This window comes from Micrococcus sp. KT16, assembly GCF_003315015.1.
GTDB lineage: Bacteria > Actinomycetota > Actinomycetes > Actinomycetales > Micrococcaceae > Micrococcus > Micrococcus luteus.
The window spans coordinates 57672-115342 of the sequence record NZ_QNRG01000002.1; the positions used below are offsets into that span (position 1 = coordinate 57672).

Below are 57671 nucleotides of genomic sequence, written 5' to 3' on the forward strand. Positions count from 1 at the left end.
GCCGGTGGTGCCGCCGGAGAAGCGCCCGTCGGTGATCAGCAGGACGTCCTTGCCCAGACCCGCCCCCTTGATCGCGCCGGTGATCGCGAGCATCTCGCGCATGCCCGGGCCGCCCTTCGGCCCCTCATAGCGGATGACCACCACGTCGCCGGCGGCGATGGTCCCGTCCTCGAGGGCGTCCATGGCGGCGCGCTCCCGGTCGAAGACGCGCGCGGTGCCCTCGAAGACGTCCGCATCGAAGCCGGCGGACTTCACGACAGCGCCCTCCGGGGCCAGCGAGCCGTGGAGGATCGCGATGCCGCCGTTGGGGTGCATCGCGTCGTCCATGGTCCGGATGACCTTGCCGTCCACCGGGTCCGGATCGAGCGCGGCCAGGTTCTCGGCGAGGGTCTTGCCGGTGACGGTGAGGGTGTCCCCGTGCAGCAGGCCCTCGTCCAGCAGGGCCTTCATGACCACCGGGACGCCGCCGATGCGGTCCACGTCCGTCATGACGTACTGACCGAACGGCTTGAGGTCGGCGATGTGCGGGGTGCGGTCGGCGATGCGGTTGAAGTCGGACAGCTGCAGGTCCACGCCCGCCTCCCGGGCGATGGCGAGCAGGTGCAGCACGGCGTTGGTGGAGCCGCCGAACGCCATGGTCACGGCGATCGCGTTCTCGAACGCGGGCTTGGTCATGATGTCCCGGGCCGTGATGCCCTGGCGGAGCATGTTCACCACGGCCTCGCCGGAGCGGCGCGCGAAGGCGTCGCGGCGGCGGTCCGCGGAGGGGGCGGCGGCGGAACCGGGCAGGGACATGCCGAGGGCCTCACCGATGGAGGCCATGGTGTTGGCGGTGTACATGCCGCCGCAGGCGCCCTCACCCGGGGCGATGGACTTCTCGATGCGGAGCAGGTCCTCCTCGGACATGAGACCGCGGGCGCAGGCGCCGACCGCCTCGAAGGCGTCGATGATGGTCACCTGCCTCTCGGTGCCGTCGGTCAGGCGGGCCACGCCCGGCATGATCGAGCCTGCGTAGACGAACACGGACGCCAGGTCCAGGCGGGCGGCGGCCATGAGCATGCCCGGCAGCGACTTGTCGCAGCCGGCGAGCAGGACGGAGCCGTCCAGGCGCTCGGCCATCATCACGGTCTCCACCGAGTCCGCGATCACCTCGCGGGAGACGAGGGAGAAGTGCATGCCCTCGTGGCCCATGGAGATGCCGTCCGAGACGGAGACCGTGCCGAACTCCAGCGGATATCCACCGGCGGCGTGGACGCCGTCCTTCGAGGCCTGGGCGAGGCGGTCCAGGGAGAGGTTGCAGGGGGTGATCTCGTTCCAGGACGACGCGATGCCGATCTGCGGCTTGCCGAAGTCCTCGTCCCCCATGCCGACCGCGCGGAGCATGCCGCGGGCGGCGGTGCGCTCCATCCCGTCGGTGACGTCGCGCGAGCGCGGCTTGATGTCGGGAGCGGCGGACGGGGTGCTGGGAGTCGACGCGGCGGAGTCCATGCCGCGGAGTCTAGTGAGCACGGCGCCACCGGGCCGACGCGACGTCCCCGTGTGACGGGTGCCGCGGCATGACACGTGCGGACGGGTCCGCGTACGTTGGGGCCATGGACACGCCCACCCTGCACAGACGGCTGCGCCGCGTCTTCGATGCGCGCGTGTTCAACCACGGCGACTACAACGTCGTCTACGGCCAGCCCTCGGGCTCCTCCTCCCCCCTCGTGATCGGCTACCGCCACCAGCCGCTCGAGATGCTGCTGTGCCCGTTCGACCCCACCTCCACCCCGGACGACCACGACCGCCGCGCGCCGGGCGTGGCCGAGGACGATCCGCACGGCCCGGTGACCGAGGCCTCCGCGGACCGCGCCGACGTCGTCGAGGTGGGGCTGGCCAACGTGGCCACCGTGGCGGACACGGGCAGCGGCTATCAGGTGGAGACCGTCACGGGCTTCCGGACGTGGTTCGACGTCCCGGAGCACACGCGGGTGCCGGTGGGCGACCTCACGGAGGACGGCACCGCGGAGCTCGACCAGGCCGAGGACGCCACCGACTTCCACGCCTTCATGACCGCCTTCATGGACGAGCTGGACCGCCTCTACGCGGCCCCGGAGCCGGACACGACGGACGTCACGCCCCCCGATTTGCACGGCGTCTGAAACCCCTGGTAGGGTTTCACCTCGTTGCACGGCGCACCGGAGAGATCCGAGAGGCGGTGCGGCACCTGCACCTCTAGCTCAACCGGTAGAGCATCTGACTCTTAATCAGCAGGTTCCGGGTTCGAGTCCCGGGGGGTGCACCCACCGAAGCGAAGGCCCCGTCTCCACGGAGACGGGGCCTGCGTCGTCCCCGCTCCCCGCCCGGGCCCACCGTAGGCTGGGGCCCATGACCGACACGACCCAGCACCGCCTCCAGCCCGGCGACACGGCACCCGCGTTCACCCTCCAGGACCAGGAGGGCCGGCCCGTCTCGCTGCGCGACAGCGCGGGCAAGCACACGATCGTCTACTTCTACCCGGCCGCGTCCACGCCCGGCTGCACCACGCAGGCCTGCGACTTCCGGGACAGCCTCGCCTCCCTGACCGCGGCCGGCTACGTCGTCCTGGGGATCTCCCCCGACCCGATCGGCAAGATCATCCGGTTCGCCGAGCAGGAGGGCCTGACGTTCCCCCTGCTCTCGGACGAGGACCACGCGGTGGCCGAGGCCTACGGCGCCTGGGGTGAGAAGAAGAACTACGGGCGGACCTTCGAGGGTCTGATCCGCTCCACGATCGTCGTCGGCCCGGACGGGAAGGTCACCCACGCGCAGTACAACGTGAAGGCGACCGGCCACGTGGCCCGACTGCGCCGCACCCTCGGCCTCGACGAGGCCTGATCCGCGCCCGCCGCGCCCGGGCGCCGCACGGTAGGATCGGGCCTCGCCCCGCCCGCGCGGGGTGTGCGCGGGCGTGGCGGAACTGGTAGACGCGCTGGATTTAGGTTCCAGTGTCCTGGACGTGGGGGTTCGAGTCCCCCCGCCCGCACTCCCCGGGCCCGCCCGACCCCGACGTCACCTGCCAGAGGAGGCCGCCATGCAGCCCACTCGCCGCGCCTTCCTCGGCGGGGGCCTGGGCCTGCTCGGCCTGGGCGTGGCCGGCTGCACGACGTCGCCCGCGGCGCCGTCCTCGGCCGCCCCGAGCTCCTCGGGCCCGGGCCGGCTGCTCGTGGTCGGCGCCCCGGCGCGGGCGCTGACGCGGGACCCGGCCCGCGCGCTGGACGTCGAGTCCTTCCGTCTGATCCGCCAGGTCTTCGAGACGCTGCTCGGCGTGGACGCGGACACCGGCGCCCCCACGCCCCGCCTCGCCGAGCGGCACGAGGAGTCCGACGGCGGCCGCCTCCACACGTTCCACCTGGTCTCCGGGGTGGTGTTCGACGACGGCGAGCCGTGCGATGCCGCCGCCGTGGTCGCGAACATCGAGCGGTGGGCCGCCGCACCTGCGCCCGTGGACGGGACCGTCTCCCCGCCCTCCTCGTTCGTCTCGGCCTTCGGCGGATACGCCGGGGACGCGGACTCCGCCTTCGCCGGCGTCGAGGCGCACGGAGAGCTCGAGGTGCGGCTGCGCCTGCACTCCCCGCGCCGTCACCTCGCGGCCGCGCTGGCCTCGCCGGCCTTCGCGATCTCCTCGCCGGCCTCGTGGGACCGCACGGTCGACGTGGACGGCTCCGAGGTCACCACCCCCGCCGGCACCGGCCCCTACCGCTGGGCCGACGCCGCGGAGACCGCCGAGCTCACGCGCGCCCACCCGGGTGCCTCGGGCGCAACGTTCCTGGTCCCCAGCGCCCGCCACCGCGGCTCCGATCCGGCGGCGCATCCGGTGGCCGTGCAGGCGTGGGGTCGGGCCTCCGTGCGCCTGCGGGAGCTGCGGCGCGGCACGGCGGACGTGATCGACGTCGTCGCCCCCGGCCAGCTGCGCCCCCTCGTCGAGGCCGGCACCCAGGTGCTGCCCCGGGACCCCCTGGGCGTGCTCTACGTGGGCATGAACCTGGACCATCCGCTCGTGCACGCGCAGTACCTGCGCCAGGCGATCGCGTACGCGGTGGACCGCCCGCGCATCGCCGGCAGCGACGTCTTCCTCGAGGGCACCCGCCTGGCCCACGACCTCGTCCCCCCGTCCCTCGGCGTCGGCGACGAGGAGGCTCGGCGCTACGACGTCAACCCGGGCCGGGCCCGCGAGTTCCTCGGCCTGGCGGGATACGACGGGGAGCCGTTGGAGTTCCTCTACCCGGCTGGCACGGCCCGTCCCTCCCTGCCCGAGCCTGAGCGGGTCTACGCGATGGTCGCCCGCGACCTCGGCGCGGTGGGGATGCACATCGTGCCCGTGCCCGTGCCGGAGGACCAGGACTACCTGCACGCCGTCGTCTCCCGACCCACCCGAGCCCTGCACCTGATGGGCCGCACCGGCGACTACCGAGACCCGCACGCGTTCCTCGAGCCCTTCGCGCGCTCGGGCCGCGCCGAGACCGGCTACCGCAACCCGCGCGTCGTCGAGGACGTGGACGCGGCGGCGGCCGAGACCGACGACGACACACGCCGCGCCCTGTTCCGCCGCGTCGTCCGGGCCATGGCCCTCGACCTGCCGGCGCTGCCGCTGGTCTATCCGATCTCGGCCCTGGCCACCGGCCCGCGCGTGGCCTCCTACCCGACGTCGCCGCAGCTGGACGAGCCCTTCTCGCGCGTCAGGCTGACCGAAGGCTGAACGCACCGGTAGTACAGTGGGAGATCACGGCGCCCGGCCCGACCGCCACTGCTCGGCCTGGTCGCACTGCGCCCACCCGCCGTCGTTCTGCTTCAGGAGTTGACCGTGCCCACCACCTCGTCCACCGCCACCCACGACGTCGTCCTGATCGGCGGCGGCATCATGAGCGCCACCCTGGGCGTGCTGCTGCAGAAGCTCGAGCCCACCTGGTCCATCGCCCTGTACGAGAGCCTCGATCAGGCCGGCCTGGAGTCCTCCGACCCGTGGAACAACGCGGGCACCGGCCACGCCGCCCTGTGCGAGCTGAACTACTCGCCCATGGACAAGAACGGACGGGTGGACGTCACCAAGGCGCTGGGCATCAACGAGCAGTTCTGGACCACCCGCCAGTTCTGGTCCTCCCTGGTGGCGGACGGCACGCTCAAGGACCCCAAGTCCTTCATCAACCCGCTGCCGCACATGTCCTTCGTGTGGGGTGACGACCACGCGGACTACCTCCGCACCCGCTATGAGGCCATGTCCGCCCAGCCGCTGTTCGCCGGCATGGAGCACAGCGAGGACCCGGAGCAGATCCGTGCCTGGGCCCCGCTGCTGATCGAGGGCCGTGAGCCGGGCCAGCGCCTGGCGGCGTCCCGCAACACCGGCGGCACCGACGTCGACTTCGGCTCCCTCACCCGCCAGCTCATCACGGCCATGGCCGGCGCCGGCGCCGAGGTGCGCTTCGGTCACAAGGTCACCGGCCTCACCCGCGGCACGGACGGCCGCTGGGAGGTCAAGGTCAAGAACAAGGCCGCCGGCTCCGAGCTCGTGGACCGCGCCCGCTTCGTCTTCGTCGGTGCCGGCGGCGGCGCCCTGCCCCTGCTGCAGAAGTCCGGCATCCCCGAGGCCAAGGGCTTCGGCGGCTTCCCGGTCTCCGGCCAGTTCCTGCGCTGCACGGACGAGTCCGTGGTCAACCAGCACATGGCCAAGGTGTACGGCCAGGCCGCCGTCGGCGCCCCGCCGATGTCCGTGCCCCACCTGGACACCCGCTTCGTCAACGGCAAGCGCTCCCTGCTGTTCGGCCCCTACGCCGGGTTCTCCACGAACTTCCTCAAGACCGGCTCCTACCTGGACCTGCCGCTGTCCGTGCGCCCGCACAACCTCAGCACGATGCTGGACGTGGCCAAGGACAACATGGACCTGACCAAGTACCTCGTGACCGAGGTGCTGAAGTCCCGGGACAAGAAGATCGACGCGCTGCACGAGTTCTACCCGGAGGCCGACGGCGGCGAGTGGGAGCTGATCACCGCGGGCCAGCGCGTGCAGGTGATGAAGCGCAAGGGCCGCTTCGGCGGCGTCCTGCAGTTCGGCACCGAGGTCGTCACGCACGCGGACGGCTCGCTCGGCGGCCTGCTCGGCGCCTCGCCGGGCGCCTCCACCGCGGCCCCCATCATGGTGAAGCTGCTCGAGCGCTGCTTCCCCGCGAAGATGGCCGGCTGGGACGGCACGCTCAAGGAGCTCATCCCGTCCCTGGGCCACACGCTCAACGACGACCCGGCGCTGCTGGACGAGGTCCGCACCGTCACGGACGCCGCACTGAAGCTGGCCTGACGCCCCGATGGGAGCGCTCGCACGGTTCTCACTCGGTCGGCGGGCGCTCGTGGCGCTCGTCACCGTGTTCATCGCGGTGTTCGGCGTCCTCTCCGCCGGGCAGCTCAAGCGGGAGCTGATCCCCCCGCTCGAGCTGCCCGTCATCTCCGTCTCGACGCTCTACCCGGGGGCGTCCCCCGAGGTCGTGGACGCTCAGGTGGGCGAGCCCCTCGAGACGGCCCTGCAGGCCGTGGAGGGGCTCGAATCCTCGCGGTCCACGTCGCAGTCCGGCTTCAACGCGGTCCAGCTGGAGTTCGCCTACGGCACAGACCTGAACCGGGCCCGGTCCCAGGTGGACCGCGTGGTGGCCAACCTGGGGCCGCAGCTGCCGGAGGAGGCGGAGACCTCGTCCTTCGCGGGCTCCGTCTCCGACTTCCCGGTGGTCTTCCTCGCCCTGTCCGGGGACGAGGACCTCAACACCCTGCGCCGCCGCGCCGAGGACGTCCTGGCCCCGCGGCTGCAGAAGATCGACGGCGTCCGTGGCGCCGACGTCCTCGGCGGCACGGACGAGAACGTCTCCGTGGTCCCGGACCCGGCCGCGCTCGCCGCCGCCGGGCTGACCACCTCCGACATCACCGACGCACTCGAGGAGAACGCCGGCCTCTTCCCCGTCGGCCAGGTCACCGAGGGGGCGACCACCTATCCCGTCCAGGCGGGCGCCGCCGTCGAGGACCTCGAGGGCCTGCGCGGGATCGTCGTCGCTCCCTCCGGCGACGGCGAACCGCGCACCCTGGACGAGGTCGCCGACGTCACCCTCGTGGCCGCGGCCCCCACGTCCCTGACCCGCACCGACGGGGTGCCGACGCTGTCCGTCTCCGTGACCGCGACCCCGGACGCCGACCTCGTGGCGGTCTCGCAGGCCGTGCGCGACGCCCTGCCGGAGCTGGCGTCCCTGGTCGGCGGCGGCGCGGACCTGACCGTGGTGTTCGACCAGGCCCCGTTCATCCAGCAGTCCATCGACACGCTGTTCCAGGAGGGCCTGCTGGGCCTGGCGTTCGCCGTGCTGGTGATCGCCGTGTTCCTGCTCTCGGTGCGCTCCACCCTCGTCACCGCCGTGTCCATTCCGCTGTCCCTGCTGGCCGCCCTCATCGGGGTGGCGGCCTTCGGCTACTCCCTCAACACGCTGACGCTCGGGGCGCTGACGATCTCGATCGGCCGAGTCGTGGACGACGCGATCGTGGTGGTGGAGAACATCCGCCGGCACCTCGGCCTGGGTGCCGACCGGCGCACCGCGATCCTGGACGGCACGCGCGAGGTCGCCACCGCGATCACCGCCTCCACCCTCGTCTCCGTGGCCGTGTTCCTGCCCATCGCCTTCGTGGGCGGCCTGGCCGGCGAGCTGTTCCGGCCCTTCGCCGTGACCGCCACGGTCGCCCTGCTGGCCTCCCTCGTCGTCGCCCTGACGATCGTGCCGGTGCTGTGCTGGTGGTTCCTGCGCTCCCCGCGGCGCGGGGCCGAGACCACGGCCGCGCCCGCCGTCCCCGGCGACCGGCCCGTGGCGGCCGGCGGATGGCTCACCCGGGCCTACCGCCCGGTGCTGCGCTGGACACAGCGGCACACCGTGGTCACCCTCGCCGCCGCCCTGGCGCTGCTGGCCGGCACGGCCGCGCTGGTCCCGCTGATCCCCACGAACCTCCTGGGCGACTCGGGACAGAACTCGTTCGTCGTCACGGCGGAGCAGGAGCCGGGGACGTCGCTGGAGACCACGGCCGCCGCCGCCGAGCGCATCGAGCGGGTGCTGCTGGACACCGACGGCGTCGAGACGGTCCAGTGGACGGCCGGCACCGCCGCCGGTCCGATGGGGGCCTTCGGCGGCTCCTCGGCGGACCGGGCGCGGTTCACGGTGGTGACCGACCCGGATGCGGACCAGGTGGCCCTCCAGGACGGGGTGCGCGCCGAGCTCACGGGTCTCGACGGCGTGGGCGACGTGTCCGTCTCCACACAGCAGGGGCCGAGCGGCGGCCAGGACATCGAGGTGGCCGTCTCCGCCCCCGACCCGCAGGCCCTCACCGCGGCCGCCGATCAGGTCGCCGAGGCGCTGCGGCCCGTCGAGGGTGCCCGCGAGGTGACGACGCCGGCTTCGGACCTGCGCCCGACGTTCCAGGTGGACGTGGACACCGTCGCCGCCGCCCGGCTCGGCCTGACCGAGGAGGCGGTGGCCGGCCAGGCCGCCGCCGCCCTGCAGGCCGTGCCCGTGGGCGACGTCCGCTTCGGGTTCGAGAGCTTCGCGGTGCAGCTGGGTGACCCGGAGCCGGTCGAGTCCCTCGACGCCCTGCGCCAGGTGCCCGTGGAGACGGCCGAGGGGCCCGTGCCGCTGGGGGACCTCGCCGAGGTCTCGCGAGTGCCGGTGCCCGCCCGGGTGACGTCCTCGAACGGCGAGCGGACCGCCGTCGTCACGGTGACCCCGGACGACGAGGACCTCGGGGCCGTCTCGCGCCGGGTCACGCAGGCCGTGGCGGAGCTGGACCTGCCCGAGGGCGTCACCGCGGCCGTGGGCGGCGCGGCGGAGCAGCAGGCGCAGACGTTCCGGGACCTCGGACTGGCGCTGCTGGCTGCCGTGGCGACCGTGTACGTCGTGATGGTGGCGACGTTCAACTCGCTGCGCCAGCCGCTCGTGCTGCTCGTGTCGATCCCCTTCGCCGCCACGGGCGTGTTCCTGGCGCTGCTGGCCACCGGCACGCCGCTGGGACTGTCCACGATGATCGGGCTGCTCATGCTGGTGGGCATCGTGGTGACGAACGCGATCGTGCTGATCGACCTGATCAACCAGTACCGCCGCGACCGCGGCATGACCCTGGACGAGGCGATCGAGGTGGGCGCGCTCAACCGCGTGCGCCCGGTGGTGATGACGGCCCTGGCCACCATCCTGGCCATGACCCCGATGGCCCTGGGCATCACGGGGCACGCGGGGTTCATCTCCCAGCCCCTCGCGGTGGCCGTGGTGGGCGGCCTGGTGTCCTCCACCCTGCTCACGCTCGTGCTCGTGCCCGTGCTGTACCGGCTCACCGAGGTCCGCGGGGAGCGCCGCCTGCAGGAGGAGCGCCGTGTCGCGGCCGAGCGGGAGGCGCAGCGCGTCGCGGCCGAGCGCGCGGCCGAGCAGGCGCGCCGGGCTGAGGAGCGTTGGGCGGCCCCGTCCGAGCTCGACGCCGGACGCCTCGGCCGACTCCGGCAGCGCCTCCGCCGGCGGTGGCGCCGGGCCTGACCTCACGCGTGGCGCGGGCCGGGGCGGCGGGGCGCACCCCCGTCGCTCAGGCGCCGTCGTGCACCGCGAGGCTCGAGCCGCGCCGGTCCTTGCGCACCTCGAGGCGCACGCCGATCTCCTGCCTCATCCGTTCGACGTGGGAGACGAGGCCCACGGTCCGGCCACCGGTCCGCAGGGTGTCCACGACGTCCAGGACGTCGTCGAGGGTGTCCGCGTCGAGCGAGCCGAAGCCCTCGTCCACGAAGAGCGTGTCCAGTTCGATGCCGCCGGCTTCGGCCTGCACGGTGTCCGCGAGCCCCAGGGCGAGGGCGAGGGAGGCCATGAAGGTCTCGCCGCCCGAGAGCGTGGCCGGGTGGCGCGTCTCGTCCACGTAGTGGTCCCGGATGACGAGTTCGAGGCCCTTGTTCCCGCGCCCGCCCACGGCGTCGGAGTACTCGATCGAATACCGCTGGTCCGTCATGGCGAGCAGACGCTCGGTGGCCGCGGCGGCGACCTCCTCGAGCCGCCCGGCGAGGACGTAGCTCGTCAGGGGCATCTTGAGCAGGTTCTCCCCGCCGCCGCGGACGAGGTCGAGCAGCCCCCGCACCCGCGTGTGCTCGGCGATGAGCCCGGCGGACCGCTCCAGGACCTCGGTCAGGGCGGCTGACTGGCGGCGCACCGTGGCGACGAGTGAATCGAGTCGCCCGACCGCCGTCGCCCGGGACGAGCTCGCGGCCTCGGCCGCGGCGAGCGCCTCGGCGGCGGCGCGGGTCTGCTCCTCGGTCGGCGGCTCGACGCCCGCCTCGGCGAGGGCGCGGCCCCGGCGGACGGGCTCGCTCGCCTCGAGCTCGGCGAGGCGGGCCCGTTCGGCGTGCCACTCCTGCACGGCGGCCGTGCGCGCGGCGGCCTCCGTCTCCTCGAGGCGGGCCGCGCGCGCCGCGTCGACGTCGTCGAAGTGCTGTTCGGCCAGCGCGGCGGTGAGCGCCTGGTCGGTCTCGTCGGCGACCGCCCGGGCGCGCGCGTCCTCGTCCTGCGCCGCAGCGAGGGCGGCCAGGACCCGGCGTGCGGCGGTGACCTGGTCGCGGCGGGCGTCGAGGGTCTCGGCGTCACCGCGGGCGGCCTCGACGGCGTCCCGCAGCTCGGTCAGCCGGGCGGCACGGTGGGCGGCGGCCTCGGCGAGCCGACCGTCCTCGGCCGCGAGCGCGGCGGCGGTCTCGTCGGCCCCGGCGAGCGTCTTCTCGGCGGCGGTCAGCCGCCGGCGGTCCGCGGCGAGGTCCTTCGCCGCCTGGTCCAGCGCGGCCCGTTCGGCCTCGGCGCGCTCGAGCGCCTCTCGCGCGGCCTCGGGTGCGAGCCCGGCGGCGGCCTCGCGCGCCGTGCGGAGGGTCTGCTCGGCGGCGCGCAGGGCGGTCTCGGCGTCGGTCGCGGCCCGGTCGGCCGCGGTCCGGGCCTGCTCGGCGTCCCGCACGTCCGCCTCGGTCACCGTGGTGTCCGCGGTGGCGGCCGGGGCCGGGTGCTCGGGCGAGCCGCACACGGCGCACGGCTCGCCGGGCACGAGCCGCTCCGCCAGTTCGGAGGCGGCCTGCTCGTACCGGGCACGCAGCAGACCGACGTGCCGTTCGGCGGCCTCGCGTCGCCGCTCCTGTGCCTCCCGGTGGGCCCGGGCCGCGGTCTCTGCCTCGACGGCGCGGGCGGCCGCGGCCTCGGCGGCCGTGCGGCGAGCGGCGGCCTCGGACACGGCGCGGTCCACGGCCTCCCGGGCGCCGAGACGCTCGGTGCCGCGTTCGACGGCCGCGCGGTGTGCCGCGACGGCCGCCTCACGCTCGGGGCGGGACTCGACCAGGGCGGCGCGGTCGCGGCCGATCTCGGCCCGACGCTCCGCCGCGGCGGCCGCCTCCTGCTCCAGCTCGCCCATCCGGGCACGGTCCTGGACGGCGCGTGCCACCGCCTCCGCGGCGCGCTCGGCCTCCCCCAGCGCCTGGCGGGAGGCGGGCGCGTCGGCGGCCCCGTCCGCCCGGGCGGCGGCGAGCCACGCCGCCGCGGTCGGCTCGTCCTCGACGTGCGCCAGGGCCTCCGTCACCGTCTCCGACGCGGTGCCGGCGGCGTCCGCCGCCGCGGTGGCCCGCTGGGCGGCCGCGAGCACCCGCCCGGCGCGCTCATGGGCGTCGACGGCGCGGCGCCGCGCCGCGGCGGTCTCGGCCTCGGCGTCGTGGTCGCGTCGACGGCTCACCCACGCCTCGGCCGCGGCCAGGTCCCGCCCGCGGGTCTCCAGCTCACGCGCCGTCACCCGGGCCCGCTGCTCCGCGGCGCGGGCCGTGGCGAGGTCGGCCCGCGCGTCCTCGTGGGCGCGACCTGCGCGCTCGGCGGCGAGGGCGAGCAGCCGGTCGTCCGTGTCCGGTGACGGCTCCGGCGCATGCCAGTCCGGGCCGAGCGCCTCGTGGAGCGCCTCGGCCAGCTGTGCCCGCGCGGTCCGGGCCACGTCCGCGTCCACGGCCACCGCGGTGTCCAGCCGGGCCGTCTCGACGCGCAGGTGCTCCTCGACGCCGTCGAAGCGCTGCGTGCCGAAGAGCCGCCGCAGCAGGACGCGGCGCTCATCCGACTTCGCGGTGAGGAACTGGGCGAACTGTCCCTGAGGCAGCAGGACCACCTGCATGAACTGCTCGGCGTCCAGGTGCAGGACGGCCGCGATCTGCTGGCCGACCTCGTCCGCCCGGGTGAGCGGCGCCGTCCATTCCCCGTCCACGCGTTCCCGCAGGGAGACCGTGGCCTGCGTGGTGACGGTGGCGCCGCCCGCCGCGCTGCGTCTCCGGCGGGGCCGCTCGTGCTTGGGCGAGCGGACCACCTCGAAGCGCCGGCCCTGCACGGTGAACTCGACCTGCACCTCGGGGATCACCGCGCCGGGCTCGCGCAGCGTGGTCACGAGCGACTCGGCCGACCGTCCGCCCGGCACGGTCCCGTAGAGGGCGAAGCACAGCGCGGCCAGCACCGTGGACTTGCCCGCGCCGGTGGGCCCGTCCAGCAGGAACAGGCCGCCCGCGTTGAGCCGGTCGAAGTCGACGTCCTGCGCCTGGGCGTAGGGCCCGAGCCCCTCCAGGCGCATCCGATGGATCCTCATGCGCGCACCTCCCCCGCGCGAGCGGCCTCGAGGGCGTCCCGCAGCAGGTCCTGCTCGGCCCCGCTGGCCGGCCGCTGCCGGACGTGGTCCACGAAACCGACCGCGAGCGCGTGGTCCGAGGGTGCCTGCCGCAGGACCTGGGCGTAGGTCCGCTCCCGGGCCCGCCTCCCGCCGGCCGGTTCGTGGCGGAAGACGAGCACGGAGGGGAACCGGGTCTTCAGGCGCTCCAGGGCCCGCTCGGGGCGTTCGTCGTCGGTGACGGTGACCTGCACCCAGCACTGCTCCGCCCACGCGAACTCCGGGGACTCCAGCAGGTCCTCGATCGGCCCGGACAGCACCGCCAGGCGCCGTCCGGCGTCCCAGTCCACGGCCTCGACGTCGGTGACGGCCCCGCCCGTGACGTGGACGAGCCAGCCGCCCTTGCGGTGGCCCGCCTCGGAGAAGGAGTACGGCAGCGGTGAGCCGGAGTACCGCACGTGCTCGGCCAGCCGCTGGCGGCCGTGCAGGTGGCCCAGGGCCGCGTAGTCGAGCCCGTCGAACACGGAGACCGGCACCTGCCCCAGCGTGCCCACCAGCATCTCGGGCGGGGCGTCCGGCTCGACGTGCTCGCCCTCGCCGATGTCCCGTTCGGACTCGGAGCCGTGGCCCCCGGCCGCGAACAGGTGGGCCAGCACGACGGCGGCCACCGGCTCCGGCGTCTCGGCGCGGCGGGCGGCCAGATCGGCGTGGACGCGGCGGACCGCCTCCGTCAGCACGGCCGTGTGGTGGGGCTCCACGCCCCAGGCCGGTCCCTGGTGGCGCGGTTCGAGGTAGGGGATGCCGTAGACGGCCACGGTCTGGCCCGCGCCGCCGTCGACCCCGGGCTCGGTGAGCAGCACGGGGCGGTCCAGCTCCGCCGCGTCCGCGCGCACGTGCACGCCCGCGGCCGCCAGGAGTCCGCCGCCGAAGCCGAGGCGCACCGCCGAGTCGTGGTTGCCGCTCGTGAGCACCACCTGGGCGCCGGCCGCGTGCAGCCGGGTGAGCGTCCGGTCCAGCAGCCGGACGGCGTCCGCCGGCGGCAGCGCGCGGTCGTACACGTCCCCGGCCAGCAGGACGGCGTCCACGCCGCGCTCCGTCACGGTCGCGACGAGGGCGTCCAGGACCTCCTCCTGGGCCTCGAGCAGCCCGGTGCCGTGGAACGACCGGCCCAGATGCCAGTCCGAGGTGTGCAGCAGGATCATGCGGCCCACTCTAGGGAGGGTGTGGACGGGATAAGCACGACGCGGTGCAGCTCGTACGATGGCGGCATGTCCGCCACCGCGCCCGAGCCCACCGCCTCCTCGTCCACGCCCCTGCCCGGCCCCGAGCACGCCGACCGGGTCCTGGCCCTCCTCGCGGCCGGTGCCGCCGGGGACGCGCTGGGCGGCGTCGTCGAGTTCACCCCCGCGTCGGGGATCGAGGCGGTGCACGGCCCCGCCGGCGTCACCGACGCCGCGGACCTGCTCGCCCAGGAGGGCGCCCACGCCCTGCCGATCACCGACGACACGCAGCTGACGCTGTACGTGCTCGACGGCCTGCTCGAGTGGATCGAGTGGCAGAACGACGGCGTCCCGGCCGATCCTGCGGCGTGCGTGTGGCTCGCGTGCCTGCGCTGGTTCGCCACGCAGGACGGCGCGCTGCCCGAGGGCGCTCCCCCGGCCCCGCCCCGCTGGATCGACGCGCACGCGGAGCTGAAGGTGCGCCGCGCGCCGGGCACCGCGTGCCTGACCGGGCTCGCCGAACCGGGGATGGGCCTGCCGGGCGACCCGCACAACCCGGGTTCGAAGGGCTGCGGGACGGTCATGCGCTCGGCCCCGTACGGGATGGTGCCGGGGCTCGAGGACCCGCACGTCGTGTCCCTCGCCCGCCAGGGGGCCGTCCTCACGCACGGCCACCCCACCGCGTGGGTCGCGGCGGGCGCGTACGCCCTCGTCATCGCGGCCCTGCTGCGCGGCCTGGACCTGGCCGCCGCGGTCGCGCACGCCCGCGCGTGGCTCGACGGCCTGGGCGAGGAGGCCGCGGAGACCCGCGCCGCCGTGACCGCGGCGGTCGACCTGGCCGGCACCGTCGACGCCGACCCCGGCGCCCCCGGCGCCCTCCCCACCGCGCTCGGCGAGGGCTGGGTCGCGGAGGAGGCCCTGGCGATCGCGCTGTATGCCGCGCTCACCGCGCAGGCGGTGCACCCGGCCGATCCGGCGGCGGCGCTCGCCCTGGCGCTGCGGATCGGCGTGAACCACGACGGCGACTCCGACTCCACGGCCTCGCTGGCCGGGCAGGTGCTCGGCGTGGCGCACGGCACCGCCGTGTTCGGTGCGCACGACCCCGCGGACCGCGCCGCGGCCGAGGCCTCCGTCCCGGGGTGGATCGCCGAGCGCGAGGTCGTCCTGGAGGCCGCCCGGCGCTGGAGCGCCGCGACCACCTGAGTGGTTCAGCGCGCGGCGTCCGGCCAGTTCCCGTCGAGCATCTGCAGGAACTCCCCCTCGGAGACCAGGGCGATGGCCTGCCCACGGTCCCGCCGGCGCAGGGCGTCCCGCGTCTTGCGGTGCGCCAGCGCCGTGGTCACGGCCTGCGGTGCCCCGTCCTCGGCGCGCGGGCGGTGCAGGTCCGCGGCCTCGAAGCCGTCCCCCACGACGAGCATCGTGGTGGCCGCGCCCACCCGGTTCGCGGTCTGCGCGCCGTGCGCGGCCGCGCGCGTCTTGGCACTCTGACGCGACATGCCGATGCCGCCCGTGAACACCACGGTCTGGCCGAACAGGGGGTGGCCCGGGTCGGCGGCCGGGTTCGGGAGCGGATTGACGCCCTCGTCCGGCCAGCGCATGAAGTCGGGCATGGCGCGTTCGTCCCGCAGCGGGACCCGCGCGTCGAAGACGCCCTCGGTACGCCGGGCCTGGCGGGTGGCCTTCGACTCGGCGCCCGATCCCGCCGCCCGGGGGGCGAGGACGCTGACGCTCAGCCCCTGGGCCCGCATCAGGCGGTCGACGCCGCGGCCGGCCGGCGCGTCGGTCAGCCCGGGCAGAATCTCCGCGTCGGCCGGCGGCGCCCCCAGCACGCGCCGGCCGATGTCCACGAGGATGGCCGCGCAGGCCTCGGCGTCGGCCAGTGCGTCGTGGTGGCGCCCCGGGGTGAACCCGGCCTCGCGCGCCGCGGAGGGCAGGGCGTACGAGGGCAGGTCGTAGACGCGGCGCGCCAGCACCAGGGTGCACACGAACTCCAGGCCCGGCACGTCCCGGCCGGAGACCTCGAGGCCGGACTCGATGACGCCGACGTCGAAGCCCGCGTTGTGCGCCGCGAGCACGTCCGTCCCCACGAAGTCCGCGAGCTCGTCGTACACCTGCGCGAACCGGGGGGCGTCCAGGACGCGGTCCTCGGTGACGCCGTGGATGCGCACGTTGCGGGGATCGAACCGGTCGAAGCCGACGGGCGGACGGATCAGCCACTCGGCACGGTCCACCATGACCCCGTCCCGCACCCGGACGGCGCCCACGGCGCACGGGGAGCCGCGGAAGCCGTTGGCGGTCTCGAAGTCGATCGCGGTGAAGTCCAGCCCCGGCACGGGGACGCGCCCGCCGCTCACGGGCGCGCGTCGAGCGCGTCCACCAGGTAGGGCAGCAGGGCGCGGAAGGCGTGCCCCCGGTGGCTGATCGCGTTCTTGTCCTCGGGGCTCAGCTGCGCGGTGGACACGTCCCGGCCCTCGGGCCGCAGGATCGGGTCGTAGCCGAAGCCGCCGTCCCCCACGGGCTCGCGCAGCAGCGTGCCGGGCAGGCGGCCGTGCTCGACGTGCTCGACGTGGATGGCCCGGGCGCCCGCGGCGTCCGGGCCGCTGGGGACCGCGAGCGCGGCGGCGCACACGAACTGGGCACCCCGATGCTCGTCCGGCACGTCGGCCAGCTGGGCCAGCAGCAGCTCGAGGTTGGCACGGTCGTCCCCGTGGCGCCCGGCCCAGCGGGCCGAGAAGATCCCGGGGGCGCCGTGCAGCACGTCCACGGCCAGACCGGAGTCGTCCGCGACGGCGATCAGCCCGGTGTGCGCGGCCACGGCGCGGGCCTTCTTCAGCGCGTTCTGGGCGAACGTGACGCCGTCCTCGACGACGTCCGGGGCGCCCACGGCGCCCGCGTCCACCACCGCGGCCTCCACGTCGAGGCCGGGCACGGCGCCGGCGAGCAGCTGCCGCAGCTCGCGCACCTTGCCCGCGTTGTGCGTGGCGAGCACGATGCGGGCGCCCTCCGGCAGGCCCGCCGACGAGGAGGCGGGCGCGCTCACGCCCGGTCCTCCGTGGCGGCGGCCAGGGTCTCGGCCTGGATGCGGGCCAGCTCACCCGTGCCGATCAGGGCCAGGTCCAGCAGGGTGTCCAGCTCGGCGCGGGTGAACGGCGCGCCCTCGGCGGTGCCCTGCACCTCCACGAACTCCCCGGCCCCGGTGACGACCACGTTCATGTCCGTCTCCGCCTTCACGTCCTCCACGTACGGCAGGTCGAGGACGGGCACCCAGTCCACGATGCCCACGGACACCGCGGCGACGGAGTCCTTGAGGACGGCGGCGCCCTTGGCGAGGATCCCTTCGCGCCGCGCCCAGGCCACCGCCTCGGCGAGGGCGACGTAGGCGCCCGTGATGGCGGCGGTGCGGGTGCCGCCGTCGGCGTCGAGGACGTCGCAGTCCAGGACGATGGTGTTCTCCCCCAGGGCGGACAGGTCGATGACGGCGCGCAGGGACCGGCCGATCAGGCGGGAGATCTCGTGGGTGCGCCCGCCGATCCGGCCCTTGACGGACTCGCGCTGGCTGCGCTCGTTGGTGGCCCGCGGGAGCATCGCGTACTCGGCGGTGACCCAGCCGGTCCCCTCGCCCTTGAGCCAGCGCGGCACGCCCTCGGTGAAGGAGGCGGTGCACAGCACGCGGGTGTTCCCGAACTCGATCAGGGCCGAGCCCTCCGCCTGCCGGGACCAGCCCCGGGTGATGGTGATGGGGCGCAGCTCGTCGACGGCGCGGCCGTCCGGGCGGGGGGCGGTGGGGGCGGGAGAGCTCATGGCCTCCAGTCTAGGCGCGCCCTCAGACGCCGTAGCTCAGCCCCGAGACGGCGACGGCCAGCGGGCCGTCGTACACCGCGCGGGCCTCCTGGACGGCGCGCTGCGGATCGTTCCACACCGGCAGGTGTGTGAGCAGCAGCTTCCGGGCCCCGGCCTGCGCCGCCGTCTCGCCGGCCCGTCGGCCGGTCAGGTGGACGCCGTCGATGCCGTCGTCCCGGCCCTCGTGGAAGGCGGCCTCGCACAGGAACACGTCCGCGTCCCGCGCGGCCTCGACGAGCCCCTCACACGCGTCGGTGTCCCCGGAGTAGGTGAGCACGCGGGTGGTGACGTCGCCGTCGTCGTCGACGCGGTCCACCTCGACCCGGATCGCGTAGGCCTCGTCGATGGGATGGCGCACGGGGACCGGGGTGAACCGGAACGGACCGAGCCGCTCGGTGCGGCCGGCGGCCCAGCACCGGAACTCGAAGTCCTGGTGCATCCCCGGCTCGGGGTCCATCCCGTACGCCTCGGCGACGCGGTCGGCGGTGCCGGCGGGTCCGTAGACGGGCAGCCGGCCGCGGTCCCAGCCGGCCGGGTTCCAGCGGATGGCCACGTGCATCCCGCACAGGTCCATGAAGTGGTCCGGGTGCAGGTGGGAGAGCAGGATGCCGTCCAGGTCCTCGAGCTCGACGTAGCGCTGCAGCACGCCGAGGGCGCCGTTGCCGAGGTCCAGCAGGATCCGCCATGTGCGCGGGGTGACGCCGTCCTCGGCCACGCCCTCGGCGGTGAGGAGGTAGCACGAGGCGGGTGAGCCCGGGCCGGGGAAGGACCCGGAGGCCCCGATGATGGTCAGCTTCACGTCACACCCTCCTGCTCGGCGCCCAGCCGCACGAAGGCCGTCGAGCGCGTCGGGACCGGCGCGTCCGCGGGGCGGGGCGCGCCGATCGTCTCCAGGCGGCGCACGGACTCGACCTCGGGTCCGAGGAAGCGGCGCGCGAGGGCCTGGAAGTGGTCGGGGTCGCCGGTGGCGGCGAAGCGGTGGCGGGTGGCCTGGCCGGAGCCCGCGGCCGAGTGGGGGTGCTCGAGGCCGAGGCGGACCAGTTCCCGGTAGAGGTCCTTGGCGGTCTCCTCCGCGGAGGAGACGAGCGTGACGTCCTCCCCCATCACGAGCGAGAGGGCGCCGGTCAGCAGCGGGTAGTGGGTGCATCCCAGCACGAGGGTGTCCACGCCCGCCGCGCGCAGCGGGGCCGTGTACTCCCGGGCGGTCTCCAGCAGTTCGGGGCCGGTGGTGATGCCGGCCTCCACGAACTCCACGAACCGCGGGCACGCGACCGAGGTGATCTCGAGGTGCGGGGCGGCCGAGAACGAGTCCTCGTAGGCGCGGGACCCGACGGTCGCCTCGGTGCCGATCACGCCGATTCGGCCCGTGCGGGTGGCGGCCACGGCGCGGCGCACGGCGGGCTGGATCACCTCGATCACGGGGATGCCGTGGCCTCCCGTGTAGCGCTCGCGGGCGTCGCGCAGCACGGCGGCCGACGCGGAGTTGCACGCGATCACGAGCGCCTTGACGCCGCGCGCGACGAGCTCGTCCATGATCGCCAGGGCGAGGGCCCGTACCTCGGCGATGGGCCGCGGGCCGTACGGCGAGTGCTCCGTGTCGCCCACGTAGAGGATGGACTCGTGGGGCAGCTGGTCCATGATCGCCCGGGCCACGGTCAGCCCGCCCACGCCCGAGTCGAACACGCCGATCGGCGCGGCGGCGTCCACGGCGGCGCGCTGGCCGCTCACTGCTCGTCCTCCGCGTCCCCGGCGCCCGGCGCGGACTCGTCCGCGCCCTCGGGCAGCTCGCTGAGCATCTCCGTCATGAGCGTCTCCAGCAGCCACGAGGTGAAGTTGTAGAGCAGGGCCATGGTGGACTCGACGTCCTCCGCGCTGCGCCAGTCGTCCACGGCGTGCACGCGGGCGGCGTCCTCCTCGGTCTCGACGCCCAGGCGGGCGGCCAGGACGAGGCGCACGTCGTTGAGCGCGCGGCCGAAGGCCGGCGCCTGGTCGTGCGGCACCTCCACGCGCGTCGAGCGCAGCAGCTCGAGGGCCAGGCGCGCGTCCGCGAGCTTCCCCTCCGACAGGGCGTCCTCGGTCAGGGCCCGGTGGGCGCCCTGTTCGGCGGCGCCGGCCTGGGGCATCGCATCCGGCAGGAGGCGTGCGACGGCCGGGTCGGTGGGGGCCGAGCGCTGCGGCTCCGGGTCCTGGCTCAGGTGCAGGCCGGAGACCAGCCCCCAGAACGCGGCGTCGGACGCGTCCAGCCCGGCCACGGGGCCCGCGTCCTGCGCGGCGGACACGGACGGCGGCGCCGCCGGGGGATCTTCGGGCGTGTCGACGCCGTCCTCGGCGGCCGGGGCCTCGGCGGGGTCCGCCTCGGCGGGGCGCACGTCCGCGCGTCGGCCCTCGAGCAGGGCGACGACGTCCCTGACCAGCCCGCGCAGCAGGCGCACCTCCGGCAGCTCCAGCTGCGCCGTGTACCCCCGCCGCGTCCAGCGGAACCGTTCTGCCATGCCCCTCCTCAGTCCTCCGCCTGCTCCAGCGTGGCCCACAGCCCGTAGCCGTGCATCGCGCCCACGTGCAGCTCGGCCTTCTCCTTGGTGCCCGTCGCCACCACGGACCGGCCCCGCTCGTGGACCTCGAGCATGAGCCGCTGCGCCTTGGCCGCGGAGTAGCCGAAGTGGGTGCGGAACACGTAGGCCACGTAGCTCATCAGGTTCACCGGGTCGTTCCACACCACCACGTTCCACGGCCGGTCCCGGGCTGTGTCCTCGTGAGGCCGCTCCAGCAGGGCGGTGTCGGTGGCGCCGGCAGGGACGGACTCACCCGGCGCCGGACGCACGGCGCGCTGCGCGGACGGATCGTGGCGGGTCAGCACGGACATGCGCCCCAGTGTACGAGGCGGGCGGGCCAGGACCGGCCCCGCAACGGTCCACTAGGGTGGGCGCGTGAGCCAGAACCCCGTGCCCAGCGCCCCGCGGACCGCCGACGACTGGCAGATCCCCACGGCGCTGATGACCGACCACTACGAGCTGACCATGCTCCAGGCCGCGCTGAAGGCCGGCACCGCGCACCGCCGCTCCCGCTTCGAGCTGTTCACCCGACGCCTGCCCAGCGGCCGCCGCTACGGCGTGGTGGCCGGCGTGGGCCGCGCGCTGGAGGGCCTGTCCCGCTTCCGGTTCGACACGCCCGAGCTCGACTTCCTCGCGGACACCACCGCCCTCGACGACGCCACGCTGGCCTGGCTCGCCGACTACGAGTTCACGGGCGACATCGTGGGCTACGCCGAGGGCGAGGCCTACTTCCCGCACTCCCCCCTCCTGCAGGTGGAGTCGACGTTCGCCGAGGCGTGCATCCTGGAGACCTACCTGCTCTCCATCTACAACTACGACTCCGCCGTGGCCTCCGCCGCCTCCCGCATGACGGCCGTCGCGGACGGCCGCCCGTGCGCCGAGATGGGCTCGCGCCGCACGCACGAGGAGTCCGCCGTGGCCGCCGCCCGCGCCGCGGCCATCGCGGGCTTCACCGCGACCTCGAACCTCGAGGCGGGCCGCCGGTACGGCATCCCGACCGTCGGCACCGCCGCCCACTCCTTCACCCTGCTGCACGACTCGGAGCGCGCCGCCTTCGAGGCCCAGGTCGCCGCGCTCGGAGCGGACACCACCCTCCTCGTGGACACGTATGACGTGGAGCAGGGCGTGCGCACCGCGGTCGAGGTGGCCGGCCCGGCCCTGCGGAACGTCCGGGTCGACTCCGGCGACCTCGTGATCCAGGCCCACCGCGTGCGCGAGCTGCTCGACGAGCTGGGCAACACCGAGACCGGGATCATGGTCACCTCGGACCTGGACGAGTACGCGATCGCCGCCCTGCGCTCCGCCCCCGTCAGCTCGTACGGCGTGGGCACGCGCCTGGTCACCGGGTCCGGCGCGCCCACCGCCTCCATGGTCTACAAGCTCGTGGCCCGCCAGGACGACGACGGCACGTGGGTGGACGTGGCCAAGGCCAGTTCCGGCAAGGCCAGCCGGGGCGGCCGCAAGGAGGCCGCGCGCCGCCGCGACCCGCGGGGCCGGGCCACCGCCGAGGTGATCGGCGTCAACCGCGGCGCCGCGCCCGACGCCGACGACCGTCCCCTGCTGCACCGTTTCGTGCACGCCGGCGAGCTGGCCGAGGGCTGGACCGGCCCCGAGGCCGTCACCCGCGCCGCCGAGCGGCACGCCGCCTCCCTGCGCGAGCTGCCCGCCTCGGTGGGCCGCCTGCAGCCGGGCGACCCCGCCATCCCGACCATCTTCCTGGAGGACTGACCCATGGAGAACCTGAACCGCGCCCTGGTGATCGTGGACGTGCAGAACGACTTCTGCGAGGGCGGCGCCCTCGGCGTGACCGGCGGCGCCGCCGTCGCGGCCGGGGTCAGCGAGCACCTGGCCGAGCACGCGGACGCCTACGCGGCCGTGGCCGCCACGCGCGACTGGCACGTCGACCCGGGCACGCACTTCGCCGCGGCCACCGGCGCCGAGCCGGATTTCCGCACCACCTGGCCGGTGCACTGTGTGGCCGGCACCGCCGGCGCCGAGCTGCATCCCGACCTGGACGCCGAGCACCTCGACGCCGAGTTCCTCAAGGGCCTGCACACGGACGCCTACTCCGGCTTCGACGGCGCCCTCGGCGAGCCCGACGCCGTCCCGACCGGGGCCGCGGGCGAGCGCCCCTCCGGGACCGTCGGCCCGTACGGGGCCACCGCCGTGGCCGCGGCCGCCGTCGAGTCCGGCGCCCCCGGCCTCGACGAGTGGCTCCGCGAGCAGGGCGTGGACGCGATCACCGTGGTGGGCATCGCCACGGACCACTGCGTGCGCGCCACCGTGCTCGACGCCCTCGACGCCGGCTACGAGGTCACGGTGCTGACCGACCTGGTGGCCGGCGTCGACGAGGCGGCCGCCCAGGCCGCGCTCCACGAGATGGAGGCCGCCGGGGCCATCCTGGCGACCTCGTGAGCGGGTTCGGCCCCGAGCGGCGCCCGCGTCGCCCCTGAGGCGCCGCACGTCGGGACAGTGACGAATGTCACGACGTGCGGCATGATGGGGGCACGCGGCCCCGGCGGGCGTGCCGGAGCCGGTGCCCGACGCAGACGAGGAGAGCAGCCATGACCGGCTCCCCCATCGCCGCAGACCGGGACGGCATCCGCTACCTCTCCGGGGTGATCCCCGCCGCCGACGGCGGCCGTCTGGTCGGTCTGGCCCGCGTGGTCTCCGACGGCCACACCATCGCCTACCTGCAGGACATCCTCGTGGATCCGGGGCACCAGCGCCGCGGCATCGCCTCCGAGCTGCTGCGCCGCGTCTTCGCCCGGTTCGGCCAGGTGCGTCAGCACGTGCTGCTCACGGACACCGAGGAGCGTCAGCGCGCCTTCTACGAGACCCATGGATTCCGCGAGTCCCGTGACGTGGAGGGCGACGAGCTGCGCGCCTTCGTGCGCTTCCAGTCCCGGGACGGCTGAGCCCGGCGCTCAGGCCGACGCGGCCTGCCGCTCCCCCCGGGCAGGGGCGGCGGCGAGATCGCCGAGCCGCTCGGCCTCGTGCGGGCCGGGCTTCATGGCGCGCAGCGCGTTGACGATGGCCACGACGTCCACGAGCTCCTGGAACAGCGCGCCGACCAGGGCCGGGATGGCGCCCGTGGCGGCGATGACCATCAGGACCAGGGAGAGCGCGATGCCGACCCAGATCGACTGCGTGGCCACCTGCAGGGTGCGCTGGCCGGCGGCCACGGCGACGGCGACCTTGGAGACGTCGTCGGCGAGCACCACCACGTCGGCGGACTCGGAGGCGGCGGTCGAGCCGCGGGCGCCCATGGCCACGCCCACGTCCGCGGCGGCGAGCACGGGGACGTCGTTGACGCCGTCGCCGACCATCATCACCGGGCGCTCCGGGCGCTCGGAGAGCAGGCGGACCTTGTCCGCGGGCAGCAGGTCCGCGTGGACCTCGTCGATGCCCGCCTCCCCGGCGATGTGCCGTCCGGTGGCCTCGGCGTCGCCGGTGAGCATGAGGACCTGGCGTGCGCCGAGGCGGTGGAGCGCCTGCACGGTGGCGGCGGACTCGGGGCGGATGCGGTCGGCCAGCAGCAGGACGCCGGCGAAGGCGCCGTCCACGGCCACGTAGACGGCGGACTGGCCGGGGGCGAGGTCGGCGGTGGCGGTGTCCGGGGCGGCCTGCGTGACGTAGGCGCGCTTGCCGACGACGACGCGGCGACCCTCCAGCACCGCGACGACGCCGTGGGTGGCCTCCTCCGTGGCATCCTGCGCGGTCGCCAGGGACAGCCCGCGCTCCTCGGCCGCCGCGCGGATGGCGTCGGCGAGCACGTGCACGGAGTACTGCTCGGCGGAGGCGGCCAGGCGCAGCAGCTCGTCCTGGGCGAAGCCGGCGGCCGGGCGCACGCCGACCAGCTCGGGGCGGCCGGCGGTGAGGGTGCCGGTCTTGTCGAAGCCCACGGTCTGCACGGAGCCGAGGGCCTCGATGGTCCCACCCGACTTCACGATCACCCCGGACGTGGCGGCGCGGGACATGCCGCCGAGGAAGGCCACCGGAGCGGCGATGAGCAGCGGGCATGGCGTGGCCACCACGAGCACCTCGGCGAAGCGGACCGGGTCCTGGGACAGCCACCAGGCCAGGCCGGCGATCAGGTAGGCGACGGCGGTGAACGGCACGGCGTAGCGGTCGGCCAGGCGCACCATGGGGGCGCGGGACTCGGCCGCCTGCTGCACGAGGGAGACGATGGCCGCGTACTGCGAGTCGGCCGCGGAGGCGGTCGCCTCGAGCACGAAGGCGCGGGTGCCGTTGAGCGCGCCGGACATCACGGCCGAGCCGGTGCGGTGCGTGACGGGCAGGGACTCGCCGGTCAGGGAGGACTCGTCCAGGTCCACGGCGACCTCCCCGCCGTCCTCGGCGGAAGCCACGGTGCCGTCCACGGGAAGCACCTCGGCGGGACGCACCAGGAGCCGGTCGCCGGCACGCACCTCCTCCACCGGCACGTCCTCCACGGAGCCGTCCGGGCCCAGGCGATGCGCGCGCTGCGGGGCGCGGTCCAGCAGGGCGGACAGATCCCGCCGAGCGCGGCCGGCCGCGTAGTCCTCGAGGGCCTCCCCACCGGTGAGCATCAGGCAGACGAGCACGGCGGCGAGGTGCTCCCCCACCAGCACGGTGGCGACGATCGCGGTGACGGCGAGGATGTCCACACCCCAGTGCCCGCGCATCAGGTCCCTGACCATGCCCACCGAGGTCCACGCGGCCACCACCAGGGCATACGCCGAGGCGATCCAGCGCGCCGGATCCTCCGCCCCCGCCAGGTGCAGGCCGAGGGTGAGGGCGACGACGACCAGCGTCGCGAGCACCCACGGGTACCGCGCGGCGAAGCCGAGGACGGCGGGGCGCGACGACGACGGGGACGGGGCGGACACGGGCATGGCGACTCCTGACATCGTGCCCCCATTCCAGCCCGTCCCCGTGCCGGGTGCCAGCCAGGGGAGGCGAACCTCGGCCCGCGGGCGCCCCCGCGCTCCCGGCGGACCTCAGGTCCGGCCGACGAACCACCCGCGCAGGGTGCTCAGCCGCTTCTCCAGCTGCTCGCGGGAGGCCTGGGCCACGGCGGGGCCGCCGGAGATCTCCCGCAGGCGGTTGTGGATCACCCCGTGCGGCTGGCCGGAACGGGCCGCCCAGGCGGACACCGTCTTGGACAGCTCGGAGCGCAGCTCCTTCATCCGCCGGTGGTCCACGACGTCGGCGGGCTCGGCCGCCTGCGCACGCGGCCGGCGCTGGATCTGCTCGGCCTGCCGCTGCCGCAGCAGGGCGGAGACCTGCTCGGCGTCCAGCAGGCCCGGGATGCCGAGGAAGTCCTGCTCCTCCTCCGAGCCGACGGCGCCGCCGAGGCCGAACTCGCCGCCGTCGAAGAGCACCTTGTCGAAGCTCGCCCGGGACTCGAGGGCCTCGAACTTCTCCCGCGTCAGCGCGTCCGAGCCGCTCTCGGCCCGGTTGGCCTCCGCGATGAGGTCCTCCTCGGGGGCGTCCTCGAGGTCCTCGACCTCGACGGCGCCCTCCTTGCGGTCCAGCGCGTGGTCCCGCTCGAGCTCCATCTCGTTGGCCAGCAGCATGAGCGCGGGCACGGACGGCAGGAACACCGAGGCGGTCTCCCCACGCCGGCGGGAGCGCACGAAGCGGCCCACGGCCTGGGCGAAGAACAGGGGCGTGGACGTGGACGTGGCGTACACGCCCACGCACAGGCGGGGCACGTCCACGCCCTCGGACACCATGCGCACCGCCACCATCCACCGCTCGTCCGACGCGGCGAACTCCTCGATGCGATCCGAGGCCCCCTTGTCGTCCGAGAGGATCACGGCCGGCCGCTGGCCGGTCAGCGCCTCGAGCTGCGCGGCGTACGCGCGCGCGTCCTGGTGGTCCGTGGCGATCACGAGACCGCCGGCGTCGGGGACGTTGCGGCGCACCTCGGTGAGCCGGCGGTCCGCAGCGCGCAGCACCGAGGGGATCCACTCTCCCGCCGGGTCCAGCGCGGTCCGCCAGGCGGAGGCGGTGATGTCCTTCGTGGCGGCCTCGCCGAGCTGGGCCTCCATGACCTCGCCGGTGGAGGTCTTCCAGCGCATCTGGCCCGAGTAGGCCATGAAGATCACGGGGCGGACCACGTGGTCGCGCAGCGCCGGCCCGTAGCCGTACGTGTAGTCGGCCTTGGAGCGCTCGATGCCGTCCTGGCCGAGCTCGTAGCGGACGAAGGGGATGGAGGCGGTATCCGAGCGGAAGGGCGTGCCGGTCAGGGACAGCCGCCGCGTGGCCGGCTCGAACGCCTCACGGATGCCCTCGCCCCAGCTCAGGGCGTCGCCGCCGTGGTGGATCTCGTCCAGGATCACCAGCGTCTTGGCGGCCTCGGTGCGGTTGCGGTGCAGGACGGGCTTGTTCGCCACCTGGGCGTACGTCAGCGCCACCCCGCGGTACTCGGCGCCGTGCCGCCCGTCGGCGTTCTTGAAGTTCGGGTCGATGGCGATGCCGACGCGCGCGGCGTTGTCCGCCCACTGGCGCTTGAGGTGGTCCGTGGGCGCGACGACGGTCAGCCGTTGCACGACGCCGGAGTCCAGGAGGATCTTGGCCACGCGCAGCGCGAACGTCGTCTTGCCCGCGCCGGGGGTCGCGACCGCCAGGAAGTCCTGCGGGGCGGTCTGGAGGTAGCGCTCCAGCGCCTCCTGCTGCCACTGGCGCAGCTTGGGGGCCGTCCCCCACGCCGCGCGCTCGGGCATGGCGGGGGGAAGGTCCTCGCCGATGTGGAACAGGTCGTGCTGGACGCTGCCGTCCGGGGTGCCGCTCGTCAGGGAGCGGCCGTCAGCCACGGCCGCGGCCTCCGAACCAGCCACCGCGCTTGCCGCCGCCGTCGCCGTCGCCGCCGTCCTGCGGCTCGCGCAGGCCCTCGTAGATCTCCTTGCACGTGGGGCACACGGGGAACTTGTTCGGGTCCCGGCCCGGCACCCACACCTTGCCGCACAGGGCGATCACGGGGGCACCGGTGACAGCGGACTCCGTGATCTTCTCCTTGCGGACGTAGTGGGCGAAGCGCTCGTGGTCGCCCGGCTCGATCTCCTGCCGCAGCTCCTCGCGCTCGAGGACGGACGTGCCGCCGCCGGCGGGCGCGAAGGGGTCGTTCAGGTCGGGTTCGCCGGTCACACTCATACGGGCCAGTCTAGCCGCGCCCCTCAGAAGGCGGCCACGGCCTGGTAGGTCTCGGCCTGCGCGCGGTCGTACCAGCGCGCCCCCAGGCGCACGCCCAGCCACAGCGCGACGGCGCCCCACACGAGCCCGAGGGCCACCGTCACCCAGCCCCACACGGCGGCCCCGGTGACGAGCCGGACGATGAAGGGCGCCAGGAACGGCACCGCGAGCGCGAGGCTCACCAGCAGCGAGGCGCCCTGGACGAGCATCGTGCGCATGGCCGCGCCCTGCGGCGTCTTGAACGGGCTGTCTCCCGGCTTCGGCACGGGGTACACGAAACGGGCGGAGACGAACGCGGACAGCCCGGCGGTCGTCCCGAACAGGCCGAGGGCCAGGCCCAGCATCGGCGCCAGCAGGGACCAGTCCCCCGCCGCCGCCACCGTCGCCGTCGTCACGAGCAGGATCATCGGCAGGCCCCAGCCCGCCAGGCCCAGGACCCGGCCCCAGCGGTCGTCCACGCCCCGCACGCCCGAGACGACGTGCAGGTGGAACGCCGTGTGGTCGTAGGCGATGTCCGCGGAGATCGAGTAGGCCAGGGACCAGGCGGTGATCGGCCCGAGGATCAGCAGCAGGCCCAGTCCGGGACCCCCCTCCGCGGCCATGCCCCCGGTGAACCACAGCAGGACGGCCATGAGCGGGATGATGATGAGCCCGGCCGCGTACCGCGGATCGGCCAGCCAGTAGCGCTGGGCGCGGGCCGCGATCGCGGTGCGCGGGCCCGTGGCCGGTCGGCCCAGCCAGCGCAGCGGCATCGGGTCCGCTCCCGCGGCGACGCGGCGGGACCGACCGCCGCCCACGGCCACCGGCTCCACGGTGCGGCGCACGGCCAGGTGCCACAGGGCCAGGGCGGCCAGGCACCAGGCCGCCGCCACCGCGAGGTGGAGCGCGACGGCGGCGCCGCGGCCCTCGGCGGCCGCCCACGCCGCGGCGGGGCCCGCCCCGAACGGGGTCCACGCCGCGCCGCGGGCGACCTGGGGCGCGATCGCCAGGAAGTCCTCGAACGATGCGATGGCCTGCGAGAGGGCGACGCCGCCGAGTATGAGCGGGATGAACAGCAGGACGGAGACGACGTCCCGCACCCGACGCCGGCTCGCGTAGGCGGCCAGGAGGCCGGCGAGGCCGGAGCCGATCGCCACGGCGGTCACCGCGGTCAGCGCGCCCCCGGCCAGGCCTGCCGCCAGCGCGGCCGGCCGGTCCCACCAGCTGGCCCCCAGGCCCACCAGCACGGCCAGCGTGGCGAGCCCGACCGGCGTCGTGAAGGCGCTCAGGACCAGCCCGGCGATGAGGGTGCGGGCCGGGACGGGGAAGAGCACGAAGCTGTGCGGGTCGAGGGTGGCGTCCACGCCCGTGACGAACGGCGGGATGACGAGCCAGGCGAGCACCACGACGGCGGCGGCCAGCACGGTCGTGGCGCCGCGGGCCTCGTCCGGCAGGGCGGGCAGGCCCGTGACGAGCAGCGTCACCGCCACGGCGGCCATGCCGAGCACGTACAGCGCGCCGAGCACGCTCATCACCAGGGTGAACGGGGACCGCCGCCACTGGTTCAGGGTCAGCGTCCAGCGCAGTCGGACGAGCGTCAGAGCCATGCCAGCCCCTCCGAGCCGTGGCGGCCGCCGACGAGGTCCACGAAGCGGTCCTCGAGGTCGTGCCCGTCCCGGACCTCCTCGAGCGTGCCGGCGGCCCGCAGCGTCCCGGCCGCGATCACGGCGACGTGGGTGCACATGCGCTGGACGAGGTCCATCACGTGGCTCGAGACGATCACCGTGCCGCCCCGCTCCACGTACGAGTGCAGGATGTCCCGGATGTTCGCGGCGGAGACCGGGTCCACGGCCTCGAACGGCTCGTCCAGGACGAGCAGGTCCGGGGCGTGGACCATGGCGGCCGCCAGGGACACCTTCTTGGTCATGCCGGCGGAGTAGTCGGCCACGAGCTTGCGGCCGGCGTCCTCCAGGTCCATCACCCGCAGCAGGTCCGCGGTCCGCTCGGCCACGGTGTCCGCGTCGAGGCCGTGCAGCAGCCCGGCGTAGGTCACGAGCTGCGCGCCCGTGAGGCGGTCGAAGGTGCGCACGCCGTCGGCGAGCACGCCGACCCGTCGCTTGGCCTCGAGGGGCTGCTCCCACACGTCGACGCCGTGGATCCAGGCGCGGCCGTGGTCCGGGCGCAGCAGCCCGGTGGCCATGGACAGGGCGGTGGTCTTGCCCGCCCCGTTGGGCCCGACCACCCCGAAGAACGATCCGGCCGGGACGTCCAGGTCCAGCGCGTCGAGCGCCAGCTTGTCCCCGAACCGCTGGGTCAGCCCGCGCGTGACGAGGGCGAGGTCCGGATCGGGGGCGTCGGCCGCGCGCCGACGGGCGGCGGCCGCCAGGTGGGCGGGGGCAGGCTCGGGCGCATGCGGAGTCATGCCTGGGACGATACCCACCGTCAGGCGGACACGGCGTCCTCCTCAGGGATGAACCGTGGGTCCCTCAGAACAGCGCTGCGGCCAGCCGGCGCCGCGAGGCGTGCACGCGGGGGTCGTCCGTGCCGACCACGGTGTAGAGGTCCACGAGGTGGGCGCGCGCCGTCTCGCGGTCGTCGCCGGGGTGGAGGGCGATGAACCGCACGAGCCGGGCGAAGGCGTCCTCCACGTGGCCGCCGAGCACGTCCAGGTCGGCGACGGCGAGCTGGGCGGCGACGTCGTCCGGGCCGTCCGCGGCGGCCGCGCGCACCGCCGCAGCGTCGGCGTCACGGGTGCGCAGCATGAGGCGGGCCGCGGACAGGCCCTGCTGGGCCACGGCGTCCGCGGGGCTGTCGGCCAGCGCCGCCTCCCACGCCGAGACGGCCCCGGGCAGGTCGTCGGCGGCGAGGGCCTCATGGGCGGCCCGGTGCAGCGGCGGCACGGGCGGAGCCTCCGCGGCCGCGGCGTCGGCGTCCTGGCGCGCCGGGGCGACGGGGGGCACGGTGCCGGCGACGCCGTTCTGACGGGCCACCTCGAGGATCTCCCCCATGAGCTGGCGCAGCGTCTCCTCCGGCACCTCCTGATTGACCAGCGGCACCGGCTGCCCCGCCACCACGGCCATGACCGCGGGGCCGGCCCCCAGGCCGAGCGCCTGCAGCACGGCGGGCTCCTTCGCCACGTCCAGACACGCGAGCACGAGCCGTCCCGCCTGGGCGTCGACCGCGTCCGCGAACTGCCGGTAGAGCGCCTCGCTCGCCGCGTCCCCGGGCACGTGCAGGTGCAGCAGCACCGGCACCTGGGCGGAGAGCTGGACCAGCTGCTGCAGCAGACCCTGGCCGGCGTCCGCGATCACCCACGAGCCGCCGCCGGCGCCGGCGTCGGCCCCCGGCGCGGTCCGCCCGGCCGGGGCCGGGGTGCCGAGCGAGGACAGGTCGACGGCGCCGCGCAGGTGGGACGGGGCGTCGGAGGGGGGCTGGGCGGTCACGTCGGTCACGATCCTTCCGGTCCGGGTCCGCCCCGTCGCCGGCGCGAGGGGCGTTGTCACTGCGCCCCACGGTAGCCTCCCCGGCGCGGCGCGGTCAGGCCGGGGCCCTGACGTACGCTGAGCGCGTGGAGGAGAAGGAGACCGCATCCGGCCCGGACGCCGCCGGCGTCGCCGACGTCCGCGCCCCGGCCGAGCCCGAGGGAACCGAGCAGCCGCCCGTGGCCGGCATCCCCGTGGAGCCGGTCGGGGTGGCCGCCGCGCCGCCGTCGCACGGGCCGACGCCCGCCGGGCGTCGTCGACTGCCCCGCCTGGGCTCCGTCCTGCGGCGGCGCCGACCCTTCCTCGAGGAGGACCGGGTGGACCCCGAGTCGGTCCCCGTCGACGGCGCCGAGGATCCGGCGGTCGCGGCCGTGGCTGTCGAGTCCCCCGTGCTGACCGGCTTCCTGCTCGCAGTCGGCGTGGCCCTGGCCATCGGCGTCGTCTCGGTGCTGCGCACGAACGGACAGCTCATCGTGTGGATCGCCGCGGCCCTGTTCATCGCCCTGGGCCTGGATCCGCTGGTGCGCCGGGTCGAGTCCTGGGGCGCGCCCCGCTGGGTCGGCGTGCTCACGGCCGCGCTCGGCCTGGCCGCCGTGGCCGGGGCGTTCGTCGCCCTCCTGGTCCCCACGGTGATCGAGCAGTCCACGCAGCTGGTCCAGGACCTGCCGGCCATCATCGACGGGGTGATGGGGGCCGAGTGGTTCGTGCAGCTCGACGAGGAGTTCCACCTCCAGGAGGCCGTTCGCGCCCAGACCGAGCGCCTCGCCGCCGACGGCGTCGCCGTCACCGACCTGTTCGGCGGGCTCCTCGGCTTCGGCCAGACCGTGCTGAACGCCGTCTTCTCGGTGCTCGTGGTGGTCGTGCTGACGCTGTACTTCCTCTCCTCCCTGCCGCACATGAAGTACTGGGCCTACCGGCTCGCACCGCGCTCGCGCCGGCCCCGGATCGAGGCGCTGTCCGAGCAGATCACCTCCTCGGTCGGCCACTACGTGATGGGCCAGTCCTTCGTGGCCGCCCTCAACGGCGCGGTGGCGTTCACGGCGCTGGCCATCGCCGGCGCCCCCTTCGCCGTCCTGCTCGCCGCGATCGCCGCCTTCATGGCGTTCATCCCGCTGGTGGGCGCCGCGATCGGCGGCACGCTGCTGACCCTCGTGAGCCTGCTGACGTCGTGGCAGACCGCCGCCGTGTTCGCGGCCATCTACTTCGTCTATTTGCAGATCGAGGCCTACGTCATCTCGCCGCGCGTCATGGCGCGCGCGGTGTCCGTGCCGGCGGCCGTGGCCGTGCTCGCGGTGATCGCCGGAGGCGCGCTGCTGGGCGTCCTCGGCGCCCTCATGGCGATCCCGCTCGCCGCCGCGCTGCTGCTGCTGGTCCGCGAGGTCTTCATCCCCCGTCAGGACGCCCGGTAGGCCCACGACGGCGGCGCGGCCCGGACCGCCGCGGTCAGCGGCCCGGTCGGGTGCGCCAGCACACCGGGTGCCAGTGCCGCCGGTCCGCCCCCGCGTCCTCGTCCCCCATGATCCAGTCGGCGCGCCAGGCCACGAGGTGCGCCTGGCCCTGCCGGATCACCCGGCCGCAGCCGGGGCACGTGTAGTCCTTCACCGCGCGCCACGCGGGGATCTGCCGGACGTGCCAGCCGCCGTCGGACCCGGACTGGCGCGAGTAGCCCGCGTCCAGGCCGAGGAGCTCCTCGAGCGGGTCGGCGCGCCCCGGCGACGGCCGGGACCGCCGGGAGGCGCCGGAGGCCCCGCGCTCACTCCGCCGAGGCGCGGACGAGCGGCGGGGGCGGTTCGAACGGGGCATGCCTCCATGCTGGCACACGAGCGGGTGGGCGCGGTCCGCCTAGGATGGACCGGTGCGACTCGTCATTGCCCGCTGCTCCGTGACCTATGAGGGCCGCCTGAACGCCCACCTGCCCACCGCCACCCGCCTGCTCATGGTGAAGGCGGACGGCTCGGTGCTGGTGCACTCCGACGGCGGCTCCTACAAGCCCCTCAACTGGATGTCGCCGCCCGCGACCCTGCACGTGGAGGAGCCCTCCCCGGATCAGGCCGACCAGGGGGTGACGCAGGTCTGGCGCGTGCAGGCCAAGAAGTCAGACGACCGGCTCGTCGTGCTCATCGAGGAAGTACTGGCGGACGACTCCCACGAGCTCGGCGTGGACCCCGGCCTCGTCAAGGACGGCGTGGAGGCGGATCTGCAGCGTCTGCTGGCCGAGCAGATCAGCCTGCTCGGCGACGGCCACACCCTCGTGCGCCGCGAGTACATGACGGCGATCGGCCCCGTGGACATCCTGGCCCGCGATGCCGACGGCGGCACCGTGGCGGTCGAGCTCAAGCGCCGCGGGGACATCGACGGGGTCGAGCAGCTCACCCGCTACCTCGAGCTGATGAACCGGGACCCGCTCCTGGCGCCCGTGCGCGGCGTGTTCGCGGCCCAGCAGATCAAGCCCCAGGCCCGCACCCTCGCCGAGGACCGCGGCATCCGCTGCGTCACCCTCGACTACGACGCGATGCGCGGCGTGGACGACGCTGAGTCCCGCCTGTTCTGAGGGGCCGGGCGGGCTCAGCGACGCCAGAAGGACGACGCCGCGGACGGCCCCGCCTCGCTCCAGGCGCGCAGGGCGCCGGCGTCGTCGGGGTCGACGACGACGCGCACCGGACGTGTGCCGGCGCTCAGCTCCAGGACGGCCCGGCCAGCCTCGTCCGCCGGGAGGCGGTCGATCTGCAGGCGGCTCCGGTCCGCGCTCCAGCGCTCCCGCGAGAGGCGCCAGCCCCCGGTGAGGCGCAGGCGGGACTCGTCGTAGACGCCGATCACGCGCTCACGCCCCGGGCCCTCCCGCTCCAGGACCGCCGGGAACGCGGCCGTGACACGGGCGAGGGCCCGGCGCCGCATCACCAGGGCGAGTGCCGACAGCACGATGACTGCCACCACGGTCGCCGAGGCGATGAGCACCGGGCCCTCCACCGTCAGGTCCTGCCGCGCCGCGTCAGGCCGCCGCGGCGTCGCCCAGCCGGGCGGACGTCGCAGCGATCACGACACGGTCGTGGTCCACGGAGAAGAAGCCGCCGCGGGCCTGTGCGGTGACGGTTCCGCCGTCCGTGGTCCGCACCACGACCTCGCCGTCGCCGAGGACGGCCAGCATCGGGGTGTGGCCCGGGAGGATGCCGATCTCACCGTTGACGGTGCGCGCCGACACGGCCGACGCGGCGCCCGACCAGATGGACCGCTCCTCGGAGACGATCTCGACGTTGAGCTCAGCCATGATCGATCAGCCCTCGGCCTGGATCTTGGCCCACTCGCGCTCGACGTCGTCCAGGCCGCCCACGTTGTAGAAGGCCTGCTCCGCGACGTGGTCCAGGTCGCCGTCGGCGATGGCCTTGAAGCCCTCGACGGTGTCCTTGACCGGCACGGTGGAGCCCTCGACGCCGGTGAACTGCTTGGCGGTGTAGGTGTTCTGCGAGAGGAACTGCTCGATCTTGCGGGCGCGGCCCACGGTGATCTTGTCCTCCTCGGAGAGCTCGTCCACGCCGAGGATCGCGATGATGTCCTGCAGCTCCTTGTTCTTCTGCAGGATCTGCTTCACGCGGATGGCCACGTCGTAGTGGTCCTGGCCCACGTACTGCGGGTCGAGGATGCGCGAGGTCGAGGCCAGCGGGTCCACGGCCGGGTACAGGCCACGGGACGCGAGGTCACGGGTCAGGTTGGTGGTCGCGTCCAGGTGCGCGAACACGTTGGCCGGGGCCGGGTCGGTGTAGTCGTCCGCGGGGACGTACACGGCCTGCATCGAGGTGATGGAGTGGCCGCGGGTCGAGGTGATGCGCTCCTGGAGCACACCCATCTCGTCCGCCAGGTTCGGCTGGTAGCCCACGGCGGAGGGCATGCGGCCCAGCAGCGTGGAGACCTCGGAACCGGCCTGCGAGAAGCGGAAGATGTTGTCGATGAACAGCAGCACGTCCTGGTTCTGCACATCGCGGAAGTACTCCGCCATGGTCAGCGCGGACAGGGCCACACGCAGACGCGTGCCCGGCGGCTCGTCCATCTGGCCGAACACGAGGGCGGTGTCCTTCAGGACGTCCGCCTCGTCCATCTCGACCCAGAGGTCGTTGCCCTCACGGGTGCGCTCGCCGACGCCGGCGAACACGGAGGTGCCGCCGAAGTTGCGGGCCACACGGGTGATCATCTCCTGGATGAGCACGGTCTTGCCCACGCCGGCGCCGCCGAACAGGCCGATCTTGCCGCCCTTGATGTAGGGGGTCAGCAGGTCGATGACCTTGATGCCGGTCTCCAGCATCTCGGTGGAGCCCTCGAGGGAGGCGAAGTTCGGGGCCGGGCGGTGGATCGGCCAGCGGTCCTCGGCCTGCAGCTGCGAGGTCGGCATGTCCAGGGTCTCGCCGAGCACGTTGAAGATGTGGCCCTTCACGGCGTCGCCGACCGGCACCGAGATGGGGGCGCCGGTGTCCACGACGTCGGTGCCGCGCACCAGGCCGTCGGTGGACTGCAGGGAGATGGCGCGGACCATGTTGTCGCCGAGGTGCTGGGCGACCTCGAAGGTGACCGTGCGGCGCTGGCCGTTGAGGTCGATCTCGGTGGTCAGCGCGTTGTAGATCTCCGGCATCGCGTTGGCCGGGAACTCGGCGTCGATCACGGGGCCGATGACGCGGGACACGCGTCCGGTGGCACCGCCGGTGGGGGTCCCGGTGCCCTGGTCAGTGATGGTGGCAGTCATCTCTCTCACTTCTATCGTGTGTGGATGGCGAGTCTGGTGAGTCCCGAACGGGCTCAGGAGTTGTTGAGCGCGTCCGCGCCCGCGATGAGCTCGGTGAGCTCCTGGGTGATCTCGGCCTGACGGGCGTTGTTCATCAGGAGGGTGTAGTCCTTGATGAGGCTCGTGGCGTTGTCGCCCGCCGACTTCATGGCGCGCTGACGGTTGGCGAGCTCCGAGGCCGCCGACTGCAGCATCGCGTTGAAGATGCGCGACTCGATGTACTTGGGCAGCAGCGCGTCGAGGACCTCCTCCGCGTCCGGCTCGTACTCGTAGAGCGGCAGCACGTCCTCGGCGGTGGCGGCCTCCTCCTCGACGACCTCGAGGGGCAGCAGGCGCACCACGTGGGGGTTCTGCTTCACGAGCGAGACGAACTCGGTGAACACGACGTGGATCTCGTCCACGCCGCCGTCCGCCGTGTCCGTGAGGAACGCGTCCACGAGCACCTCGCCGATCTCGGCGGCGCGCTCGGCGACGGGGGCGTCCGTCTGACCGGTCCACAGCTTCTTGTAGCCGCGGCCGCGGAAGTCGAAGTACGTCTGCGCCTTGCGGCCGACGACGTACACGTCCACGTCCTTGCCCTCCTCGCCGAGGCGGGTGAGGAGCTGCTCGGCCTTGCGCAGCACGTTCGCGGAGTACGCGCCGGCGAGGCCGCGGTCCGAGGACATGATGAGCACGGCCGCCCGGGTCGGGTTCTCGGGCTCCGTGGTGAGGACATGATCGATGTCGTGCTGGCTCGACACGGCCGAGACGGCGCGGGTGATCGCGTTCGCGTAGGGCAGCGACGCGCTGACGCGCTCACGTGCCTTGGTGATGCGAGACGTGGCGATCAGCTCCATCGCCTTGAAGATCTTCTTCATCGACGACGTCGACGCGATCTTCTGACGGTAGACCCGGATCTGGGCTCCCATGGTGGTCCTTTCCCTGGCGGGAGGGCGGCCCGGCGTCGTCCCCGTGGGGTCCGACGCCGGACCGCTCCCTCACCGACCGGCGGTCAGCGCTTCTGCTTGGTGATCTGCTCCTGCGCGACCTGGTCCTGCTCGATCGCGCGGTGCTCCTCGTGGCCGGCCTGCACGCCGCCGTCCTCGGAGGACTGGAAGCCCTTGGAGAACTCGGCGACGGCCGACTCGAGCGCGGACACGGTGCCGTCCTCGAGCTTGCCGGTGGAGGCGATGTCGGTCAGGACGGAGGTGTGGCGACGCAGGTGGTCGATGAACTCGCGCTCGAAGCGCAGCACGTCCTGCACCGGCACCTCGTCGAGGTGGCCCTTGGAGCCGGCCCAGATGGACACGACCTGCTCCTCGACCGGGTAGGGCGAGTACTGCGGCTGCTTGAGCAGCTCCATGAGGCGCTCACCGCGGGCGAGCTGGCGGCGGGTGGCCGGGTCCAGGTCGGAGGCGAACATGGAGAACGCCTGCTGGTCGCGGTACTGCGCCAGGTCCAGCTTCAGCGTGCCGGAGACCTTCTTCATGGCCTTGACCTGGGCGGCGCCGCCCACGCGGGACACCGAGATGCCCACGTCCACGGCGGGACGCTGGTTGGCGTTGAACAGGTCCGACTGCAGGAAGATCTGGCCGTCGGTGATGGAGATGACGTTGGTCGGGATGTAGGCCGACACGTCGTTCGCCTTGGTCTCGATGATCGGCAGGCCGGTCATCGAGCCCGCGCCCATCTCGTCCGAGAGCTTGGCGCAGCGCTCGAGGAGCCGGGAGTGCAGGTAGAAGACGTCACCCGGGTAGGCCTCGCGGCCCGGCGGGCGGCGCAGCAGCAGGGAGACGGCGCGGTAGGCCTCGGCCTGCTTCGACAGGTCGTCGAAGATGATCAGCACGTGCTTGCCGCCGTACATCCAGTGCTGGCCGATGGCCGAGCCGGCGTAGGGGGCGAGGTACTTGAAGCCGGCCGGGTCGGACGCCGGGGAGGCCACGATGGTGGTGTACTCCAGAGCGCCGTGCTCCTCCAGCGTGGCGCGGACGCCGGCGATGGTGGAGGCCTTCTGGCCCACGGCCACGTAGACGCAGCGGACCTGCTTCTCGACGTCGCCCGACTCCCAGTTGGCCTTCTGGTTGAGGATCGTGTCGACGGCGATCGCGGTCTTGCCGGTCTGGCGGTCACCGATGATCAGCTGACGCTGGCCACGGCCGATCGGGATCATGGCGTCGATGGCCTTCATGCCGGTCTGCAGCGGCTCGTGGACCGACTTGCGCTCGGTCACGGTCGGCGCCTGCAGCTCGAGGGCACGGCGGCCCTCGGCCTCGATCGGGCCCAGGTCGTCGATGGGCTGGCCCAGCGGGTCCACCACACGGCCCAGGAAGGCGTCGCCCACCGGGACGGAGAGGATCTCGCCGGTGCGCTGCACCTCCATGCCCTCGCGGATCTCCTGGAACTCGCCGAGGACGACGACACCGATCTCGCGGGTGTCGAGGTTCTGGGCCAGGCCCTGGATGCCGTTCTCGAAGCGCAGCAGCTCGTTCGCCATGACGGAGGGCAGACCCTCCACACGAGCGATGCCGTCCGCCGCGGAGATGACACGGCCGACCTCGGTGCGATCGGTGCCCGACGGTTCGTACGATGCCGCGAAATCGTTCAAGGCATTGCGGACATCGTCAGCGTTGATGGTCAATTCGGCCATCTGCAGTCCCTGCTCTCTGTGCTTGGTGATCATCGACGTGACGATGATGCTTACGTTCGTGGGTGTTCCGGATGCGGGCGGGAGCCGGCGTCAGCCGGCCATCCGCCGCTGGAGGTCGTGGAGGCGCGAGGCCATGGACCCGTCGACGACGTCGTCGCCGACCTGGACGCGGATGCCGCCCACCACGTGGGGGTCCACCGTCACGTCCATGACGAGATCGCGGCCGAAGGCGCGGCGCAGGCCCAGGGCCAGCCGCTCCTGCTGCTCGGCCTCGAGCGGCCGGGCCACGGTCACCTCGGCGATCCACTGGCGCTGCCGCTCGGCGACGACGTCCGCGGCCTTGCGGACCGCGGCCGACGGCTTCAGGCCGCGCGGGGCCGAGACGGCGCGCTCGACCAGCAGTCGGCCGGCCGGGCTGGCCGACTCGCCCAGGAGACGACCGGCCAGAGCGGCCCGTGCCTCGAGGGGTGCGTGCTGATCGGTGAGCGCCCGCTGCACCTCGTGCGAGTCCTCCACCGTGCGGTTGAAGGCCAGCAGCTCGCCCGAGAGGGCGGCCAGGCCCGCGTGTCCGCCGCGTGCGGCCTCCGCGGCGGCCGCGTGCGCGGCCACCGTCTCGAGGGCGTCCCCGAGATCGCGCTCCGCCGACCAGCGGCGGCCGGCCAGGTCCTTGAGGACCTGCAGTGCACCGGGGGTCACCCGGGCGCCGAACAGCGAGTCGACGAGGCCGTGACGGCGCTCGGTGGTCCAGGCGGGGTCGGTCAGGGCGCGGCGCAGGGCGCCGTGCTCGTCCACCACGTCCAGCGCGCCGAACAGCTCGCGTGCCAGGGCCACGCCGCCCTCGTCCAGCACCGGACCGACGGCCTCCAGGGAGGCGGCCAGGGAGTCCCTCGATGCGCCCGTCATCATTCGGCGACACCTGCGCTCTGGTGACGGTCCAGGTCAGCCAGGAAGCGGTCGACCACGCGCTGCGAGCGGGCGTCGTCCTCGAGGGACTCGCCCACGATCTTGCCGGCCAGGGTCGTGGCCAGCGAGCCGACCTCGCCCTTGAGCTGCGCGGCGGCCTGCTGACGCTCGGCGGCGATCTGCGCCTGCGCCTGCTCGGAGATGCGCGTCGCCTCGGCGGTCGCGCGCTCGCGCGCCTCGGCCACGATCTCGGCGGCCTCGGTGCGGGCATCCTCGCGGATGCGGTTCGCCTCGGTGCGGGCGTCCGCCAGCTGCGACTCGTAGTCCGCCATCATCGCGTTCGCCTCGGCCTGGGCCTTCTCAGCCTTGGCCAGACCGCCCTCGATCGCCTCGACACGGTCCTGGTAGGACTTCTCGAGGGTCGGGACGATGAACTTGATGACGATGAACATGAGCAGGGCGAAGCCCACCACGACGACGAGGATCTCCCACGGGTTGGGGATCAGGGGGTTGGCCCCCTCAGCCGCCGCGAGGATCAGTCCGTTGCTGATCATGTTTCAACCATCCTTCGGTCAAGAGTCCTGTGGAGAGGGAGCACCGACGGTCTCACCGTGCGGGCGCTCCGTGGACGCGGCGCGTCAGGCGCCGATGACGAAGGCGAAGACGAGGCCCAGGATGGCGAGGGCCTCGGCGAGCGCGAAGCCCAGGAGGGCGATCGGCTGCAGGATGCGCTGGGCCTCCGGCTGACGGGCGACGCCGTTGATGTAGGCGGCGAAGATCAGGCCCACGCCGATGGCGGAGCCGATGGCGGCGAGGCCGTAGCCGATCATGTTGAGCGAACCGTGCAGTTCCATGGTGTTCCTTTCACGAGGCCGAGGTGTCCGGCCGGGTTGTGGAGGGTCGGCCTCCCGGGTGGTCCTCCTGCGGAGGGCCGGGAAGACTGGTGGCGGGCTCTCCCGCCGTACCGCAGCCGCCTGGGTCGTGCCCGAGGCGGCCCCGGAAGATCAGTGGTCGTTCGCGTCGATCGCGCCCTGGATGTAGATCGCGGTCAGCAGCGTGAAGACGAAGGCCTGCAGGTACATGATCAGCAGCTCGAGGAAGTACAGGGCCACCGAGCCGAGGATGACCAGGATGCCGGTGCCCTGCAGGGCCAGGCTGCCGGTCTGCGTGATCAGGTAGGCGGCGCCGGCGCCGGCGAGCATCACGATCATGTGGCCGGAGAGCATGGTGGCCATCAGACGCAGGGAGTGGGTCAGCGGGCGCACGATGAAGTTGGAGATGATCTCCAGCGGCACGAGCAGCGGCAGGATCCAGCCGGGCACACCCGAGGGCACGACGGCCAGCTTCAGGTAGCGCACGCCGTGGCGCTTGATGCCGACGCCGATCCAGATCGCGTAGACGATGAGGGCCAGGCCGTAGGCGGCGCCCGCGTGGGAGAAGGTCGGCAGCTGCAGCACCGGGATGGCGCCGAACAGGTTGTTCAGCAGCACGAAGAAGAAGATGGAGAAGAGCAGCGGGACCCACTGCTTGAAGTTCTTCTCGCCCAGGATGTCCTTCGCGATGTCGTTCCGGACGAAGGAGTAGCCGGACTCGGCGAGCCACTGGGCCTTGCCGGGCACGAGCCGGGGACGGCGCATGGCCCACGCGAAGAAGGCGGTGATGAGCACCACGGAGAGCAGGACGAGCAGCATCTGCTTGCCGAAGCCGGTGCCGTACTCCGCACCCCAGGGGAAGATCTCCGGGAGGTGACCATCAGAGATGGTGGGGGGCACGAATGATGCGTTGGCCAGCACGAGGGTCAGCACGCGGTTCCTCTCCGAAGTGATGCAGTCGACGGGACCGCAGCCTCGTCCCCGGACCACAGGCGGGCGCCGCGACATTGCGGGGGTACCGGTGCGATGCGAGACACGGATGGCGGCAGGTGGGCGCCGTCGAAGTGTTCGCCGCCAACGATACCAAACGGTGACCCGTGCTCCGTACCGCAGACGGGGCCCACGACATGGCCCCCGGCTCGGTGTCTTCGCCCCTCGGGCGGGTCAGTCGGCGTAGATCCCGCGGCGGGTCCGCGCGAAGACGAGGACCTCCGCGGCCTGCCAGACGAGGATCGTCACGAGGGCGGCGATCGCCGCCGCGTCCGCCCGGACCCAGCCGGGGCGGGGCAGGACCCCCAGCAGCACCGCGAACACCGCGATCTTGAGCACGAACAGCCCCACGCTGACCGGCAGCGCCGCCTCGCGCGCCCGGTCCCACACGAGTGCCGTCGTCGCCCCGGTGAGCGCCGAGAGCGCAAGCACCGCGCCGCCGCCCAGCAGGGCGCTCCCGGCCGCCTCCCCGCCGGCGGAGAGCAGCCACGCGGCGCACGTGATCGCCAGGGCAGCCCCCGCCGCGGCCAGGGACCACCCGAGGATCCCCCACCAGCCACGGCGGTTCTCCCAGCGGCGCCGGCGTCGGCGACCTCCCGCCCCGGTCACGCGTCCCCCCGCTCGTCCGGGTGGGCCGCGGCGTCGTTCCGGACCGCGCGACGGCGCTCCACGATCGGATGCAGGGTGAGGTAGCCGGCTCCGGCCAGGGCCACGGCGAGCACGGGCAGGACGATCATGGGGTCCACGAAGTTCAGGGACACCGCACCCCATGCCACGAGGAACGCCCAGAGCCAGAGCAGCGCGACGGCCTGCGCCTGGGTGTAGCCGCCGTCCACGAGCTTGTGGTGCAGGTGCCCGCGGTCCGCCGAGAAGGGGCTGGTGCCCTTGGCCGTCCGTCGCAGCACGGCCAGGGCGAGGTCCGCGAGCGGCAGGGCGAGGACGGCGACGGGCAGCAGGATCGGCATGTAGGCGGGGACGTTGCGGAAGCGCATCCCGTCCAGGGCGTTGACGTCGGCGGTCACGGCGACCGCGGCCGCGGCCATCAGCAGGCCGATGAGCATGGCCCCCACCTCGCCCATGAAGATGCGGGCCGGGGCCAGGTTCCACGGCAGGAAGCCCACGCACGCGCCGACGAGCAGGGCCATGAGCAGGGTGGCGAGGTTGGCGTAGTCGAACTGGTTGATGGTCCGCGTCAGCAGATACGAGTAGACGAAGAAGGCCGAGCCGCCGATCAGCGCGACGCCCGCCGCCAGGCCGTCCAGGCCGTCCACGAAGTTGATCGCGTTCATCGTCAGCACCACGGCGAACACCGTGAGGATGACCTGCGTGGTCTCGTTCCCCACCGGGATCCAGCCCACCGGCATCGCCTCGATGCGGATCCCGCCCAGGGCCACCGCGAGTCCGGCCAGCACCTGGCCGGCCATCTTCACCCACCAGCGCAGGTCCCACATGTCGTCGGCGATGCCCACGACGAGCACGACGGCGACGGCGACCAGGAGCCCGCGCATCGCGGCGTCGTCCGCGTAGATCCCCTGGAGGAACGGCACGACTCCCCCGACGGCGAATCCCACCAACACGGCTGCGGCCATGGCCACGCCGCCCAGCTTCGGCACGGGGTGCCGGTGCACGTCCCGCTGGCGCAGCGGGGTGAACACGCGCGCGCGCAGCCCCAGCCGGCGCATGAGGGGCGTCAGGGCCCCGCAGGCGACGGCCGTGACCACGACCAGGACGAGATACGCGCGCATGGGGGCCGGTCAGGCCTCCGGGTCGGCGGGACGCGCCGCGGCGGCGTCGTCGGCGGCCGCGATCCGCTCGGCGGCGACCGGCGGCTCCTCGCCCTCGGCGAGCAGGTCCGGCACCACCGCGCGCAGCTCCTCCAGGGGCACGGAGCCCTGCCGGGCCACGCGGAACGGGGTGACGGTGCAGTCCACGATCGTCGAGGGATCCCGGCTCTCCCGGGGGCCGGCGTCGAGGTAGAGGGCCACGGACTCCCCCAGCATCGAGCGGGCGGCGTCGGCGGTGGTGGCGGCGTCCATGCCGGTGCGGTTCGCGCTGGAGACGGCCATGGGGCCGACGGCGTAGAGCAGTTCGCGGGCCACCGCGTCGTCGGGCACGCGCAGGGCGACGGTGCCGCGGGTCTCGCCGAGGTCCCAGGTCAGCGTGGGCTGGGACTTGAGGATGAGCGTGAGGGCGCCGGGCCAGAAGCGCTCGGCGAGGGCCTCGGCCTCCTCCGGCACGTCGTACGCGAGGCCGGCCATGACGCGGCGGTCCGCGATGAGCACGGGCGGCGGCATGGTGCGGCCACGGCCCTTGGCGGCCAGCAGCACGGCCACGGCCAGCGGGGAGAACGCGTCCGCTCCGATGCCGTAGACGGTGTCCGTGGGCAGGACCACGCAGCGGCGGTCCGCGAGGACCTCGCGGGCGCGGGCCACGGCATTCTCGAGGGCGGCCGGATCCGAGACGTCGATGAAGTCACTCACGTCGGTCATTCTTCCACCTCCGCGCCCGCCGCGGCTTCGCCGGACCGGCGCGCCGTCAAGAACCGATCTCGCCCGGTGAGGTCCTGGTGGACTCGTTCGCCCGTGAACCGCCGGTCCGCGCCGAGGGCGGACAGGAGGGCCGGGCCCTGCGTCTCGTGGTGCTCCATGGCGAACAGGCCGCCCGGGGCGAGCAGGTCCGCCGCCCGGTGCGCGATGGCGCGCGGGATCCGCAGCCCGGGCGTGTCCCCGCCGTAGAGCGCCCGCGCCGGGTCCAGTCGGGCCTCCGGTTGGGCGGGCACCTCGGCCTCGGGCACATAGGGCGGGTTGCTCACGACGACGTCCACGCGGCCCTCGAGGTCGGGGCACGCGACAAGGGCATCACCTTGTCGCAGGTCGACCCCGCGCGGGGCGAGGTTCCGCCGGGCCCAGTCGGCCGCCGCCGGGTCGAGCTCGACGGCGGTGACGGCGAGCGCGCGGCCCCGCGCCTCGCCCCACGCCGCGACGGCCGCAGCGATCGCGCCGGAGCCGGTGCACAGGTCCACCACGACGCCCGCCGCCGGCCGCGCGGCCAGGTCGGCCACGACGGTCTCCACGAGCAGCTCGGTCTCCGGCCGCGGGATGAAGACGCCCGGGCCGACCGCCAGGTCGAGCCCGTGGAAGTGCGCGACGCCGGTCAGGTGCTGGACGGGCTCGCGGGCGGCGCGGCGTCCCACGAGCGCCTCGAACGCCGCCGCCTGCGCGGGCTCGGCCACGGCACCGGCGAACACCCGGGCCAGCAGCGCGCCGCGGTCGAGGCCGAGCACGTGGGCCAGCAGCAGCTCGGCGTCCACGCGCGGCGAGTCGATGCCCACCGCGGTCAGGCGGGCGGCGGCGTCGCGCAGCAGCGCGGACCAGGCCGGTGCGCTCACGCGTCCCCGCCCAGCGCGGCGAGCCGCCGCTCCTCGTCGAGGGCGAGGCAGGAGGCGATCACGGCCTCGAGGTCGCCGTCGAGGACCGCGTCGAGGTTGTGCGCCTTGTAGCCGGTGCGGTGGTCCGCGATCCGGTTCTCCGGGAAGTTGTAGGTGCGGATGCGTTCCGAGCGGTCCATGGTGCGCACCTGCGCGGCGCGCGCCGCGGAGTTCTCGGCGTCCTGCTCCGCCCGCTGCCGCTCGAGCAGCCGCGACCGCAGCACGCGCAGCGCGGCCTCGCGGTTCTGGATCTGGGACTTCTCGTTCTGCATGGAGACGACGATCCCCGTGGGCAGGTGCGTCAGGCGCACCGCGGAGTCGGTCGTGTTGACGGACTGGCCGCCCGGCCCGGAGGAGCGGAAGACGTCCACTTTGAGGTCGTTCGGATCGAGGTGGACCTCGTCCGGGGCGTCCACCTCGGGCAGCACGAGCACGCCGGCGGCGGAGGTGTGGATGCGGCCCTGGGACTCGGTGACGGGCACGCGCTGCACGCGGTGCACGCCGCCCTCGAACTTGAGCCGGGCGTAGACGCCGTCGGCCGGGTCGGCCGCGCTCCCCCGCACCGCCACGTGGACGTCCTTGTAGCCGCCCAGGTCGGAGTGCGTGGCGGAGAGGATCTCCGTCTTCCAGCCCCGGGACTCGGCGTAGCGCAGGTACATGCGCAGCAGGTCGCCGGCGAACAGGGCCGCCTCCTCGCCGCCCTCGCCGCCCTTGATCTCGAGGATCACGTCGCGGGCGTCGTCGGGGTCGCGCGGGATCAGCAGCCGGCGCAGCCGTTCGGCGGCCTCCGCCTCGGCCGCCTCCAGACCGGGCACCTCGGCCGCGAAGGCCGCCGCGTCGTCGTCGCCGGCCGCGGCCAGCTCCCGCGCGTCGGCCAGCTCCTCCGCGGCCGCCGACCAGGCGCGGTGGGCCGTCACCACGGCGCCGAGCTCGGCGAACCGCCGGTTCAGCCGCCGGGCGAGTGCCGGGTCCTGGTGCACCGCCGGGTCGGACAGGCGCGCCGTCAGCTCGCGATGCTCCGCCAGGAGCCGATCCACGGCCTCGCGCCGCTGGTCCGAATCGAACACGTGCGTGCCTCTCCTCCTCCGGCCTCAGGGGGCCGGGCTGTCCGACGCGGACGGCCCCGCCCCGTCCGGCGGAGACGAGCTCCCCCGGGCGGGACGGGGCCGTGCGACGGGACGGTCAGTCGTCGCCCTTGGACCCCAGCGTGGTCTTGGAGACCAGCATGAGGAACTCGGCGTTGGACGCGGTGTCCTTGATCTTGTTGGTGAGCAGGTCGAGGGCCTGCTGCTGCTCGAGGCCGGAGAGCACCCGGCGCAGCTTCCACATGATCTTGACCTCCTCCTGCGAGAGCAGGGCCTCCTCGCGGCGGGTGCCGGACGCGTTGACGTCCACCGCCGGGAAGATGCGGCGCTCCGCGAGGTGGCGGGACAGGCGCAGCTCCATGTTGCCGGTGCCCTTGAACTCCTCGAAGATCACCTCGTCCATGCGCGAGCCGGTCTCGACCAGCGCGGTGGCCAGGATGGTCAGCGAGCCGCCGTTCTCGATGTTGCGGGCGGCGCCGAAGAACTTCTTCGGCGGGTACAGCGCCGAGGAGTCCACACCGCCGGAGAGGATGCGGCCCGAGGCCGGGGCGGCCAGGTTGTAGGCGCGGCCCAGGCGGGTCATGGAGTCGAGCAGCACGACGACGTCGCGGCCCATCTCCACGAGGCGCTTGGCGCGCTCGATGGCCAGCTCGGCGAGAGTGGTGTGGTCGTCCGCCGGGCGGTCGAACGTGGAGGCGATGACCTCGCCGTCCACCGACCGCTGCATGTCGGTGACCTCCTCGGGGCGCTCGTCGACGAGCACCATCATGAGGTGGACCTCGGGGTTGTTCGTCTTGATCGCGTTGGCGATCGACTGCAGGATCATCGTCTTGCCGGCCTTGGGCGGGGAGACGATGAGGCCGCGCTGGCCCTTGCCGATGGGGCTGACCAGATCGATCACGCGGGGGCCGATCAGCTTGGGATCGGTCTCCAGGCGCAGGCGCTCCTGCGGGTACAGGGGCACGAGCTTGCCGAACTCCACGCGCTGCGGGTGCTCGACGGCGGGCTGACCGTTGACCGAGGAGATCTTCACCAGGGCGTTGAACTTCTGGCGGTTGGAGCCGCCACCGTGGTGCTGCTGCTTCTCGCCGTCGCGCGGGGCGCGGATCGCGCCGACGACGGCGTCGCCCTTGCGCAGACCGTACTTCTTCACCATGGCCAGGGAGACGTAGACGTCGTTCGGGCCCGGCAGGTAGCCGGAGGTGCGGACGAACGCGTAGTTGTCCAGCACGTCGAGGATGCCGGCCACGGGCTGCAGGACGTCGTCCTCGGTCAGCTCGGTCTCGTCGACCTCGGGGCCGCCGCGGCCACGGCGGTTGCGGCCGCGCTCGTTGCGGTTGCGGCGGTTGCGACGGTTGCGGCCGCCCTCGTCGTCGCGGTCGTCGCGGCGGCTGCGGTCCCCGCGTCCGCCGTCGCCCCGGCCGCCGTCCTCGGACTTGTCGCCGCGCTGCTCGCGGGAGCCGTCACGGCCGTTCTCACGGTCCCGGTTGTTCTCGCGGCCGTTCTCGCGGTCGCGGCCGTTCTCGCGGTCGCGGCCGTTGTCGCGGTCCCGCCCGTTGCGGCCGTTGCGGCCGCGGCCGTTCTCGCGCCCGTTGTCGTCACGGTCCTCCCGGTCGCCGCGGCGGTCCGCGTCGGCGCCGTCCTCGCCCTGGGCGCCGTCGGAGCGACGGTCCTGACCCTGCTGGGCGTCGTCGTCGCCGGCGCGGCGGCGGCCGCGGGAACGGCGCTCGGACTGCGGGCGGTCCTCGCCCTCGTCGCGGGTCTCGGACCCCCCGGACCGATCCTGGTCCGAGGCGGTCTCCCGGGGGCCCTGCTCGGTCTGGGCCTCGCGGGCCTCGGCCTGCGGCTGCCCGTCCTGGGCGACGGCGGCCGGAGCGGAGGTGTCGGCGTCGGCGCGGCGCGAGCGGCGGCGGGCGGGGCGCTCGGCGGCCGGGGCGGCGTCCTGAGAGGACGCGGCCGCCGGGACGGCCTCGGCGGCGGGGGCCGCGGGGGCCTGGGCCGCGCGCTCGGCGGCGTCGCGGTCCGCCACGGAGCCGCCGCGCTGGTGGTCGGAGATCGCGGTCACCAGGTCGGCCTTGCGCATGCGCGAGCCGCCGGCGATGCCGAGCTGGGAGGCCAGGGCCTGGAGCTGGGCGAGCTTGAGCGAGGCCAGGCCACCGCCGTTCGTCGGCGTGGTCTGTTCCGTGGATTCGGTCACGAAGGTTCCTTCTCCCTCGAATGCGGCCCGGCGGCGCGTGGCGCGTCGGGCTGCGGTGTGCATCCGGTCGGGCCGCGCAGCGGCGCCCCAGAAAACCGGGTTTCATGGTGTGAACTCAGCAGTGGCGCCTCCCCTGATCGTGCGCAGTCGCTGCGTGACGGGGCGGAGGCGTCCGGACTCGACCGAGCCGGAGCGGATCCCGCACGCCGGCCGTGCGCAGCACGGGATGGATCGCGGCGGGGTTCCGGCCGACGGCGCACGGTGCGTCCGGCCGTCACAGGCCCGGGCACCGGAGACCCGGGCCGCGCGAGGCGGTGGGGTCAGCCGTGGTGGAGTGATTCCACCCTAACACCGTCCACGGCCACGCACGGCACCAGCACGCGCCAGGCGGCCGCCCCGTCCGCCGTCAGAGCACGCGCCGCCTCCGCGGCGTGCTCGGCCGCCTGGACGCCGTCGCACAGCGCGAGCACCGTGGGACCCGCGCCGGAGACGACGGCGGCGTGGCCGCGCTCGCGCAGCCCCGCGACCAGTGCGGCGCTGGCCGGCATGGCCACGGCGCGCGGCTCCTGGTGCAGCCAGTCCCGCGTGGCGGCCGGCAGCAGCGCGGGGTCCTCCGCCAGCGCGTGGACGAGCAGCGCGGCACGGCCGGCCTGGGCCGCCGCCACGGCGTGGGGCACCTCGGCGGGCAGCACGCCCCGGGCGACGTGGGTGGACAGCTCGGTGTCCGGGATCGCGACCACCGGCACCACGCGCTCGTGCAGCCGCAGCCGCGCCGTGGCCGGGCCGGGGACGTCGTCACGGGTCCAGGAGACGGTGGCCCCGCCCACGAGCGCGGGGGCGACGTTGTCCGGGTGCCCCTCGAAGCGGGTGGCCGCCTCGAGCAGGTCCGCGGGCGCCCGGCGCAGCGCGGCCGGCAGCAGGGCCTCGGCCGCGGCGTAGGCCGCGACGACGGCGGCCGCGGACGAGCCGAGCCCGCGGGCGTGCGGGATCCGGTTCACGGCGCGCAGGTGCAGCCCCGGCGCGGTGAACCCGCGGTCCCGCAGGTGCTCGTGCGCCAGGCGCAGGATCAGGTGCGCGCCGTCCCGCGGCAGGGTGGCCTCCCCCTCCCCCACGACCTCCGCGACGTCGGGGCCCGCCACGACCGTGAGCGTCACCTCGTCGCGCAGCTCCAGGGCCAGGCCCATCGAGTCGAAGCCGGGGCCGAGGTTGGCGGAGGTGGCGGGGACGGAGACGGACGCGGCGGTCCCGGGCGCCAGCGGCTGCGGTGCGGCCATGGCTCAGCTCAGGCCGAGGGCCTGGGCGACGGTGACCACGTCGAACGGCACCGAGCGCGGGGTCACGTCGGCGCCGTCGGCGCCACGCAGGGCCCACTGCGGGTCCTTGAGGCCGTGGCCGGTGACGGTGATGACCCAGCTCTTGCCGGCCGGCACGTTCCCGGCGGCGTGGTGCTTGAGCAGCCCGGCGACGCCGGCGGCGGAGGCGGGCTCGACGAACACGCCCTCCTTCGCGGAGAGCCAGCGATGGGCCTCGAGGATCTCCTCGTCCGTGACGGAGTCGATCATCCCGCCGGACTCGTCGCGGGCGGCCTCGGCCTGCTCCCACGAGGCCGGGTTGCCGATCCGGATGGCGGTGGCGATCGTGTCCGGGTCGGTCACGGGGTGGCCCTGGACGATCGGGGCGGCGCCCGCGGCCTGGAAGCCCCACATCACGGGGGTCTTCGTGGCCACCGCGGGCAGCTCGGCGTCCGAGGCGCCCTCGTGCGGGTTCACGTAGGGGGCGGCGTACTCGCGGTAGCCCTTCCAGTACGCGGTGATGTTGCCCGCGTTGCCCACGGGCAGCAGGTGGTAGTCCGGGGCGTCGCCGAGGGTGTCCACGACCTCGAACGCGCCGGTCTTCTGCCCCTCGATGCGGGCCGGGTTGACGGAGTTCACGAGGAACACGGGGTAGTTCTCGGCCAGCTTGCGGGCCACCTCGAGGCAGTCGTCGAAGTTGCCCTGCACCTGGAGGATCTCCGCGCCGTGGGCCACGGCCTGGGACATCTTGCCCATCGAGATCTTCCCCTCGGGCACGAGCACGGCGCACGTGATCCCGGCCTGCGCGGCGTAGGCCGCCGCCGAGGCGGACGTGTTGCCGGTGGACGCGCAGACGACGGCCTTCGCGCCGTCCGCGACGGCGGCGGTGATCGCCATGGTCATGCCGCGGTCCTTGAAGGAACCGGTCGGGTTCATGCCCTCGAACTTCACGTGCACGGTGCCCTGCACCAGCTCGGAGAGGTGGGGGGCGTGGATGAGCGGGGTGCCGCCCTCGCCGAGGGTGATCACGCGCGTGTCCTCGGTGACGGGCAGGCGGTCGGCGTACTCGCGGACGACGCCGCGCCACTGGTGGGCCATGGGTCAGTTCCCTTCGACTCGGAGGACGGACGCGACCTCGTGGACGACGTCCAGGGCGGCGAGCGCCTCGACGGTGGCGTCGAGGTCGCGCTGCCGCGCACGGTGGGTGATCAGCCGCAGGGACGCGCCGGGGGCGTCCTCGCGCTCGGACGGGACCTGGCGCAGCGTCTCAATGGAGACGCCGTGCTCCTCGAACACCCCGGCGACGCGGCGCAGCACGCCGGGCTGGTCCGCCGCGCGCAGCACGACCATGAAGGAGGTGTGGGCCTCGGCCGGGTCCAGGGCGGGCAGGGCGGTGACGGGGGTGCGCAGGCGCGCCGGGCCGCCGCGCACGATGCGCTGGGCGATCGAGACGACGTCGCCCATCACCGCGGACGCGGTGGGGGCGCCGCCGGCGCCGGGACCGTAGAACATGAGCTCGCCGGCGTTCTCGGCCTCCACGAAGACAGCGTTGAACGCCCCGCGCACGGAGGCCAGCGGGTGCTCCCGCGGCAGCAGGGTAGGGTGCACGCGCAGGACCGCACCCTCGGCGCCGTCGGCGGCGCGGCCGCGCTCGGCGATCGCCAGCAGCTTGATGACGTAGCCCGCCTCCGCGGCGGCGGCGTTGTCCTCGGCCGTGATCGCGGTGATGCCCGCGACGGCCACCTGGTCCAGGGTGTACGGCGCGCCGAATGCGATGGTCGCCAGGATCGCGGCCTTCGCGGCGGCGTCGTGGCCCTCGACGTCGGCGGTCGGGTCGGCCTCGGCGTAGCCGAGCCGCTGGGCCTCGGCGAGGGCGTCGTCGAAGTCCGCCCCCTCGGAGTCCATCCGGTCGAGGATGAAGTTGGTGGTGCCGTTGGCGATGCCCATCACGCGGGTGACGCGGTCGCCGCCCAGGGAGTCGCGCAGCGGGCGCAGGATCGGGATGGCGCCGGCGACGGCGGCCTCGAAGCTGAGCTGCGCGCCGGTGGCGGCGGCCGCGGCATAGAGCTCCTCGCCGTGCTGGGCCAACAGCGCCTTGTTGCCCGTCACCACGGACGTGCCGGCGGCCAGGGCGCGCAGGATCAGGGTGCGGGCCGGCTCGATGCCGCCCATCAGCTCGATGACGACGTCCGCGCCGTCCACGAGCGCCTCGGCGTCGGTCGTGTAGAGCGCCGGGTCCGCCTGCCAGTCGCGCGTCGCGCCCGTGTCCCGCACCGCGATGCCCGTGAGCTCGAGGTCGGCGCCCACGCGGTCCCGCAGGATGTCGGCGTCCTCGGTGAGGATCCGGGCGGTCTGGGACCCCACGGTCCCGCCGCCCAGCAGGGCGACCTTGAGTGCGGTGGGGGCGTCGGTGTGCTGGGGCATGGTCCTCCGTGATCCAGGGTGGGGTCGGGCCCGCGCGACCGCGCGGCCCGGCTGGCCTCGAATCTAGCGCGGCGCCCCGGCCCGTCCCACCGCGCGACACTCGGTGTCCGCAGAGCGGGACGGACCCACCCGGGCCCGAGGCCGACGGCCGGGTGCGCCTCGCCCGCGTCCTCAGCGGGCGAGGCGCGGATCGGCCTCGCGGGCGAACAGGTCCTCCTGCGTCTCGCGGCGGATGATCACCCGCGCCTGCCCGCCGGAGACCGCGACGACGGCCGGGCGGGCCAGCGCGTTGTAGTTCGAGGACATCACGTGCGTGTACGCGCCCGTGGCCGGCACCGCCAGCAGGTCGCCGCGGCCCAGGTCGGCCCGCAGGTACACGTCGCGGACCAGGATGTCGCCGGACTCACAGTGCTTGCCCACCACACGGGAGAGCACCGGCTCGGCCTCCGAGGTGCGGCGCGCGGAGACGGCGGTGTAGTCGGCGTCGTAGAGCACGGGACGCGGGTTGTCGGACATGCCGCCGTCCACGGCGACGTAGCGGCGGGCCGCGGTGCCGCCGTCGGGGGCGTCCGCGTCCACGGTCTTGGTCACCCCGACCGTGTAGAGGGTCAGGCCCGCGGGGCCTGAGATGGCCCGCCCCGGCTCGAGCGAGACCCGCGGGCACCTCAGGCCGAGGCGCTCGACGGTCTTCTGGACGTCGTCGGCGAGGGCGTCGGCGATCTCCGCGGCCGGGCGCGGCTCGTCCACGGCCGTGTAGGCGATGCCGTGGCCGCCGCCGAGGTCGAGCTCGGCCAGCTCCACCCCGTGCTCGGCCTTGACCTCGGCGAGGAACTCGAGCACGCGTCCGGCCGCCAGCCCGAAGCCCTCGGCCTCGAAGATCTGGGACCCGATGTGGCAGTGCACGCCCAGCAGGTCGATCGACTCGGCCGCCAGGGCCGCGGCCACGGCGACGGCGGCCGGCGAGCGGCCGGCCACGTTGCCGTCCCGGTCGGTGGAGGCCGGGGCCAGGGAGAGGCCGAACTTCTGGTCCTCGTGCGCGGTGGCGATGAAGTCGTGGGTGTGCGCGTGCACGCCCGGGGTCAGCCGGAGCATCACGGGGGCGCGGCGGCCGGCCTCGGCCGCGAGCGCGGCCAGGTGGGTGAGCTCGTCGAGCGAGTCCACGATGATCCGGCCCACGCCCGCCTCGAGGGCGGTGCGCAGCTCGGCGTCCGACTTGTTGTTGCCGTGCAGGCCGATGTGGGCCGGGTCGACACCGGCGGCCAGCGCGATCGCCAGCTCGCCGCCGGAGGCGGTGTCCACGCGCAGGCCCTCCTCGGCCGCCCAGCGGGCGGTGGAGAGGGTGAGCATGGACTTGCCGGCGTAGTAGACGTCCGCTCCCCCGCACAGGTCGGCGAACGCGGTGTCGAAGCCCTCGCGGAACGCGCGGGCGCGGGCGCGGAAGTCGTCCTCGTCCACCACGAGCAGCGGCGTGCCGAACTCCGCGGCGAGCGCGCTCGCGCGCAGGCCCTGGACGGTGAGCTCGCCGTCGGCGGCGCGGTCCACGCCGGCGGCCCACAGGCCGGGCACGAGCGCGTCCGGGTCCCCCGGCGCGGGGAGCCAGGCGGGGGCGAGCGGGGAGGCGGGGGCGGGCTGCGGCGTCGTCATCCGGGCGCTCACATCTTCTCCGGGGCGGTCACGCCGAGCAGGCCGAGGCCGTTGGCCAGCACCTGGGCGGTGGCGTCGTTGAGCCACAGGCGGGTGCGGTTGAGGGTCTCGACGGGGCGCGGCGTGCCGTCGTCGGTGGGCATGGGCACGATCCGGCAGGCGGCGTACCACGAGTGGTAGGCCCCGGCGATCACCTCGAGGTGTCGGGCCACGCGGTGCGGCTCGCGCAGGCGCGCCGCCGCGCCGACGACGGCCGGGAACTCCGCCAGCTGGGCCAGCAGCTCCGACTCGGTGGCGTGGGTGAGCAGGGCGGCGTCGAACTCGGAGCGGTCCACGCCGTGGGCCTGCGCGGTGCGCGCCGCGCCCGAGGCGCGGGCGTGGGCGTACTGCACGTAATAGACGGGGTTGTCGTTCGTGGCGGAGCGCAGCAGCTCGGGGTCGATCGTCAGGGGCGAGTCCGCGGGGTAGCGGGCCAGGTCGTAGCGCAGGGCGTCGCGGCCGAGCCACTCCACGAGGTCCTTGAGCTCGATGATGTTGCCGGCGCGCTTGGAGAGCTTCGCGCCGTTGACCGAGATGAGCTGGCCGATGAGGATCTCGATGTTCGTCGCCGGGTCGTCGCCGGCGGCGGCGGCGATCGCCTTGAGGCGGTTCACGTAGCCGTGGTGGTCGGCGCCGAGCAGGTACACCTTCTCCTCGAAGCCGCGGTCGCGCTTGTGGAGGTAGTAGGCGGCGTCGGCGGCGAAGTAGGTGGGCTCGCCGTTGGCGCGGATGAGCACGCGGTCCTTGTCGTCGCCGAAGTCGGTGGTCTTGAGCCACACGGCGCCCTCGCGGTCCTCGATGTGGCCCTGTTCGCGCAGCCGCTGCACGGCCTGTTCGATCGCGCCGGAGTCGTGGAGCGTCTGCTCCGAGGTGAACACGTCGAAGTGCACGTCGAAGGCGGCGAGCGTGTCCTTGATGTCCTGCATCTGGAGCCGGTACGCGGCCTCGCGGACCACCGGGCGGGCGGCCTCGTCCGTCAGCTCGCGCACGTCCGGGTGCTCGAGGGCGACGGCGTCGGCCAGCTCCTGCACGTACGCGCCCGGGTAGCCGCCCGCGGGGACGTCACGGCCGTGCAGGCGGGCGAGGACCGAGTCGGCGAACACGTTCATCTGGTTGCCGGCGTCGTTGATGTAGTACTCGGCGGTGACGTCCGCGCCCGAGGCGCGCAGCAGGCGTGCGATCGCGTCGCCCAGCGCGGCCCAGCGGGTGTGGCCGATGTGCAGCGGGCCGGTGGGGTTGGCGGAGACGAACTCCATGTTCACGGTGTGCCCGGCCAGGGCGTCGTTGCGGCCGTACTCCGGGCCGGCCTCGACGATCTCGCGGGCCAGGGCGCCGGCCGAGGCCGCGTCCAGGGTGACGTTGAGGAAGCCGGGGCCGGCGACGTCGACGGCGGCGATGCCCGGCTTGTCGGTCAGGCGCTCGGCCACGAGCCCGGCGAGGTCGCGCGGGGCCATCCCGGCCTTCTTGCCCAGCTGGAGGGCGACGTTGGTGGCCCAGTCGCCGTGCTCGCGGCTGCGGGGTCGCTCCACCTTCACGCGCGCGGGGGTGATCTCCTCCCGCAGCGCGGCGGGGAGGTCACCGGCATCGACGGCGTCGGTGAGGACAGCGGACAGCAGGGCGGAGAGGTCTTCGGGCTTCACCCGCGCAAGTCTACGGAAGGGCCGCCGCGCCCGTGCGCGTGCGAACGAACCCTGCGAGATGGCCCCCTCCGGCCCGCGGTGGGGGCCATCTCGCAGGGTTCGTCGGGGTGGGGGGGGTCAGGCGGGCCAGGCGGCGAGGCCGCCGGCGAGGGACAGGACGCGCCCGCCGGCGCCCGGGTCGGCCCCGACGACGGCGTCCCGCGCCCGGGCCGAGCGGGCTCCGGCGGCGCAGTAGACCACCAGGACGCGGTCCTGCCCGGGCGCGTGGGCCGCCGGCTCCGCGAGGACGGCCTCGAGCGGGACGTGTCGATCGGCCACCGCCGCGGGGGCCTCGACGCGGCGCAGGCGGCGCTCCCAGTCCTCGCGGACGTCGAGCAGGGTGAGGGACGCGGCCCGGGCGGGGTCGGCGAGCAGGGCGGCCAGCGCGGCGGGGGCGATCTCCCCGCCCGCGGCGCCGCACGCCTCCGCCGAGTCGGGGGCGTCGGCGTCGTCCGGGCGGGGGGCCTGGGCCGCGTGGGCGGACAGGTCCGTCACGGGGGTCCGCTCGGGGTCGGCCACGAGCCGCAGCTCACGGAAGCGCATCGTCAGGGCGTCCACGGAGAGCAGCCGCCCGACCAGGGGCTCGCCCACCCCGGAGAGCAGCTTGATCGCCTCGGCCGCCATGAGGGAGCCGATGATCCCGGGCAGCACCCCGAGCACCCCGGCCTGCGCGCACGAGGGCACCTCGCCGGGTTCGGGACGCTCCGGGAACACGTCCCGGTACAGCGGCCCGCCCGGGGCGAACACGCTCACCTGCCCCGCGAACCGCAGGATCGCGCCCCACACCACGGGCACGCCGGCGATCTCGCACGCGTCGGCCACGAGGTAGCGGGTCGCGTAGTTGTCCGTGCCGTCGAGCACGAGGTCCACGGCGCCGACCCGCTCGAGCGCGTTGGCCGCGGTCAGGCGTTCGCGGTGCTCGACCACGCGCACCTCGGGGTGCAGGCCGCGCATCGTCGCGGCGGCGGAGGCGGTCTTGGGGCGGCCGAGGTCCGCCTCGGCGTGGATCACCTGGCGGTGCAGGTTGGAACGGTCCACCACGTCGTCGTCGATCACGTGGACCTCCCCCACGCCCGCGGCGGCGAGGTAGGTCAGCACGGGCGCCCCGAGGCCGCCGGCGCCGACCACGAGGACGCGGGAGCGCAGCAGCGCCAGCTGGGCCTCTGGGCCGAAGCCGTCCAGGCTCAGGTGGCGGGCGAAGCGCTCGAGCTGGGTGTCGGACAGCGCGGTGAGGTCGCGGGGCTCGCGGGCGGCGGGGTCCAGGGCGGCGGTCACCGCTCGTCCTCCTCGGCCGTGACCCGCCCGGCCATCGGCGAGGAGGCCAGGGCGTGCTCGCGGCGCGGGATGCGCCCGGCACGGCGGGCGTGGAAGCCCGCCTCGAGCGCGAGCCGGCACGCGTGGGCCATGCGGGCGGGCTCGGCGGCGCGCGTGATCGCCGAGGCGGCGAGCACGGCGTCGCAGCCGGCCTCCATCGCCAGGGCGACGTCCGAGGCGGTGCCCACGCCGGCGTCGAGCACGATCGGCACGGAGGCGCGGGAGACGATCAGCTCCAGGTGTGCGCGGTTGAGGATGCCCAGCCCCGAGCCGATCGGCGAGCCCAGCGGCATGACGGCGGCGGCGCCGGCCTGTTCGAGGCGCAGCGCCATGGCGGGGTCGTCCGACGTGTAGGCCAGGACGGTGAAGCCGTCGGCGGCGAGCCGCTCGGTGGCCTCGAGGGTCTCGACGACGTCGGGCAGCAGGGTGCGCTCGTCGGCGATGACCTCGACCTTCACGAGGTCGGTCTCGAGCGCCTCCCGGCCGAGCCGGGCGGTGAGCACGGCGTCCCGGGCGGTGTAGCACCCGGCGGTGTTGGGCAGCACGTCGATACCGAGGCGGTCCAGCAGCGCGACCAGGCCGTCACGGGTGTCCGCGGACCAGCGGCGCAGCGCCACGGTGGTGAGCGTGGTGCCGGAGGCGACGAGGGCGCCCTCCAGGGCGGTGAGGTCGGTGATGCCGCCCGTGCCCATGATGAGCCGGGAGGCCAGGTCGTAGCCGCCGATCCGCAGCGGCGGGATCGCGGGGGCGGCGGGCGGGGTGCGGTGCTCGGCCATCGCTCAGCCCCCCTGCACCGCGGTGACGACGTCGACCTCGTCCCCGGCGGCCAGCGCCCGGGTGGCCCAGGCCGACCGGGGCACGACCTCGCCGCCGACCGCCACGGCCACGCCGAGCCGCCGCCCATCCGCGGCGGCGCCGTCCTCGCCGATCGCGCGCCCGGTGACGTGCGCGACGACGTCGCGGACGGTGGCCACGGCCAGCTCGGCGGGCTCTCCGTTGAGGGTCAGGGTGAGGGTGCTCATGCGATCTCCTTCAGGCGGGCGTGCAGCAGCTCGAGGATCCGCCCGGCCGCCCAGGGGGCGAGCAGGATCCCGTGACGGTGGAAGCCGGTGGCGACGACGGCGCCCGGGGCCTCGGGCACGGTAAGCACGCGCGGGGCGTCGTCGGGGGTGCCGGGGCGGGCGGCGGTGGTGATCTCGACCAGCTCGCACTCGCGGACGGCGGGCAGGATCGCGGCGGCGTCGGCGAGCAGGTCCAGCACGGCCCCGGCGGAGGTGCCGGCCAGGCCGTCCTCGCGGGCCGAGGCGCCGACCACGAGGGTGCCGTCCGCGCGGGGCACGAGGTAGACCTGGCGCCCGTGGACGAGGCCGCGGACGGTGCGGGTGATCAGGTGCGACTCCCCCGGCAGCAGCTGCTCGGGGCGCACCCGCAGACGCAGCACGTCGCCGTGGACGGGGCGCAGCGGGACCTCGACGGCGGTGGCCGCGCCGCCGATCCCGCGG

52 protein-coding genes and 2 tRNA genes (2 of these 54 cut by a window edge) are annotated in these 57671 nt (G+C 74.5%); 13 read left to right on the forward strand and 41 right to left on the reverse strand.

The window, feature by feature from the left end:
* Positions 1–1488, reverse strand: the 5' portion of a protein-coding gene (gene ilvD, locus DE149_RS02375; protein WP_049145205.1) for a dihydroxy-acid dehydratase. 240 nt of this gene lie to the left of the window's left edge; 1488 of the gene's 1728 nt are visible here — the first part of the coding sequence; its start codon is at positions 1486–1488; the stop codon falls past the left edge of the window.
* 104 nt (positions 1489–1592) lie between these two features.
* Here ilvD and DE149_RS02380 point away from each other — a divergent pair, with 104 nt between their 5' ends.
* From DE149_RS02380 to DE149_RS02410, 7 genes are all read left to right on the forward strand, one after another.
* Positions 1593–2141 carry a hypothetical protein gene (locus tag DE149_RS02380; protein WP_065573672.1) on the forward strand — a complete coding sequence of 183 codons (549 nt, stop codon included), beginning with the start codon at positions 1593–1595 and terminating at the stop codon, positions 2139–2141.
* A gap of 67 nt (positions 2142–2208) precedes the next feature.
* Positions 2209–2281 (forward strand) — tRNA-Lys (locus DE149_RS02385).
* 86 nt (positions 2282–2367) lie between these two features.
* A complete protein-coding gene (gene bcp, locus DE149_RS02390) occupies positions 2368–2856 on the forward strand; it encodes a thioredoxin-dependent thiol peroxidase (protein WP_010078986.1) in 489 nt (162 codons plus the stop codon).
* Between the two features lie 67 nt (positions 2857–2923).
* Positions 2924–3004: transfer RNA gene (locus tag DE149_RS02395), tRNA-Leu, on the forward strand.
* A gap of 48 nt (positions 3005–3052) precedes the next feature.
* The gene (locus tag DE149_RS02400; protein ID WP_036312976.1) at positions 3053–4717 is read left to right on the forward strand and encodes an ABC transporter substrate-binding protein; all 1665 of its coding nucleotides are present in this window, start codon (positions 3053–3055) and stop codon (positions 4715–4717) included.
* 99 nt (positions 4718–4816) lie between these two features.
* On the forward strand, positions 4817–6307 hold the full coding sequence (locus DE149_RS02405; protein ID WP_205805183.1) for a malate:quinone oxidoreductase: 1491 nt from the start codon (positions 4817–4819) through the stop codon (positions 6305–6307).
* A 7-nt stretch (positions 6308–6314) separates the two neighbouring features.
* Complete coding sequence (locus tag DE149_RS02410; protein ID WP_036312982.1) at positions 6315–9548, forward strand: efflux RND transporter permease subunit; 3234 nt, start codon at positions 6315–6317, stop codon at positions 9546–9548.
* Positions 9549–9594: 46 nt separating this feature from the next.
* Here DE149_RS02410 and DE149_RS02415 read toward each other — a convergent pair whose 3' ends face one another.
* Positions 9595–12639: an AAA family ATPase gene (locus tag DE149_RS02415; protein ID WP_113913894.1), complete on the reverse strand. Its 3045-nt coding sequence runs from the start codon at positions 12637–12639 to the stop codon at positions 9595–9597.
* A complete protein-coding gene (locus DE149_RS02420) occupies positions 12636–13859 on the reverse strand; it encodes an exonuclease SbcCD subunit D (RefSeq protein WP_069941941.1) in 1224 nt (407 codons plus the stop codon). Before DE149_RS02420 ends, DE149_RS02415 begins: the two co-directional genes overlap by 4 nt.
* 66 nt (positions 13860–13925) lie before the next feature.
* Between DE149_RS02420 and DE149_RS02425 the strand changes: the two genes are divergently transcribed.
* Positions 13926–15080, forward strand: a complete 1155-nt coding sequence (locus tag DE149_RS02425; protein ID WP_113913895.1) for an ADP-ribosylglycohydrolase family protein — start codon at positions 13926–13928, stop codon at positions 15078–15080.
* A 5-nt stretch (positions 15081–15085) separates the two neighbouring features.
* Here DE149_RS02425 and DE149_RS02430 read toward each other — a convergent pair whose 3' ends face one another.
* Genes DE149_RS02430 through clpS form a run of 7 tightly spaced genes read right to left on the reverse strand, consistent with a single transcriptional unit; the run spans position 15086 to position 20580 of the window.
* Positions 15086–16231 carry an exonuclease domain-containing protein gene (locus DE149_RS02430; protein ID WP_113913896.1) on the reverse strand — a complete coding sequence of 382 codons (1146 nt, stop codon included), beginning with the start codon at positions 16229–16231 and terminating at the stop codon, positions 15086–15088.
* Positions 16228–16917, reverse strand: coding sequence for a non-canonical purine NTP pyrophosphatase (locus DE149_RS02435; RefSeq protein WP_044659188.1), 690 nt, complete (start codon positions 16915–16917; stop codon positions 16228–16230). Before DE149_RS02435 ends, DE149_RS02430 begins: the two co-directional genes overlap by 4 nt.
* Positions 16914–17678, reverse strand: a complete 765-nt coding sequence (rph, locus tag DE149_RS02440) for a ribonuclease PH (protein WP_113913897.1) — start codon at positions 17676–17678, stop codon at positions 16914–16916. Before rph ends, DE149_RS02435 begins: the two co-directional genes overlap by 4 nt.
* Positions 17679–17700: 22 nt before the next feature.
* Positions 17701–18516, reverse strand: a complete 816-nt coding sequence (locus DE149_RS02445) for an MBL fold metallo-hydrolase (protein ID WP_113913898.1) — start codon at positions 18514–18516, stop codon at positions 17701–17703.
* Positions 18513–19445 carry a glutamate racemase gene (murI, locus tag DE149_RS02450; RefSeq protein ID WP_113913899.1) on the reverse strand — a complete coding sequence of 311 codons (933 nt, stop codon included), beginning with the start codon at positions 19443–19445 and terminating at the stop codon, positions 18513–18515. The genes DE149_RS02445 and murI overlap by 4 nt, the downstream gene beginning before the upstream one ends.
* Positions 19442–20209 (reverse strand): DUF2017 family protein, encoded by a 768-nt coding sequence (locus DE149_RS02455; protein WP_069941945.1) that lies wholly within the window; start codon positions 20207–20209, stop codon positions 19442–19444. Before DE149_RS02455 ends, murI begins: the two co-directional genes overlap by 4 nt.
* An 8-nt stretch (positions 20210–20217) precedes the next feature.
* Positions 20218–20580: an ATP-dependent Clp protease adapter ClpS gene (gene clpS, locus DE149_RS02460; protein ID WP_113913900.1), complete on the reverse strand. Its 363-nt coding sequence runs from the start codon at positions 20578–20580 to the stop codon at positions 20218–20220.
* A 64-nt stretch (positions 20581–20644) separates the two neighbouring features.
* On the opposite strand from clpS, the gene DE149_RS02465 reads away from it, so the two are divergent.
* From DE149_RS02465 to DE149_RS02475, 3 genes are all read left to right on the forward strand, one after another.
* A complete protein-coding gene (locus DE149_RS02465; protein ID WP_036313014.1) occupies positions 20645–21997 on the forward strand; it encodes a nicotinate phosphoribosyltransferase in 1353 nt (450 codons plus the stop codon).
* A gap of 3 nt (positions 21998–22000) precedes the next feature.
* On the forward strand, positions 22001–22684 hold the full coding sequence (locus DE149_RS02470; RefSeq protein WP_036382159.1) for an isochorismatase family protein: 684 nt from the start codon (positions 22001–22003) through the stop codon (positions 22682–22684).
* Between the two features lie 149 nt (positions 22685–22833).
* Positions 22834–23187, forward strand: coding sequence for a GNAT family N-acetyltransferase (locus DE149_RS02475; protein ID WP_044659194.1), 354 nt, complete (start codon positions 22834–22836; stop codon positions 23185–23187).
* A 9-nt stretch (positions 23188–23196) separates the two neighbouring features.
* Here DE149_RS02475 and DE149_RS02480 read toward each other — a convergent pair whose 3' ends face one another.
* The 6 genes from DE149_RS02480 to DE149_RS02505 all read right to left on the reverse strand — a co-directional run bounded on the left by DE149_RS02480 (position 23197) and on the right by DE149_RS02505 (position 30870).
* The gene (locus DE149_RS02480; protein WP_113913901.1) at positions 23197–25146 is read right to left on the reverse strand and encodes a heavy metal translocating P-type ATPase; all 1950 of its coding nucleotides are present in this window, start codon (positions 25144–25146) and stop codon (positions 23197–23199) included.
* A gap of 105 nt (positions 25147–25251) precedes the next feature.
* Complete coding sequence (locus DE149_RS02485) at positions 25252–27072, reverse strand: DEAD/DEAH box helicase (RefSeq protein ID WP_080695844.1); 1821 nt, start codon at positions 27070–27072, stop codon at positions 25252–25254.
* Positions 27065–27409, reverse strand: coding sequence for a DUF3039 domain-containing protein (locus DE149_RS02490; protein WP_010079007.1), 345 nt, complete (start codon positions 27407–27409; stop codon positions 27065–27067). Before DE149_RS02490 ends, DE149_RS02485 begins: the two co-directional genes overlap by 8 nt.
* Positions 27410–27432: 23 nt before the next feature.
* The gene (locus DE149_RS02495) at positions 27433–29034 is read right to left on the reverse strand and encodes a Tat (twin-arginine translocation) pathway signal sequence (protein WP_113913902.1); all 1602 of its coding nucleotides are present in this window, start codon (positions 29032–29034) and stop codon (positions 27433–27435) included.
* Complete coding sequence (locus tag DE149_RS02500; RefSeq protein ID WP_113913903.1) at positions 29025–29849, reverse strand: ABC transporter ATP-binding protein; 825 nt, start codon at positions 29847–29849, stop codon at positions 29025–29027. The genes DE149_RS02495 and DE149_RS02500 overlap by 10 nt, the downstream gene beginning before the upstream one ends.
* A gap of 64 nt (positions 29850–29913) precedes the next feature.
* Positions 29914–30870 (reverse strand): co-chaperone YbbN, encoded by a 957-nt coding sequence (locus DE149_RS02505; RefSeq protein WP_233490691.1) that lies wholly within the window; start codon positions 30868–30870, stop codon positions 29914–29916.
* A gap of 125 nt (positions 30871–30995) precedes the next feature.
* Here DE149_RS02505 and DE149_RS02510 point away from each other — a divergent pair, with 125 nt between their 5' ends.
* Positions 30996–32318, forward strand: a complete 1323-nt coding sequence (locus DE149_RS02510) for an AI-2E family transporter (RefSeq protein WP_113913905.1) — start codon at positions 30996–30998, stop codon at positions 32316–32318.
* Between the two features lie 34 nt (positions 32319–32352).
* Here DE149_RS02510 and DE149_RS02515 read toward each other — a convergent pair whose 3' ends face one another.
* Positions 32353–32712, reverse strand: coding sequence for a hypothetical protein (locus DE149_RS02515; RefSeq protein ID WP_049161478.1), 360 nt, complete (start codon positions 32710–32712; stop codon positions 32353–32355).
* Positions 32713–32764: 52 nt separating this feature from the next.
* Here DE149_RS02515 and nucS point away from each other — a divergent pair, with 52 nt between their 5' ends.
* A complete protein-coding gene (gene nucS, locus DE149_RS02520; RefSeq protein WP_061867881.1) occupies positions 32765–33460 on the forward strand; it encodes an endonuclease NucS in 696 nt (231 codons plus the stop codon).
* A gap of 14 nt (positions 33461–33474) precedes the next feature.
* Here the strand turns inward: nucS and DE149_RS02525 are convergent, their stop codons facing one another.
* From DE149_RS02525 to DE149_RS02640, 24 genes are all read right to left on the reverse strand, one after another.
* Positions 33475–33864 carry a DUF2550 family protein gene (locus tag DE149_RS02525; protein ID WP_230259842.1) on the reverse strand — a complete coding sequence of 130 codons (390 nt, stop codon included), beginning with the start codon at positions 33862–33864 and terminating at the stop codon, positions 33475–33477.
* Positions 33865–33898: 34 nt separating this feature from the next.
* Positions 33899–34174, reverse strand: coding sequence for a F0F1 ATP synthase subunit epsilon (locus DE149_RS02530; protein WP_036313044.1), 276 nt, complete (start codon positions 34172–34174; stop codon positions 33899–33901).
* A gap of 6 nt (positions 34175–34180) precedes the next feature.
* Entirely contained in the window at positions 34181–35638 is a 1458-nt protein-coding gene (gene atpD, locus DE149_RS02535) for a F0F1 ATP synthase subunit beta (RefSeq protein ID WP_102708346.1), read from the reverse strand.
* A gap of 53 nt (positions 35639–35691) precedes the next feature.
* The gene (locus tag DE149_RS02540) at positions 35692–36585 is read right to left on the reverse strand and encodes a F0F1 ATP synthase subunit gamma (protein WP_041103232.1); all 894 of its coding nucleotides are present in this window, start codon (positions 36583–36585) and stop codon (positions 35692–35694) included.
* A gap of 83 nt (positions 36586–36668) precedes the next feature.
* The gene (atpA, locus tag DE149_RS02545; RefSeq protein WP_036334989.1) at positions 36669–38303 is read right to left on the reverse strand and encodes a F0F1 ATP synthase subunit alpha; all 1635 of its coding nucleotides are present in this window, start codon (positions 38301–38303) and stop codon (positions 36669–36671) included.
* A gap of 90 nt (positions 38304–38393) precedes the next feature.
* Entirely contained in the window at positions 38394–39209 is an 816-nt protein-coding gene (locus tag DE149_RS02550; protein ID WP_052833434.1) for a F0F1 ATP synthase subunit delta, read from the reverse strand.
* Complete coding sequence (locus DE149_RS02555) at positions 39206–39760, reverse strand: F0F1 ATP synthase subunit B (protein ID WP_002857262.1); 555 nt, start codon at positions 39758–39760, stop codon at positions 39206–39208. Before DE149_RS02555 ends, DE149_RS02550 begins: the two co-directional genes overlap by 4 nt.
* Before the next feature lie 84 nt (positions 39761–39844).
* On the reverse strand, positions 39845–40060 hold the full coding sequence (locus DE149_RS02560) for an ATP synthase subunit C (RefSeq protein WP_002857264.1): 216 nt from the start codon (positions 40058–40060) through the stop codon (positions 39845–39847).
* Positions 40061–40210: 150 nt separating this feature from the next.
* Positions 40211–41011, reverse strand: coding sequence for a F0F1 ATP synthase subunit A (atpB, locus tag DE149_RS02565; protein WP_036382182.1), 801 nt, complete (start codon positions 41009–41011; stop codon positions 40211–40213).
* A 231-nt stretch (positions 41012–41242) separates the two neighbouring features.
* Positions 41243–41677, reverse strand: a complete 435-nt coding sequence (locus DE149_RS02570) for a hypothetical protein (RefSeq protein WP_036341344.1) — start codon at positions 41675–41677, stop codon at positions 41243–41245.
* Positions 41674–42813 (reverse strand): MraY family glycosyltransferase, encoded by a 1140-nt coding sequence (locus tag DE149_RS02575; RefSeq protein ID WP_049147157.1) that lies wholly within the window; start codon positions 42811–42813, stop codon positions 41674–41676. The genes DE149_RS02570 and DE149_RS02575 overlap by 4 nt, the downstream gene beginning before the upstream one ends.
* Positions 42814–42822: 9 nt before the next feature.
* Positions 42823–43557, reverse strand: coding sequence for an L-threonylcarbamoyladenylate synthase (locus DE149_RS02580; protein ID WP_049147160.1), 735 nt, complete (start codon positions 43555–43557; stop codon positions 42823–42825).
* A complete protein-coding gene (gene prmC / locus DE149_RS02585; protein ID WP_073115743.1) occupies positions 43554–44456 on the reverse strand; it encodes a peptide chain release factor N(5)-glutamine methyltransferase in 903 nt (300 codons plus the stop codon). The genes DE149_RS02580 and prmC overlap by 4 nt, the downstream gene beginning before the upstream one ends.
* Complete coding sequence (gene prfA / locus DE149_RS02590) at positions 44453–45562, reverse strand: peptide chain release factor 1 (RefSeq protein ID WP_113913906.1); 1110 nt, start codon at positions 45560–45562, stop codon at positions 44453–44455. Before prfA ends, prmC begins: the two co-directional genes overlap by 4 nt.
* 115 nt (positions 45563–45677) lie before the next feature.
* A complete protein-coding gene (gene rho, locus DE149_RS02595; RefSeq protein WP_087114102.1) occupies positions 45678–47777 on the reverse strand; it encodes a transcription termination factor Rho in 2100 nt (699 codons plus the stop codon).
* Positions 47778–48097: 320 nt separating this feature from the next.
* Positions 48098–49051, reverse strand: a complete 954-nt coding sequence (thrB, locus tag DE149_RS02600; RefSeq protein WP_044659212.1) for a homoserine kinase — start codon at positions 49049–49051, stop codon at positions 48098–48100.
* Between the two features lie 3 nt (positions 49052–49054).
* Positions 49055–50167, reverse strand: coding sequence for a threonine synthase (gene thrC, locus DE149_RS02605; RefSeq protein ID WP_036313078.1), 1113 nt, complete (start codon positions 50165–50167; stop codon positions 49055–49057).
* A 3-nt stretch (positions 50168–50170) separates the two neighbouring features.
* The gene (locus DE149_RS02610; protein WP_002857281.1) at positions 50171–51493 is read right to left on the reverse strand and encodes a homoserine dehydrogenase; all 1323 of its coding nucleotides are present in this window, start codon (positions 51491–51493) and stop codon (positions 50171–50173) included.
* Between the two features lie 171 nt (positions 51494–51664).
* Positions 51665–53137: a diaminopimelate decarboxylase gene (gene lysA / locus DE149_RS02615; RefSeq protein ID WP_113913907.1), complete on the reverse strand. Its 1473-nt coding sequence runs from the start codon at positions 53135–53137 to the stop codon at positions 51665–51667.
* 8 nt (positions 53138–53145) lie between these two features.
* On the reverse strand, positions 53146–54816 hold the full coding sequence (gene argS, locus DE149_RS02620; RefSeq protein ID WP_113913908.1) for an arginine--tRNA ligase: 1671 nt from the start codon (positions 54814–54816) through the stop codon (positions 53146–53148).
* A 117-nt stretch (positions 54817–54933) separates the two neighbouring features.
* Positions 54934–56130 carry a molybdopterin-synthase adenylyltransferase MoeB gene (gene moeB, locus DE149_RS02625; RefSeq protein ID WP_113913909.1) on the reverse strand — a complete coding sequence of 399 codons (1197 nt, stop codon included), beginning with the start codon at positions 56128–56130 and terminating at the stop codon, positions 54934–54936.
* Positions 56127–56945: a thiazole synthase gene (locus DE149_RS02630; protein WP_036316581.1), complete on the reverse strand. Its 819-nt coding sequence runs from the start codon at positions 56943–56945 to the stop codon at positions 56127–56129. The genes moeB and DE149_RS02630 overlap by 4 nt, the downstream gene beginning before the upstream one ends.
* 3 nt (positions 56946–56948) lie before the next feature.
* Positions 56949–57191: a sulfur carrier protein ThiS gene (thiS, locus tag DE149_RS02635; RefSeq protein ID WP_036381688.1), complete on the reverse strand. Its 243-nt coding sequence runs from the start codon at positions 57189–57191 to the stop codon at positions 56949–56951.
* A protein-coding gene (locus tag DE149_RS02640) for an FAD-dependent oxidoreductase (RefSeq protein ID WP_073115808.1) crosses the window boundary here: on the reverse strand, positions 57188–57671 show its final stretch. The gene runs 686 nt beyond the window's last position; 484 of the gene's 1170 nt are visible here — the last part of the coding sequence; its start codon lies beyond the right edge, outside the window; its stop codon occupies positions 57188–57190. Before DE149_RS02640 ends, thiS begins: the two co-directional genes overlap by 4 nt.

Coding starts and splice junctions, on each gene's coding strand:
- DE149_RS02380 (WP_065573672.1), top strand. CDS start 1,593: ATGGACACGCCCACCCTGCACAGACGGCTGCGCCGCGTCTTCGATGCG.
- bcp (WP_010078986.1), top strand. CDS start 2,368: ATGACCGACACGACCCAGCACCGCCTCCAGCCCGGCGACACGGCACCC.
- DE149_RS02400 (WP_036312976.1), top strand. CDS start 3,053: ATGCAGCCCACTCGCCGCGCCTTCCTCGGCGGGGGCCTGGGCCTGCTC.
- DE149_RS02410 (WP_036312982.1), top strand. CDS start 6,315: ATGGGAGCGCTCGCACGGTTCTCACTCGGTCGGCGGGCGCTCGTGGCG.
- DE149_RS02415 (WP_113913894.1), bottom strand. CDS start 12,639: ATGAGGATCCATCGGATGCGCCTGGAGGGGCTCGGGCCCTACGCCCAG.
- DE149_RS02420 (WP_069941941.1), bottom strand. CDS start 13,859: ATGATCCTGCTGCACACCTCGGACTGGCATCTGGGCCGGTCGTTCCAC.
- DE149_RS02425 (WP_113913895.1), top strand. CDS start 13,926: ATGTCCGCCACCGCGCCCGAGCCCACCGCCTCCTCGTCCACGCCCCTG.
- rph (WP_113913897.1), bottom strand. CDS start 17,678: ATGAGCTCTCCCGCCCCCACCGCCCCCCGCCCGGACGGCCGCGCCGTC.
- DE149_RS02455 (WP_069941945.1), bottom strand. CDS start 20,209: ATGGCAGAACGGTTCCGCTGGACGCGGCGGGGGTACACGGCGCAGCTG.
- clpS (WP_113913900.1), bottom strand. CDS start 20,580: ATGTCCGTGCTGACCCGCCACGATCCGTCCGCGCAGCGCGCCGTGCGT.
- DE149_RS02470 (WP_036382159.1), top strand. CDS start 22,001: ATGGAGAACCTGAACCGCGCCCTGGTGATCGTGGACGTGCAGAACGAC.
- DE149_RS02475 (WP_044659194.1), top strand. CDS start 22,834: ATGACCGGCTCCCCCATCGCCGCAGACCGGGACGGCATCCGCTACCTC.
- DE149_RS02480 (WP_113913901.1), bottom strand. CDS start 25,146: ATGCCCGTGTCCGCCCCGTCCCCGTCGTCGTCGCGCCCCGCCGTCCTC.
- DE149_RS02490 (WP_010079007.1), bottom strand. CDS start 27,409: ATGAGTGTGACCGGCGAACCCGACCTGAACGACCCCTTCGCGCCCGCC.
- DE149_RS02495 (WP_113913902.1), bottom strand. CDS start 29,034: ATGGCTCTGACGCTCGTCCGACTGCGCTGGACGCTGACCCTGAACCAG.
- DE149_RS02500 (WP_113913903.1), bottom strand. CDS start 29,849: ATGACTCCGCATGCGCCCGAGCCTGCCCCCGCCCACCTGGCGGCCGCC.
- DE149_RS02515 (WP_049161478.1), bottom strand. CDS start 32,712: ATGCCCCGTTCGAACCGCCCCCGCCGCTCGTCCGCGCCTCGGCGGAGT.
- DE149_RS02530 (WP_036313044.1), bottom strand. CDS start 34,174: ATGGCTGAGCTCAACGTCGAGATCGTCTCCGAGGAGCGGTCCATCTGG.
- atpD (WP_102708346.1), bottom strand. CDS start 35,638: ATGACTGCCACCATCACTGACCAGGGCACCGGGACCCCCACCGGCGGT.
- DE149_RS02540 (WP_041103232.1), bottom strand. CDS start 36,585: ATGGGAGCCCAGATCCGGGTCTACCGTCAGAAGATCGCGTCGACGTCG.
- atpA (WP_036334989.1), bottom strand. CDS start 38,303: ATGGCCGAATTGACCATCAACGCTGACGATGTCCGCAATGCCTTGAAC.
- DE149_RS02550 (WP_052833434.1), bottom strand. CDS start 39,209: ATGATGACGGGCGCATCGAGGGACTCCCTGGCCGCCTCCCTGGAGGCC.
- DE149_RS02555 (WP_002857262.1), bottom strand. CDS start 39,760: ATGATCAGCAACGGACTGATCCTCGCGGCGGCTGAGGGGGCCAACCCC.
- DE149_RS02560 (WP_002857264.1), bottom strand. CDS start 40,060: ATGGAACTGCACGGTTCGCTCAACATGATCGGCTACGGCCTCGCCGCC.
- DE149_RS02575 (WP_049147157.1), bottom strand. CDS start 42,813: ATGCGCGCGTATCTCGTCCTGGTCGTGGTCACGGCCGTCGCCTGCGGG.
- DE149_RS02580 (WP_049147160.1), bottom strand. CDS start 43,557: ATGACCGACGTGAGTGACTTCATCGACGTCTCGGATCCGGCCGCCCTC.
- thrB (WP_044659212.1), bottom strand. CDS start 49,051: ATGGCCGCACCGCAGCCGCTGGCGCCCGGGACCGCCGCGTCCGTCTCC.
- thrC (WP_036313078.1), bottom strand. CDS start 50,167: ATGGCCCACCAGTGGCGCGGCGTCGTCCGCGAGTACGCCGACCGCCTG.
- DE149_RS02610 (WP_002857281.1), bottom strand. CDS start 51,493: ATGCCCCAGCACACCGACGCCCCCACCGCACTCAAGGTCGCCCTGCTG.
- lysA (WP_113913907.1), bottom strand. CDS start 53,137: ATGACGACGCCGCAGCCCGCCCCCGCCTCCCCGCTCGCCCCCGCCTGG.
- DE149_RS02630 (WP_036316581.1), bottom strand. CDS start 56,945: ATGGCCGAGCACCGCACCCCGCCCGCCGCCCCCGCGATCCCGCCGCTG.
- thiS (WP_036381688.1), bottom strand. CDS start 57,191: ATGAGCACCCTCACCCTGACCCTCAACGGAGAGCCCGCCGAGCTGGCC.